Annotated in this window: 57 protein-coding genes (1 of these 57 running past the window's edge); 46 read left to right on the top strand and 11 right to left on the bottom strand. The window is 35.2% G+C overall.

What is annotated here, in order from left to right; genetic code table 11:
• From lpdA to C1H58_RS06185, 9 genes are all read left to right on the top strand, one after another.
• Positions 1 to 1,243: the 3' portion of a dihydrolipoyl dehydrogenase gene (lpdA, locus tag C1H58_RS06225; protein WP_050331355.1), read on the top strand. 164 nt of this gene lie to the left of the window's left edge; only the last 1,243 of its 1,407 coding nucleotides appear in the window; its start codon lies off the left edge, out of view; it ends in the stop codon at positions 1,241 to 1,243.
• Positions 1,244 to 1,366: 123 nt separating this feature from the next.
• Entirely contained in the window at positions 1,367 to 1,639 is a 273-nt protein-coding gene (locus C1H58_RS06220) for a UPF0223 family protein (RefSeq protein ID WP_050345812.1), read from the top strand.
• 101 nt (positions 1,640 to 1,740) lie between these two features.
• Positions 1,741 to 2,280 carry a helix-turn-helix domain-containing protein gene (locus C1H58_RS06215; protein ID WP_165545671.1) on the top strand — a complete coding sequence of 180 codons (540 nt, stop codon included), beginning with the start codon at positions 1,741 to 1,743 and terminating at the stop codon, positions 2,278 to 2,280.
• 13 nt (positions 2,281 to 2,293) lie between these two features.
• Positions 2,294 to 3,394: an ABC transporter ATP-binding protein gene (locus C1H58_RS06210; RefSeq protein WP_103356423.1), complete on the top strand. Its 1,101-nt coding sequence runs from the start codon at positions 2,294 to 2,296 to the stop codon at positions 3,392 to 3,394.
• Positions 3,381 to 4,187, top strand: coding sequence for an ABC transporter permease (locus C1H58_RS06205; RefSeq protein ID WP_165545670.1), 807 nt, complete (start codon positions 3,381 to 3,383; stop codon positions 4,185 to 4,187). Before C1H58_RS06210 ends, C1H58_RS06205 begins: the two co-directional genes overlap by 14 nt.
• Positions 4,184 to 4,996: an ABC transporter permease gene (locus C1H58_RS06200; protein WP_050345810.1), complete on the top strand. Its 813-nt coding sequence runs from the start codon at positions 4,184 to 4,186 to the stop codon at positions 4,994 to 4,996. The genes C1H58_RS06205 and C1H58_RS06200 overlap by 4 nt, the downstream gene beginning before the upstream one ends.
• On the top strand, positions 4,993 to 6,066 hold the full coding sequence (locus tag C1H58_RS06195) for an ABC transporter substrate-binding protein (protein WP_165545669.1): 1,074 nt from the start codon (positions 4,993 to 4,995) through the stop codon (positions 6,064 to 6,066). The genes C1H58_RS06200 and C1H58_RS06195 overlap by 4 nt, the downstream gene beginning before the upstream one ends.
• Before the next feature lie 65 nt (positions 6,067 to 6,131).
• Entirely contained in the window at positions 6,132 to 7,169 is a 1,038-nt protein-coding gene (gene auxB / locus C1H58_RS06190) for a lipoteichoic acid stability factor AuxB (protein WP_165545668.1), read from the top strand.
• A 479-nt stretch (positions 7,170 to 7,648) separates the two neighbouring features.
• Positions 7,649 to 8,311, top strand: coding sequence for a DUF4064 domain-containing protein (locus C1H58_RS06185; RefSeq protein WP_165545667.1), 663 nt, complete (start codon positions 7,649 to 7,651; stop codon positions 8,309 to 8,311).
• A gap of 56 nt (positions 8,312 to 8,367) precedes the next feature.
• On the opposite strand, the gene C1H58_RS06180 is transcribed toward C1H58_RS06185, so the two are convergent.
• Positions 8,368 to 8,979 (bottom strand): YktB family protein, encoded by a 612-nt coding sequence (locus C1H58_RS06180; protein WP_050331346.1) that lies wholly within the window; start codon positions 8,977 to 8,979, stop codon positions 8,368 to 8,370.
• Positions 8,980 to 9,094: 115 nt separating this feature from the next.
• Here C1H58_RS06180 and C1H58_RS06175 point away from each other — a divergent pair, with 115 nt between their 5' ends.
• Entirely contained in the window at positions 9,095 to 9,913 is an 819-nt protein-coding gene (locus tag C1H58_RS06175) for an inositol monophosphatase family protein (RefSeq protein WP_165545666.1), read from the top strand.
• Positions 9,914 to 9,992: 79 nt separating this feature from the next.
• Here the strand turns inward: C1H58_RS06175 and C1H58_RS06170 are convergent, their stop codons facing one another.
• Positions 9,993 to 10,184 carry a DUF5325 family protein gene (locus C1H58_RS06170; protein ID WP_228480309.1) on the bottom strand — a complete coding sequence of 64 codons (192 nt, stop codon included), beginning with the start codon at positions 10,182 to 10,184 and terminating at the stop codon, positions 9,993 to 9,995.
• Between the two features lie 92 nt (positions 10,185 to 10,276).
• Here C1H58_RS06170 and typA point away from each other — a divergent pair, with 92 nt between their 5' ends.
• Positions 10,277 to 12,127, top strand: a complete 1,851-nt coding sequence (gene typA / locus C1H58_RS06165; RefSeq protein WP_165545665.1) for a translational GTPase TypA — start codon at positions 10,277 to 10,279, stop codon at positions 12,125 to 12,127.
• Positions 12,128 to 12,490: 363 nt separating this feature from the next.
• Positions 12,491 to 13,618, top strand: coding sequence for an NADH-dependent flavin oxidoreductase (locus tag C1H58_RS06160; protein WP_165545664.1), 1,128 nt, complete (start codon positions 12,491 to 12,493; stop codon positions 13,616 to 13,618).
• Positions 13,619 to 13,669: 51 nt separating this feature from the next.
• Here C1H58_RS06160 and C1H58_RS06155 read toward each other — a convergent pair whose 3' ends face one another.
• Positions 13,670 to 13,855: a DUF2197 domain-containing protein gene (locus tag C1H58_RS06155; protein ID WP_050332208.1), complete on the bottom strand. Its 186-nt coding sequence runs from the start codon at positions 13,853 to 13,855 to the stop codon at positions 13,670 to 13,672.
• A gap of 1 nt (position 13,856) precedes the next feature.
• The gene (locus C1H58_RS06150) at positions 13,857 to 14,339 is read right to left on the bottom strand and encodes a hypothetical protein (protein WP_165545663.1); all 483 of its coding nucleotides are present in this window, start codon (positions 14,337 to 14,339) and stop codon (positions 13,857 to 13,859) included.
• Positions 14,340 to 14,474: 135 nt separating this feature from the next.
• On the opposite strand from C1H58_RS06150, the gene C1H58_RS06145 reads away from it, so the two are divergent.
• The 3 genes from C1H58_RS06145 (at position 14,475) to C1H58_RS06135 (ending at position 19,837) form a co-directional block, all read left to right on the top strand.
• On the top strand, positions 14,475 to 14,750 hold the full coding sequence (locus C1H58_RS06145) for an Fpa/YlaN family protein (RefSeq protein ID WP_050345802.1): 276 nt from the start codon (positions 14,475 to 14,477) through the stop codon (positions 14,748 to 14,750).
• A gap of 70 nt (positions 14,751 to 14,820) precedes the next feature.
• Positions 14,821 to 16,041 carry a cell division peptidoglycan polymerase FtsW gene (gene ftsW, locus C1H58_RS06140; protein WP_050331339.1) on the top strand — a complete coding sequence of 407 codons (1,221 nt, stop codon included), beginning with the start codon at positions 14,821 to 14,823 and terminating at the stop codon, positions 16,039 to 16,041.
• Between the two features lie 346 nt (positions 16,042 to 16,387).
• On the top strand, positions 16,388 to 19,837 hold the full coding sequence (locus C1H58_RS06135) for a pyruvate carboxylase (protein WP_165545662.1): 3,450 nt from the start codon (positions 16,388 to 16,390) through the stop codon (positions 19,835 to 19,837).
• Positions 19,838 to 19,941: 104 nt separating this feature from the next.
• Here the strand turns inward: C1H58_RS06135 and C1H58_RS06130 are convergent, their stop codons facing one another.
• On the bottom strand, positions 19,942 to 20,850 hold the full coding sequence (locus C1H58_RS06130) for a COX15/CtaA family protein (protein WP_050345800.1): 909 nt from the start codon (positions 20,848 to 20,850) through the stop codon (positions 19,942 to 19,944).
• Positions 20,851 to 21,065: 215 nt separating this feature from the next.
• On the opposite strand from C1H58_RS06130, the gene cyoE reads away from it, so the two are divergent.
• The 4 genes from cyoE to C1H58_RS06110 all read left to right on the top strand — a co-directional run bounded on the left by cyoE (position 21,066) and on the right by C1H58_RS06110 (position 24,498).
• A complete protein-coding gene (cyoE, locus tag C1H58_RS06125; protein WP_060830082.1) occupies positions 21,066 to 21,977 on the top strand; it encodes a heme o synthase in 912 nt (303 codons plus the stop codon).
• 27 nt (positions 21,978 to 22,004) lie between these two features.
• On the top strand, positions 22,005 to 22,466 hold the full coding sequence (locus tag C1H58_RS06120) for a DUF420 domain-containing protein (protein WP_050331335.1): 462 nt from the start codon (positions 22,005 to 22,007) through the stop codon (positions 22,464 to 22,466).
• Between the two features lie 528 nt (positions 22,467 to 22,994).
• Positions 22,995 to 24,065, top strand: coding sequence for a CAP domain-containing protein (locus C1H58_RS06115; RefSeq protein WP_165545661.1), 1,071 nt, complete (start codon positions 22,995 to 22,997; stop codon positions 24,063 to 24,065).
• Entirely contained in the window at positions 24,055 to 24,498 is a 444-nt protein-coding gene (locus tag C1H58_RS06110) for a YlbF family regulator (protein WP_182280530.1), read from the top strand. The genes C1H58_RS06115 and C1H58_RS06110 overlap by 11 nt, the downstream gene beginning before the upstream one ends.
• A gap of 105 nt (positions 24,499 to 24,603) precedes the next feature.
• Here the strand turns inward: C1H58_RS06110 and C1H58_RS06105 are convergent, their stop codons facing one another.
• Positions 24,604 to 25,557, bottom strand: coding sequence for a glycerophosphodiester phosphodiesterase family protein (locus C1H58_RS06105; RefSeq protein ID WP_165545659.1), 954 nt, complete (start codon positions 25,555 to 25,557; stop codon positions 24,604 to 24,606).
• A gap of 96 nt (positions 25,558 to 25,653) precedes the next feature.
• Here C1H58_RS06105 and C1H58_RS06100 point away from each other — a divergent pair, with 96 nt between their 5' ends.
• Entirely contained in the window at positions 25,654 to 25,899 is a 246-nt protein-coding gene (locus C1H58_RS06100) for a YlbG family protein (protein WP_016424788.1), read from the top strand.
• A 2-nt stretch (positions 25,900 to 25,901) separates the two neighbouring features.
• Here C1H58_RS06100 and C1H58_RS06095 read toward each other — a convergent pair whose 3' ends face one another.
• A complete protein-coding gene (locus C1H58_RS06095) occupies positions 25,902 to 26,291 on the bottom strand; it encodes a DUF7147 family protein (protein WP_165545658.1) in 390 nt (129 codons plus the stop codon).
• A 63-nt stretch (positions 26,292 to 26,354) separates the two neighbouring features.
• Between C1H58_RS06095 and rsmD the strand changes: the two genes are divergently transcribed.
• The gene (gene rsmD, locus C1H58_RS06090; protein ID WP_165545657.1) at positions 26,355 to 26,909 is read left to right on the top strand and encodes a 16S rRNA (guanine(966)-N(2))-methyltransferase RsmD; all 555 of its coding nucleotides are present in this window, start codon (positions 26,355 to 26,357) and stop codon (positions 26,907 to 26,909) included.
• Positions 26,902 to 27,387, top strand: coding sequence for a pantetheine-phosphate adenylyltransferase (gene coaD / locus C1H58_RS06085; protein WP_050331329.1), 486 nt, complete (start codon positions 26,902 to 26,904; stop codon positions 27,385 to 27,387). Before rsmD ends, coaD begins: the two co-directional genes overlap by 8 nt.
• 311 nt (positions 27,388 to 27,698) lie before the next feature.
• On the opposite strand, the gene C1H58_RS06080 is transcribed toward coaD, so the two are convergent.
• Entirely contained in the window at positions 27,699 to 28,832 is a 1,134-nt protein-coding gene (locus tag C1H58_RS06080; protein ID WP_165545656.1) for a nucleotidyltransferase, read from the bottom strand.
• A 126-nt stretch (positions 28,833 to 28,958) separates the two neighbouring features.
• On the opposite strand from C1H58_RS06080, the gene C1H58_RS06075 reads away from it, so the two are divergent.
• The 5 genes from C1H58_RS06075 (at position 28,959) to pheT (ending at position 34,541) form a co-directional block, all read left to right on the top strand.
• Positions 28,959 to 29,498, top strand: a complete 540-nt coding sequence (locus C1H58_RS06075) for a YceD family protein (protein ID WP_165545655.1) — start codon at positions 28,959 to 28,961, stop codon at positions 29,496 to 29,498.
• Positions 29,499 to 29,545: 47 nt separating this feature from the next.
• Positions 29,546 to 29,719 (top strand): 50S ribosomal protein L32, encoded by a 174-nt coding sequence (gene rpmF / locus C1H58_RS06070; RefSeq protein ID WP_016424794.1) that lies wholly within the window; start codon positions 29,546 to 29,548, stop codon positions 29,717 to 29,719.
• Positions 29,720 to 29,870: 151 nt separating this feature from the next.
• On the top strand, positions 29,871 to 30,617 hold the full coding sequence (locus C1H58_RS06065) for a TrmH family RNA methyltransferase (protein WP_165545654.1): 747 nt from the start codon (positions 29,871 to 29,873) through the stop codon (positions 30,615 to 30,617).
• A gap of 461 nt (positions 30,618 to 31,078) precedes the next feature.
• Positions 31,079 to 32,149 carry a phenylalanine--tRNA ligase subunit alpha gene (gene pheS, locus C1H58_RS06060; RefSeq protein ID WP_060830077.1) on the top strand — a complete coding sequence of 357 codons (1,071 nt, stop codon included), beginning with the start codon at positions 31,079 to 31,081 and terminating at the stop codon, positions 32,147 to 32,149.
• A complete protein-coding gene (gene pheT, locus C1H58_RS06055; RefSeq protein WP_165545653.1) occupies positions 32,136 to 34,541 on the top strand; it encodes a phenylalanine--tRNA ligase subunit beta in 2,406 nt (801 codons plus the stop codon). Before pheS ends, pheT begins: the two co-directional genes overlap by 14 nt.
• A gap of 253 nt (positions 34,542 to 34,794) precedes the next feature.
• Here the strand turns inward: pheT and rnhC are convergent, their stop codons facing one another.
• Entirely contained in the window at positions 34,795 to 35,730 is a 936-nt protein-coding gene (gene rnhC, locus C1H58_RS06050) for a ribonuclease HIII (RefSeq protein WP_165545652.1), read from the bottom strand.
• Positions 35,731 to 36,065: 335 nt separating this feature from the next.
• Between rnhC and zapA the strand changes: the two genes are divergently transcribed.
• The 12 genes from zapA to C1H58_RS05990 all read left to right on the top strand — a co-directional run bounded on the left by zapA (position 36,066) and on the right by C1H58_RS05990 (position 48,844).
• Complete coding sequence (gene zapA, locus C1H58_RS06045) at positions 36,066 to 36,332, top strand: cell division protein ZapA (RefSeq protein WP_016424799.1); 267 nt, start codon at positions 36,066 to 36,068, stop codon at positions 36,330 to 36,332.
• 1 nt (position 36,333) lies between these two features.
• A complete protein-coding gene (locus C1H58_RS06040; protein WP_165545651.1) occupies positions 36,334 to 36,855 on the top strand; it encodes a CvpA family protein in 522 nt (173 codons plus the stop codon).
• A gap of 71 nt (positions 36,856 to 36,926) precedes the next feature.
• On the top strand, positions 36,927 to 38,636 hold the full coding sequence (polX, locus tag C1H58_RS06035; RefSeq protein WP_165545650.1) for a DNA polymerase/3'-5' exonuclease PolX: 1,710 nt from the start codon (positions 36,927 to 36,929) through the stop codon (positions 38,634 to 38,636).
• A 15-nt stretch (positions 38,637 to 38,651) separates the two neighbouring features.
• Positions 38,652 to 41,000 carry an endonuclease MutS2 gene (locus C1H58_RS06030; protein WP_165545649.1) on the top strand — a complete coding sequence of 783 codons (2,349 nt, stop codon included), beginning with the start codon at positions 38,652 to 38,654 and terminating at the stop codon, positions 40,998 to 41,000.
• Between the two features lie 77 nt (positions 41,001 to 41,077).
• Entirely contained in the window at positions 41,078 to 41,392 is a 315-nt protein-coding gene (trxA, locus tag C1H58_RS06025) for a thioredoxin (protein ID WP_050331318.1), read from the top strand.
• 221 nt (positions 41,393 to 41,613) lie between these two features.
• Complete coding sequence (gene uvrC, locus C1H58_RS06020) at positions 41,614 to 43,404, top strand: excinuclease ABC subunit UvrC (RefSeq protein WP_060830071.1); 1,791 nt, start codon at positions 41,614 to 41,616, stop codon at positions 43,402 to 43,404.
• Between the two features lie 159 nt (positions 43,405 to 43,563).
• Positions 43,564 to 44,175, top strand: a complete 612-nt coding sequence (locus C1H58_RS06015) for a succinate dehydrogenase cytochrome b558 subunit (protein ID WP_016424805.1) — start codon at positions 43,564 to 43,566, stop codon at positions 44,173 to 44,175.
• A gap of 31 nt (positions 44,176 to 44,206) precedes the next feature.
• The gene (sdhA, locus tag C1H58_RS06010) at positions 44,207 to 45,973 is read left to right on the top strand and encodes a succinate dehydrogenase flavoprotein subunit (RefSeq protein ID WP_165545648.1); all 1,767 of its coding nucleotides are present in this window, start codon (positions 44,207 to 44,209) and stop codon (positions 45,971 to 45,973) included.
• Positions 45,973 to 46,776, top strand: a complete 804-nt coding sequence (gene sdhB, locus C1H58_RS06005) for a succinate dehydrogenase iron-sulfur subunit (RefSeq protein ID WP_050345787.1) — start codon at positions 45,973 to 45,975, stop codon at positions 46,774 to 46,776. Before sdhA ends, sdhB begins: the two co-directional genes overlap by 1 nt.
• 174 nt (positions 46,777 to 46,950) lie before the next feature.
• Positions 46,951 to 47,757: a glutamate racemase gene (racE, locus tag C1H58_RS06000; protein ID WP_165545647.1), complete on the top strand. Its 807-nt coding sequence runs from the start codon at positions 46,951 to 46,953 to the stop codon at positions 47,755 to 47,757.
• Positions 47,758 to 47,759: 2 nt separating this feature from the next.
• Complete coding sequence (locus C1H58_RS05995; RefSeq protein WP_165545646.1) at positions 47,760 to 48,344, top strand: XTP/dITP diphosphatase; 585 nt, start codon at positions 47,760 to 47,762, stop codon at positions 48,342 to 48,344.
• A complete protein-coding gene (locus tag C1H58_RS05990; RefSeq protein ID WP_165545645.1) occupies positions 48,341 to 48,844 on the top strand; it encodes a YfcE family phosphodiesterase in 504 nt (167 codons plus the stop codon). The genes C1H58_RS05995 and C1H58_RS05990 overlap by 4 nt, the downstream gene beginning before the upstream one ends.
• A 230-nt stretch (positions 48,845 to 49,074) precedes the next feature.
• Here C1H58_RS05990 and C1H58_RS12560 read toward each other — a convergent pair whose 3' ends face one another.
• Complete coding sequence (locus C1H58_RS12560; RefSeq protein WP_095658923.1) at positions 49,075 to 49,146, bottom strand: epsilon family phenol-soluble modulin; 72 nt, start codon at positions 49,144 to 49,146, stop codon at positions 49,075 to 49,077.
• 495 nt (positions 49,147 to 49,641) lie between these two features.
• Between C1H58_RS12560 and C1H58_RS05980 the strand changes: the two genes are divergently transcribed.
• The 7 genes from C1H58_RS05980 to C1H58_RS05955 all read left to right on the top strand — a co-directional run bounded on the left by C1H58_RS05980 (position 49,642) and on the right by C1H58_RS05955 (position 56,411).
• Entirely contained in the window at positions 49,642 to 50,400 is a 759-nt protein-coding gene (locus C1H58_RS05980; protein WP_165545644.1) for a YSIRK-type signal peptide-containing protein, read from the top strand.
• Entirely contained in the window at positions 50,382 to 52,586 is a 2,205-nt protein-coding gene (locus C1H58_RS05975; RefSeq protein WP_207623136.1) for a fibrinogen-binding adhesin SdrG C-terminal domain-containing protein, read from the top strand. The genes C1H58_RS05980 and C1H58_RS05975 overlap by 19 nt, the downstream gene beginning before the upstream one ends.
• 349 nt (positions 52,587 to 52,935) lie before the next feature.
• Positions 52,936 to 53,340, top strand: a complete 405-nt coding sequence (locus C1H58_RS05970; protein WP_165545642.1) for a fibrinogen-binding protein — start codon at positions 52,936 to 52,938, stop codon at positions 53,338 to 53,340.
• A gap of 270 nt (positions 53,341 to 53,610) precedes the next feature.
• Positions 53,611 to 54,534, top strand: coding sequence for a protein rep (locus C1H58_RS05965; RefSeq protein WP_165545641.1), 924 nt, complete (start codon positions 53,611 to 53,613; stop codon positions 54,532 to 54,534).
• 213 nt (positions 54,535 to 54,747) lie between these two features.
• Positions 54,748 to 55,464 (top strand): transposase, encoded by a 717-nt coding sequence (locus C1H58_RS05960; RefSeq protein ID WP_242681004.1) that lies wholly within the window; start codon positions 54,748 to 54,750, stop codon positions 55,462 to 55,464.
• Positions 55,460 to 55,750: a transposase gene (locus tag C1H58_RS12555; RefSeq protein WP_481864907.1), complete on the top strand. Its 291-nt coding sequence runs from the start codon at positions 55,460 to 55,462 to the stop codon at positions 55,748 to 55,750. Before C1H58_RS05960 ends, C1H58_RS12555 begins: the two co-directional genes overlap by 5 nt.
• Before the next feature lie 334 nt (positions 55,751 to 56,084).
• The gene (locus C1H58_RS05955) at positions 56,085 to 56,411 is read left to right on the top strand and encodes a hypothetical protein (RefSeq protein WP_151507914.1); all 327 of its coding nucleotides are present in this window, start codon (positions 56,085 to 56,087) and stop codon (positions 56,409 to 56,411) included.
• A 434-nt stretch (positions 56,412 to 56,845) separates the two neighbouring features.
• Here the strand turns inward: C1H58_RS05955 and C1H58_RS12205 are convergent, their stop codons facing one another.
• Entirely contained in the window at positions 56,846 to 57,388 is a 543-nt protein-coding gene (locus tag C1H58_RS12205) for a hypothetical protein (RefSeq protein WP_207554705.1), read from the bottom strand.
• Positions 57,389 to 57,671: the final 283 nt, after the last annotated feature.

The raw sequence follows: 57,671 nt of genomic DNA, 5'->3' as shown, positions 1-57,671 counted from the left end.
TAAAGCGTTATTAAATGTTTCTCACCGCTTTGAGCAAGCTCAACACGGTTCAGACCTTGGTATTACAGCAGAAAATGTTTCTTTAGACTTCGGTAAAGTTCAAACTTTTAAAGGTTCAGTTGTTAACAAATTAACAAGCGGTGTAGAATCTTTATTAAAAGGTAATAAAGTTGAAATCGTTAAAGGTGAAGCTTATTTCGTTGATGCACACAGCTTACGTGTTATGGATGAAAAAAGTGCACAAACTTACAACTTTAAAAATGCTATCGTTGCAACAGGTTCACGTCCAATTCAAATTCCTAATTTTGAATTTGGTGGTCGTGTTCTTGATTCAACAGGCGCATTAAACTTACAAGAAGTACCAGAAAAATTAGTCGTTGTTGGTGGCGGTTATATCGGTTCAGAATTAGGTACTGCTTATGCGAACTTCGGTACTGAAGTAACAATTCTTGAAGGTGCAAAAGAAATCTTAGGCGGTTTCGAAAAACAAATGGTTGCGCCAGTTAAGAAAGAAATGAAAGCTAAAGGTATGAAGATCGAAACTGAAGCTTTAGCTAAATCTGCTGAAGAAACTGAAAATGGCGTTAAAGTGACTTATGAAGTTAAAGGCGAAGAAAAAACAATCGAAGCTGACTACGTATTAGTAACTGTAGGTCGCCGTCCAAATACAGACGAGCTTGGTTTAGAAGAAGCAGGCGTTAAACTTACAGATCGTGGTTTAATTGAAGTCGATAAACAAAGCCGTACTTCTGTTGATAGTATCTATGCAATTGGTGATATTGTTCCAGGATTACCATTAGCACACAAAGCAAGTTATGAAGCAAAAGTTGCTGCTGAAGCGATTGCTGGACAAAATGCAGAAGTAGATTACATTGGTATGCCAGCGGTATGTTTCACTGAACCTGAATTGGCACAAGTGGGTTATACTGAAGCACAAGCTAAAGAAGAAGGGATCGAATATAAAGCTTCTAAATTCCCTTATCAAGCAAACGGCCGTGCATTATCATTAGATGATACAAACGGATTCGTTAAATTGATTACACTTAAAGAAGATGACACATTAATCGGTGCGCAAGTGGTAGGTACAAGTGCATCAGATGTGATCGCTGAACTAGGTTTAGCAATTGAATCAGGTATGAACGCTGAAGACATCGCTTTAACTGTACATGCCCACCCAACTTTAGGTGAAATGAGCATGGAAGCAGCTGAAAAAGCTTTAGGATTACCAATCCATACAATGTAATAATAGTTATATAGACGAGGGACTGAAACATCACTGTTTCAGTCCCTTTTTTCATTTCTCGAACAATGTTAGAATGAACAACGAGATGTGTGGAATGGATTCCAACTTTAAGGAGGCGCTAGAATGGATTATCATTATCCGATTGATATGGACTGGTCAAAAGATGAAATTATGGATGTCATTACATTTTTTAATGCGATTGAATCCTACTATGAACAACATATTGCAAGAGAAGTTTTAATGGCACGTTATCGTCGTTTTAAAGCAGTTGTTCCTGGTAAAGCTGATGAGAAACGTATTTTTGAGGATTTCAGAAAGCACAGTGGCTATGACAGCTATTTTGTAATGAAACAAGCTAAAGAAAATCCGGATCAAGAAATTTTATCAAACAAGTAAAAAACTATTGTAATTTCGTGAGCGATTTGTTATTTTTATTAAGCATTAAACAAAATGTTTAGTAAAAGTAAACAAGTCGCTTTTTTGAGTGGAGGAACTTTATGGAGATTGGTCAAAAGATTAAAAACTTGAGACGCTTAAAAAATTTAACGCAAGAAGAGCTTGGTGAAAGGACAGATTTATCTAAGGGCTATATTTCTCAAATTGAGAGTAATAAAACTTCTCCAAGCATGGAAACATTCTTAAATATTCTAGAAGTGTTAGGTACTTCTCCAAAAGAATTTTTTGATACGAAATACGTCACAAAAGTACATTATCCAAAAAATGAGCAACTGACTTATGATGAAGATGAAAAAGGGTATTTTTTACAATGGCCAGTAAAACGTTCGAATGAGTTTGATATGGAACCTTTATTACTGACATTGCAACCTTATGCGTCATATAAAGATTTTCAGCCTTCTGTCTCTGACACATTTGTATATTGTTTAGAAGGGAAGGTTACACTAACTTTAGGCGATCATCAATATACTGCTGAACCGGGGGATGCACTTTATTTTAAAGCACATGCCACACACCGTTTATCTAATGCGGGTCATGTTTGTGCAAAGTTGATGATTGTTGCTACATCATCATATTTATAGGAGGGTTTTAGAATTGAGTGAGTTATTATCTTTTAAGAAGATTACTAAAAAGTATGATGAAACGACAATTTTAGATGCAGTCGATTTAGAGATAGAATCTGGTTATTTTTATACTATACTTGGGCCATCAGGATGTGGTAAGACGACGATGCTAAGACTGATTGCCGGGTTTGAATCACCGGACGTGGGAGAAATTGTGTATTTAGGTAAAAATATTAATCAACGGCCTGCAAATCAGCGACAAGTCAATACCGTTTTCCAAGATTATGCTTTATTTCCACATTTAAATGTATATGATAATGTGGCATTTGGTTTGAAATTAAAAAAGCTAAATAAGCAACAAATTGATGAAAAAGTAAAAGAAGCACTTAAATTAGTAAAACTTGAAAGATATATTGAAAGTTCTATACATGCATTAAGTGGTGGACAAAAACAACGTATTGCGATAGCACGTGCAATTGTCAATGAACCAGAGATTTTACTACTCGATGAATCGTTATCCGCATTAGATTTGAAATTGCGTACTGAAATGCAATATGAATTAAGAGCGTTGCAGAAACGACTTGGAATCACTTTCGTATTCGTAACACATGATCAAGAAGAAGCTTTAGCGATGAGCGACTTCATTTTCGTCATGCGTGAAGGAAAAATTGAACAATTTGGAACACCACTTGATATTTATGATGAGCCTGTCAATCGATTTGTGGCAGATTTTATTGGTGAATCGAATATCGTTGAGGGTGTTATGATGGAGGACTATATCGTCAATATCTATGGTCAAAACTTTGATTGTGTAGATAAAGACATCCCATCACAAACGCAAGTCGATGTCGTTATTCGACCAGAAGATATTACAGTTGTTCCTGAAGAAAAAGGGCTTTTTAAAGCGACTGTGACGAGTTCGCTATTTAGAGGTGTACATTACGAAATGATATGTGAAGATCGAAAAGGGTATGAATGGACAATTCAATCGACTAAAAATGCAAATATAGGAGCGCGTGTGGGACTCGACTTTGAGCCAGAAGCGATTCATATCATGGTGCCGGGTGAAACTGAAGAAGAGTTTGATAAACGAATAGAAGGTTATGGAGAATTAAACTATGAAACACATTAATCGTTGGCTCGCTATCCCTTATTTGCTATGGATGGTTTTCTTCATTATCATACCTGTCGTTTTACTCCTTTATTTTTCATTCGTCAATGAAAATGGACACTTTACTTTGATGAATTATCGTCGATTTTTAACAGCACATTATATGATGATGCTCGGTGAATCTATTATTTATGCCTTTATAATTACCTTGATTTGTCTTTTAGTCAGTTATCCGGCTGCGTATTTTATTCAACAATCTAAAAATGCAGCCACTTGGTTGTTAATCATGATTATACCAACATGGATGAATTTACTACTTAAGACATATGCATTTATTGGTATTTTCAGTCATGATGGATTTATCAACAAAATTTTGATGTCCTTTCATCTACCAGCACAGCCTATACTATTCACAGCGCCAGCCTTTATCTTTGTTTCGGCATATATTTATATTCCGTTTATGTTACTTCCAATTTATAACAGTATGAAAGATATCCCTGATCAACTCTTTTTTGCAGCACAAGACTTAGGGGCAAGTCGAGCGACGGTGATTAGAAAAGTTTTATTACCGTTAACGGCTGAAGGTGTAAAAACAGGTATTCAAGTGACTTTTATTCCTGCATTATCTTTATTTATGATTACAAGATTGATTGCCGGTAATAAAGTGATTAATATTGGTACAGCGATTGAAGAACAGTTTTTGGTGATACAAAACTATGGTATGGGCTCAACAATTGCAATATTTTTAGTGCTATTCATGGCATTTGTCATGGTATTAACACGAAGTAAGCAAAAAGGGGGCACATCAAAATGAAATGGTACGGTAAAACTTATTTGTACACTTTATTAGTCGTTTTGTATTTGCCGATATTCTTTTTAATGTTGTATTCATTTAATAGTGCAGGGAATATGACACATTTTGAAGGGTTTACATGGGAACATTATCAAGCTTTATTTCAAAATAAACATCTCTTGCAAGTTGTTTTTAATACGATTGCGGTTGCGTTATTAGCAGCGAGTATTGCAACCATAATTGGTGTTTTTGGAGCATTGTTGTTGTACCAACTTCGGAACCAAACATTAAAAATGTCATTGCTCACTTTAAATAACGTTTTAATGGTTTCTTCTGATGTTGTAATCGGAGCTTCATTTTTAATTATGTTTACAGCGATTGGTCATTTTACTGGATATGGATTAGGTTTTACATCTGTCCTCATTTCACATATTGCCTTTTGTATCCCTATTGTCGTCATTATCGTTTTACCAAAATTATACGAAATGAATGATTCAATCATGAATGCAGCACGTGATTTAGGTGCTACAGAGTTTCAATTATTGAGTAAGGTGCTCATTCCGCATATCATGCCGGGAATTATTGGCGGCTTTTTTATGGCGTTAACTTATTCTCTGGATGATTTTACAGTTAGTTTCTTTGTGACAGGTAACGGCTTTAGTGTTTTATCTGTTGAAATCTATGCGATGGCACGACGTGGTGTGAGTATGGAAATTAATGCAATTTCTACGATTTTATTTGCATTGATTATGGTTGGCTTAATCAGCTATCAGTTGATACAACGCCATAAACAGAAGAAGCAATCCAGTAAAAGAGGTGTGACGATATGAAACAATTGATACAACTCATTGGTGGCGCACTCTTACTGGGTTTAATCAGTTTGGGTGTCGGGTATTGGATTAACCATGATGAAATTGGTGGTAAGCAACAGGAAAAGCTGTACGTCTACAATTGGGGAGAATATATTGATCCTGAAATAATTCAGCAATTTGAACACAAAACAGGGATACAAGTGGTTTATGAAACATTTGATTCTAACGAAGCGATGGAGGCAAAAATTCGCAATGGCGGAACGCATTATGATGTGGCCTTTCCGAGTGATTACACGATAGAAAAAATGAGTAAAGCGCATTTATTGCGTCCACTTGACCATCAAAAAATTCCAAACATGAAGCATCTAGACCCGCATTATATGAATCAGCCTTTTGACCCTAAAAACACTTATTCGATTCCATATTTCTTTGGTACAGTCGGCATCTTATATAATAAAGAAAAATATCCTGATATTGATTTTAATAGTTGGAATGATTTAAAAAATCCACGGTTAAAAAACAATGTATTATTGGTGGATGGCGCCCGAGAAATTATGGGTCTATCCCTCAATAGTTTGGGGTATAGTTTAAATGATACGAATGCGGCACATTTAAAATCGGCAGAACAAAACTTAAAAACGTTTTCTCCTAATATTCGAGGTGTTGTAGGCGATGAAATAAAAATGATGCTTGAGCAACATGAGGCGAATGTTGCCGTCATTTGGAGCGGTTCGGCAGCACCATTGTTTCAAGAAAACGATGACTTTGACTATGTCGTGCCAAAAGAAGGTTCAAATTTATGGTTTGATAATATGGTCATTCCTAAAACTGCACAAAATGTTGAAGGAGCACATCAATTTATTAACTTTTTGTTGGATCCTAAAGTGAGTAAGCAAAATACCGAATGGGTGGGTTATGGTACACCCAATCAAACGGCTAGAAAATTATTGCCAAAAGAAATGAGTCACGATCATCGTGTTTATCCAACACGACAAGAGCAAAAACGTCTTGAAGTATACAAAGATTTAGGGCCAGATGTTTTAAATGAATACAATGAGCGTTTCCTGAATTTCAAAATGGCATTATGATTCTAGTGATTTCAATTGAGTTTAGTTATAATTAAATGAGTAAGATAAATAAGAGGAGTGGAAGCATGACTGGAGAAGCATATACACAAATCAGTCGTCCTGTAAATCGCCTTGCTGAGAAGATTCTTGGCTGGTTGAGTTGGATTTTATTATTAGGTGCTACAGTTGTGGCGATGTTTTTTGGCTTGGTTCTCTTTAGTAACGAGAATTCAATTCAAAGGCTAGAAAATGGGGTTGCCAATAACGCCACTTTGCAAGATTTTTTAGCGAGTAATAATTTAAATGCAACCCAACTTGTGATTATGTTACAGAACGGTGTATGGGCATTTATCGTATATTTAATCGTATGTCTATTGATTTCATTCCTAGCATTGATTTCAATGAATCATCGTATTGTATCAGGACTACTATTTTTGTTAGTAGCGATTATTACATTACCATTATTTTTTATTTTAGTTCCATTATTCTTTTTTATTGTTGCACTAATGATGTTTGGAAGAAAAGAAAAGTATGAACTTGTACCTATGTACCAAGAAATGGGTGGCTATCCATCATATAGAGAGAATACGTATGATGAAGATGAGGGGGATATGCCTCTTACGCAACCGGTACACGTCAATGTGGAGAATGAGGAAACGCATGCTGAAAAAGAGGGTACATCTGATGACGAACCGGTCGTATTATCACGGTCTGCAAAGTATAATCATAAGCCGATTAAGAAAAATGAGAATGAACAATCAGCACATGATATCAATGATGCAGAAGACGACACTCTCATATATGATAGTCGTACAATGTCACACCATACTGAGGCTGAACAAGATGTGGAAAATGATATAACGGCTTCAGAAGAATATGTTGAGGCTGATACGGTTACATCACCTGAAGCGCTTAAAGCACAACGTAAGCAAGAGAAAGCAGAACGCAAAGCACAACGTAAAGAAGAGAAAAAAGCACGTAAGGCGTATGAAAAAGAACAAAGAAAGCATAGAGTGAGTGCATCGACACAACGTCGCCAAAATTACGATAATCGTTTGAAACTGCAACAAGACAGACCGAAACAGTCTGCTGAAGACAGCCAGCAAGAAGACGAAAAGCAATAAGTTATTCGAATCGCAAAATAAAAAAGGCACTTATTTCAGTGCATGCCTTTAATCATTAAAAGTTAGATTTTAGTATCGCTTTGAGATTAGACATGAACATCGGAATAAGTGCCTTTTAATAATGTAGAAAATAGGTCAAGCTTGCCAATATACTTTGCAACGAATATGATAATAAAAGTCTCAATAAATTGTAGGTTTAGTCTATTTATTCAAATTTTAATATAATTATCTTTAAATCTTATCTATTTTAATATATCATTAATTTTAGGTGTCCGTTTGACGTTGGGTACCAACCCGTGTATGACGTCGAAGATATTGATTTTATTTTTATTAATAGAAGATGAAACTTATGGCTTTATTGTAAAATGATGTAAGTTTGTGTTAGACACCCCAAAAAAATTTAGCACTACAGATAATATTAATTATTATGGGTTTACAAGCTTGAAAAAAGGCAATACAGTCAATAAGGAGGTTTTAATATGTCAGATCAATATGTTTATAATCAACATGAAAATCATGAACGCATCGTCAATAAAAATGATGCAAAAGTACCATTTAAGCGTACAGCAGAGAAAATTTTAACGTGGGTAGGTATTGTTCTACACGCGATTTGGGTCATTTTTATTATTGGTGCAATTGCTATTTTTAAGAATCCAGAATTCCAACAACAAATTGAGATGACCGGTCAAGATGCATCTCAATTGAATAGTATTAATCCAACTTCATTGATTACTTTTCTTGTTCCTTTAGTTATTGCGCTTGTGGCTGTATTCTTGTTTAAAAAGCCTATTTTAGCAGGGATATTACTGATCATAGCTGCTGCAACAGGTGTATTTTTAAGCGCAAGTTTGATTTCAGGGATTTTGTGGTTAATCGCAGGTATTATGTTACTTGTCCGCAAGCCAAAAAGTGGAAACTACATTTTTCAAAATCCTAAACACCGTTCACAACAATATCAAGAAAATCCTCAAGATGTTGAAGCACAACGTCACCAGGATAGACAAAATGTTGTACATGAACCACAAGATAGGGAAATTGATCACAACAAAGCACAACATACAGAAAATAACGGAAATCAGTATCAAAATAATAGAGATGAATCACTAAAAAGATTAGATGATTTAGATCGAGATGATAAGTAATAATAAAAAGACTTGGCTGTGACCAAGTCTTTTTATTATGGCGTGTATGCTTTCCACTAACCGTAAAATTTTAAAAGATGCTTAAATGTATCTTCTAAAAAGGCAATAAATGCTTTATCCGTTTTCAAATGCTCAGATTGAGGAGGGATTGCACGTGCTACAAAAAACTCGCCCTTTTTAACATTTTTAGCGCGTGCGATGCCTTTTTGAACTTCTTCTTTTGATAAATCTTGTATACGAGATTTATCAGGCTGTGTATGATCTAAAGATATTTGGAAGTCGCTAGGCAGATCAAGAAGCGTTTCGAATTTGTTTTCAAATACTTCAACATCTTTAGCTTTATTTTTATCTTCATGCATAAGTCCATACATGACAAACAAGTGATCTTCGAATAAGCCAATCTGAAAATGAGGCATCATTTTATAACCTCGTTTATTTGTTGCTAAAGCGACCCAAGTATCTTTGGGCGGGTTGACTGTACGTCTAGCATGTTTAGCTACATGTGCATAAAAAGTATCGCCAGTTAAAGTTTCAAGATAATCCGTAAAATAATCTCCAAGTGCGTGTAATTGAGGTCGAATTTGTTGTTCTAAAGCTTCCATTCTTGCATCTAGACCTTCTACTTCAAAGACTTTAAAATCTTTGGGTTTAAACGTATATTTTGTCATCATACGCCTCCTTATGTATCCGTGTTGAACTGATTTCATTGTAGCATATACCGAACTACGAAACATTCATCTTGCCCCATTTTAGTGTATAATGAAATTAATAGGAGTGAGTCGAATGCATTTATATGATTTTGCGAAAAGTTTAGTTTTAGAAGCAGGAAATAATATTAGAAAAAAGATGGGTGACACACTTGCAATTGAAGCTAAGTCGAACCCCAATGATTTAGTAACGAATGTAGATAAAGAGACAGAGCAGTTTATTGTGAGTCAAATCCAAGAGAGCTATCCAAATCATCGCATTATTGGTGAAGAAGGCCACGGTCATGACATTGAAACGACTGAAGGCATTGTCTGGGTGATTGACCCGATTGATGGTACGTTAAACTTTATTCATCAAAGTGAAAACTTTGCAATATCAATAGGTATCTTTAAAGAAGGGAAACCTTATGCAGGGTTTGTCTATGATGTGATGAGAGATGTACTTTACCATGCCGAATCAGGTAAAGGGGCATTGATGAATGAAGAACCTTTACCTCTTTTAGAGGATACCGTCGTAAGTGAGAGTATTATTGGGATGAATCCGAATTGGCTCACAAAACCTAAATTAAGCACAATGTTAGTACCTATCGTAAGTGACTCAAGAAGTGCACGCGCATATGGCTCAGCAGCACTCGAAATTGTATATGTTGCTACAGGGCAGCTTGCCGCATATATGACACCACGTTTACAACCGTGGGATTACGCTGGGGGCATCATTATATTAGAAGAAGTTGGCGGGATTTCGACAAATTTCTTAGGTGAACCTTTAGCAATGACGTATCCAAATTCTGTTCTCGTAGGAAATAAAAAAGTACACACAGCAATTCGACAGGATTATTTACGTCAGTATGATGAGACACTCATAGCTTTGCATGAAAAGTTGAAAAACAAGTAAAATGGGTATAAACAAAGGGCTGGGACATCAATGTGTCTCAGCCCTTAAATTTATTAAAAGATGCAGTCATTCGTGGTTGTTATAGCCAATCATTTTCACGGTATTTCTTTTTTAAAGAAAAGCCTACACCAAACGTTGCTACCATTAAAATAAATGTGACGATCATCCAAAATACATTGGTTGCAGCGATTGCAAAGCTAAACATCGTTAAAAAGAAAATTGCAAGAATTGATAGCAATAAAAAAATTGATTGAGATTTTTTCATCTTAATCCCACCTAACTCTATTTCTTCATTTCATTTCTATGATATAATAAACGAGTTGTAAAAGAAAGTGGTAATTTACCCGAGAAAGGAATTAAAGTATGACAAAATTTAGAGAAGATGTTCGTAACATTGCGATTATCGCTCACGTAGACCATGGTAAAACGACATTGGTTGATGAACTATTAAAACAATCTGGTATTTTTCGTGAAAATGAGCATGTTGAAGAACGTGCGATGGATTCTAATGACTTAGAAAGAGAACGTGGGATCACAATATTAGCGAAAAATACAGCAGTTAACTATAAAGACACACGTATTAATATTTTAGATACACCTGGGCACGCTGACTTCGGAGGAGAAGTTGAGCGCATTATGAAAATGGTAGACGGTGTTGTTTTAGTTGTAGATGCATATGAGGGGACAATGCCACAAACACGATTTGTTTTGAAAAAGGCATTAGAGCAGAACTTGAAACCTGTTGTTGTTGTGAATAAAATTGATAAACCTTCAGCACGTCCTGAGGGAGTGGTGGATGAAGTTTTAGATTTATTCATTGAACTTGATGCAAATGATGATCAACTTGAGTTTCCTGTTGTCTATGCTTCTGCGATTAATGGTACTGCAAGTCTTGATCCTGAAAAACAAGATGAAAATATGCAAAGCTTATATGAAACGATTTTAGAATACATTCCAGCACCTATAGATAATCGTGACGAGCCTTTACAATTCCAACCTGCATTGCTTGACTATAATGATTATGTAGGTCGTATTGGAATAGGGCGTGTGTTTAGAGGGACTATGCGCGTCGGTGAAAGCGTATCATTATTAAAATTAGATGGTTCAGTTAAAAATTTCCGTGTGACTAAAATATTTGGTTATTTTGGTTTAAAACGAGAAGAAATTCAAGAAGCCTATGCAGGTGATTTGATTGCTGTCTCAGGTATGGAAGACATTAACGTAGGTGAAACAATTACACCACAAGATCATCAAGATGCATTACCTGTATTACGTATTGATGAACCAACACTTGAAATGACTTTTAAAGTGAATAATTCACCATTTGCAGGTAGGGAAGGTCAATTTGTAACGGCACGACAAATTCAAGAACGTTTAGACAACCAACTTGAAACAGACGTATCATTGAAAGTTACCCCAACAGATTCACCAGATGCATGGACAGTTGCAGGACGTGGGGAACTTCACTTATCAATTTTAATCGAAAATATGAGACGTGAAGGTTTTGAATTACAAGTTTCAAAACCACAAGTTATTCTAAAAGATATTGATGGTGTGTTATATGAACCATTTGAACGTGTTCAAGCTGAAGTGCCAGAAGAATATTCAGGTGCAGTGATTGAGTCTTTAGGTCAACGTAAAGGTGAAATGGTGGATATGGTAACGACAGATAATGGATTGACACGTCTAATCTTTAACGTACCTGCGCGTGGATTAATTGGTTATACAACTGAATTCATGTCTATGACACGTGGTTACGGTATCATTAACCATACATTTGATGAATTTAGACCTCGTATTAAAGGTCGTATTGGTGGACGTCGTAACGGTGTGTTAGTTTCTATGGACCAAGGATCTGCAAGTGAATATGCGATTTTAGGTTTAGAAGACCGTGGTATTAACTTTATGGAACCTGGAACAGATGTATACGAAGGGATGATTGTAGGTCAAAACAATAGAGAAAATGATTTGACTGTCAATATTACTAAAGTTAAACATCAAACTAACGTACGTTCTGCGACAAAAGATCAAACAGAAACAATGAAAAAACCTCGTAAGTTATCGTTAGAAGAAGCGTTAGAGTTTATTAACGATGATGAATTGGTAGAGGTAACACCTGAAAACGTTAGATTGAGAAAGAAAATTTTAAATAAAGGCCTACGTGAAAAAGAAGCCAAACGTATTAAACAAATGATGGAATCAGAAGACAATTAATAAAATGCGACAGGTGAAAGTTGCTAATCAGGATGTGTGGATTAGACTGGTTAGATAACATGTAGCATGATACACGAAGCATTTAAGTCAATGTGTATCGTAATGATGTAACTTTCATTTAAAAGAGTGAGACAAAAATCGATTTGATTTTAACGTCTTGCTCTTTTTATTATAGGTGAGAAGTGTCTACAGAAATTCTTTACAATCGTTATTGTGTTTGCATTGTTAACTAAATGTACTTGATTAATTGAAAATAGCGAATTTTTTAAATAAGAGTAAATTTGTTTTAATATAAGCTGTTTATTTTATTTATAATCGGTCTTGTATTAAAATGTGTTCGAACACATTTGAGGAGGAGTTAAAATGGAGCAAAAGTTTGAGCCATTATTCGAGTCACTAAAATTACCTAACGGAAGCACATTAAGAAATCGATTTGTCTTAGCACCGTTAACACATACGTTGTCAAATGATGATGGGAAAACGTCTTCTACAGAGTTGGGTTATATTGAACCTCGAGCAAAAGATGTAGGTTTAGCTATTTCAGCTGCAAGCTATATCAATATTGAAGGTAAAGCATTTCCTGGTGAACCATCAGTATCGAAAAAAGAAGATTTACCTGGATTGAAAGAACTAGCGCGTACAATGAAAAAAGGAGGCGCTAAAGCAGTCATCCAAATTCACCACGGGGGCGCTAAAGCTTTGCCAGAATTGGTTCCTAATGGTGATGTAAAAGCACCTAGCGCACTTTCAACAGGTGGTTTTGGTCACAAAGAACCACACGAAGTGCGTGCGATGACTGTTGAAGAAATTCAACAAGCTATTGTTGATTATGGTAAAGCAGCTTCACTAGCTATTGAAGCTGGATTTGATGGCGTTGAAATTCATGGTGCGAATCACTATCTCATCCATCAGTTTGTATCTCCATTTTATAATCGTCGAGAAGATGAGTGGGGCGAGCCTCTTCGTTTTCCTATGGCTGTTGTTAATGAAGTATTACGTGTCGTTAATGAAGAAGCACCAGATGACTTTATTGTAGGTTATCGTTTTTCACCAGAGGAAGCGGAAGACCCAGGAATTTCAATGGAACTCACACAACGTTTAGTGAGTGAGTTAATTGAAAAACCACTTGATTATCTTCACGTTTCACTGATGGATATTCACTCAGTAACACGCGAGGGTAAATATAAAGGTCAAAAACGTATCGACCTATTGCTTGATTGGATTAACAATCGTATGCCACTAATTGGTGTCGGTGCCATCTTTACTGCTGATGATGCGGTAAGTGCATTGAGTACAGGCGTTCCGTTAGTGTGCCTTGGACGTGAGCTATTATTCGATCCAGCATACATTTCAAAAATTAAATCTGGTCAAACGGATGAAATCATTTCATATTTCGATCCAGAACGTGAAGATAAACACCAATTACCTGAGAGATTATGGGAAGCATTTGCTTCAGGTTTTTACCCATATCCTAAAAAAGAAGAAGCATAAACTATAGAAATAAAGAGCGACATCACTATCTTGTGATTGTCGCTCTTGTTTTTATTTCGAATGATAAGATTGCGTGTGAGGTGATGAAATTGGTCGCTGTTTAGGTGTATCTAAGCGACTTTTACATTCATCGCACATAAATGTTTTAATTGGATTGTTTTTCAATCGTTTTGCTAAACGTGTGTGCTCATCCAATAAAACTTCAGTATCACATATCACACATTTCACTTTCCACAAATTAACGCACCTCGATATGAGTCGCATGCTTGAATTCATATTGATAGCCATCTTCTACTGTGTAAACAAAGCTGTCGATGCCATTATCTTCATATAAACGTTTGCCTTCTTTGGCAAATTGGAAAAAGAGATAAGGTAGAAGTTCAAAAGGGATATCGATATGAGATTCCGCATTAGACAGACGAATAATAGTGGCCTCTTTAAGAGGCTCTGCATTTTTGAAAAAAGGTGTCATATTAATAGCAAATGAACCTTGTAACACAGCGCGCTTTTTATAATCAATCTCAGAGTTTAGTGTAGGTGGATTGGTTTGGCCTTCTAATATAGCTCGATTCCATTCTCTATTATCATCAAATTGAATCGGTTTTTGACCTTCAAAGACGCCTTTTTCTAAATCTTCTAATGTTACTTTTCGATCGTCAAAAATCCAAGTCGTACTATCAAGCGTGATTGGAAATTTAACAGCACCTTTAATCTGAATCATTGTTAAACACTCCCTCAATTTAGCTAATTTCATTTTATCATACTTAGGAATGAGGCATACTAAATTTACTTGCTTTTTAATATCCGATAAGATAAAATTTTTACTATAAAAGAAAATTTATGGGGGGACGCTGTCATGAGTAAGCAACAACATATGAGCAATGTTGCATATGACCAGTTGAATAAAGATGCAGAACGTATTTTGCAACTAATTAAAGTTCAAATAGATAATTTAACATTACCTCAATGTCCTTTATATGAGGAAGTTTTAGATACACAAATGTACGGCTTACAAAAAGAAGTTGATTTTGCAGTCAATCTTGGCCTTGTGAGTGAAGAAGATGGCAAAAAGCTAATGTTACGTTTAGAAAAAGAGTTATCAAAATTACACGAAGCATTTACACGTGTCTAACGTTTGCTATCGGTACAAAGTGTAGCACGTTTTTCGCATCGTAAGTGCGATGAATTGGATGAATTAACATATGAATAATATGAAAAGATTATTTCGATATATTTTGAGATCCTCTAAATATATCGATTTTCCATTATTAATTACATATCTTGTACTCTGCTTTATTGGATTAACAATGGTTTACAGTGCAAGTATGGTAGCTGCGACACGAGGAACTTTAACAGGCGGTAGACCGGTGGCTGGAACATATTTTTATACAAGACAGATTATTTACGTATTGATGGGTTTTAGTATTGTATTCTTCATGGCTTACATTATGGATGTTAAAATCTTAAAAAAACGTAATGTACAACTCGGCATGATGGCGATGATTATATTCTTACTTTTTGCGACACTTGCATTTGGATCTGAAATTAACGGTTCTAAAAGTTGGTTGAATTTAGGATTTATGAATTTACAAGCTTCTGAGTTATTAAAAATCGCAATTATTTTATATGTTCCATATATTATAGAAAGAAAGCGTTTCGAAATTCAGCGAAATCCTTCTGTTATTTTATGGCCAATCCTATTTGTAGGTTTTTGTTTAGGTCTCGTCCTTTTACAAAAAGACGTAGGTCAAACGTTACTCACTGGTGCTATATTTTTTAGTATTATCGTTTATTCAGGTATTGGTGTCAAAAACCTAATTAAGATTGGTTCATACGCTTTAGGGGCATTAATTGTAGTCATTATCATTATTGTTATTTTTAGAATTAATGTTTTACCTTCATACTTGACTGCACGATTTAGCGCGTTGGAAAATCCATTTAACTATGAATCAGGTATAGGTTACCATCTTTCTAACTCACTATTAGCAATAGGTAACGGCGGCTTGTTTGGTCGAGGCCTTGGAAATAGTATTATGAAACTGGGTTATTTACCTGAACCCCATACCGATTTTATATTCGCTATTATATGTGAAGAACTTGGTTTGGTGGGTGCGTTTTTGGTAATCGGTTTGATTTTCTTTATCGTTTATCGCGCTTTTGAGCTTGCATCACTAACAAAATCATATTTCTATAAGTTAGTTTGTGTAGGTATTGCAAGTTATATTGCCTTACAATCATTTGTTAATCTAGGCGGTATCTCAGGCTTAATTCCATTAACAGGTGTGCCACTTCCATTTATTAGTTTTGGTGGTTCATCTATGCTCAGCTTAAGTGCTGCGATGGGATTACTTTTAATTGTTGCCAAACAAATTAAATACGACGATGCAAAGCAACGTTATTATGAAAAACAAAATAAAATCTAGCCATCTCAAAGAACTTCACAAATTTAAAAGCATGTGTGCATAAAAGCGAAATTTTAATTTTAAATATCGTTTTTATGCACTTTTTTTATATCTTAAATAGCTTTATACAATGGCAAACGCCATTAAAGATCACTTTTCTTTTTGACATCAATCACGATAACAGATAAAATGATTTTATCCATTTGTATAAATTATTGTAAATGATAAGTTTTATTTATCGTAAATTTGATAGTTGATTTTAAAATACAAATGATTTTTAAACTTGACACTTTAAAATACTGAGCTATTTTTGTTATAATTAATATTGTATTTTTCGAATTTTCGAACTATTTAGGAGGCTTATAAAATGAAACGCATCAATAAGCTATTAGTAGCTAATCGTGGTGAAATTGCTATTCGTATTTTCCGAGCGGCGACAGAGTTAGGCATTCAGACGGTTGCAATATATTCAAAAGAAGACATGAGTTCATTACATAGATACAAAGCAGACGAATCGTATTTAGTTGGCGAAGATCTTGGGCCATCAGAAAGTTATTTAAATATTGAACGCATCATTAAAGTGGCAAAAGATGCAGATGTTGATGCTATTCATCCGGGTTATGGCTTCCTAAGTGAAAATATGCATTTTGCAAAACGATGTGCTGAAGAAGATATTATCTTCATTGGACCGCACCTCGAACATTTAGATATGTTTGGTGACAAAGTCAAAGCCCGTGAAACAGCCATTAAAGCAGAGCTACCCGTGATACCGGGAACAGATGGCCCGGTTGACAATTTTGAACGAGCTAAAGCATTTGCGGAAGAAGCAGGCTTCCCGTTAATGATTAAAGCGACAAGCGGTGGTGGCGGTAAAGGGATGAGGATTGTAAAAGAAGCATCAGAACTTGAAGAAGCCTTTACACGTGCCAAGTCCGAAGCAGAAAAGTCATTTGGTAATAGTGAAGTTTACATTGAAAAATTTATTGATAATCCAAAACATATTGAAGTACAAATCATTGGTGATGAAGCAGGCAATATCATTCATTTATATGAAAGAGACTGCTCAGTCCAACGTCGTCATCAAAAAGTGGTAGAGGTGGCACCTTCTGTAAGTTTATCGACGTCATTAAGAATGCGTATTTGTGATGCGGCAGTCGATTTAATGAAAAAGATTAAATATGTCAACGCAGGAACCGTTGAATTTTTAGTTTCTGGTGACGATTTTTACTTTATAGAAGTAAACCCACGCGTTCAAGTTGAGCATACGATTACTGAAATGATTACAGGTGTTGATATTGTTAAAACACAAATTTTGATTGCTGACGGTGAGTCTCTACATGATGAAGCGATTGCAATGCCCCGCCAAGATGAGATTCATACTTTAGGTTATGCAATACAATGTCGAATCACGACTGAAGATCCTACTCAAGATTTTATGCCTGATACGGGTCGCATCGTAGCTTATCGCTCAAGTGGTGGTTTTGGTGTTCGTTTAGATGCAGGTGATGCATTCCAAGGTGCAGAAATTTCACCTTATTATGATTCATTGCTTGTTAAAGTATCAACACACGCCATCAGTTATAAGGAAGCACGAGAAAAGATGGAGCGCTCATTACAAGAAATGCGTATTAGGGGTGTAAAAACGAATATCCCATTTTTGCGTAACGTCATTAATCATGCCCAATTTGCATCTGGCGATTACACAACGAAGTTTCTTGAAGCTTCACCAGAGCTATTTGTGATTCAACCTTCGCGCGACAGAGGTACAAAAACATTAGAATATATCGGTAATGTTACAATAAATGGTTTTCCGAATGTAGAGAAACGACCAAAACCAAATTTTGAACACCCTGATATTCCGACTTCTGATACGAAAGCAATTGCCCAGTTAAGAGGGACGAAACAGTTGTTAGATGAGAAAGGTCCCCAAGCTGTTGCGGATTGGGTTAAAGCGCAGGATGAAGTCCTATTAACAGATACGACGTTTAGAGATGCGCACCAATCTTTATTAGCGACACGCGTGCGGACACATGATCTTTTGAAAATTGCGCCTGAAACAGCCAATGTGATGAAAGACAATTTTTCACTTGAAATGTGGGGCGGTGCTACATTTGATGTAGCCTATAACTTTTTGAAAGAAAATCCGTGGGAACGTTTAGATAAATTAAGAAAAGCGATACCGAATGTACTATTTCAAATGTTATTACGTGCGTCAAATGCTGTAGGATATAAAAATTATCCAGACAATGTCATTCAAAAGTTTGTTGAAGAAAGTGCTGCAGCGGGTATTGATGTCTTTAGAATATTTGACTCACTCAACTGGGTAGAGCAAATGAAAATTGCGAATGAAGCGGTTCAAAAAGCAGGCAAAATTTCAGAAGGGACGATCTGTTATACAGGCGATATTTTAAACCCAGAACGTTCGAATGTTTATACGTTAGATTATTATGTGAAGATGGCACAGACACTCGAAAGAGAAGGCTTCCATATGTTAGCCATTAAAGATATGGCTGGTTTATTAAAACCGAGAGCTGCATACGAATTAATTGGTGAACTGAAGGCAACAGTTAATCTTCCTATTCATTTGCATACACATGATACAAGTGGAAACGGCATTTTAACATACAAGCAAGCTATTGATGCTGGCGTAGATATTATTGATACTGCGGTTGCTGCGATGTCAGGTTTGACGAGTCAACCAAGTAGTAACTCAATTTACTACGCAATGAGTGGTTTTGAGCGTAAGATTCGTATGGACATCGAAGGTCATGAAACACTTTCTCATTATTGGGATGCAGTACGTCCATACTATAGTGATTTTGAAAGTGATATGAAATCGCCACATACGGAAATTTATCAACATGAAATGCCAGGTGGCCAATATTCAAATCTTCGTCAACAAGCTAAAAGCTTAGGTTTAGGTGAACGTTTTAGTGAAGTGAAAGACATGTACCGTCGCGTGAATTTCTTATTTGGTGATATTGTTAAAGTAACGCCATCTTCAAAAGTTGTCGGTGACATGGCGCTTTATATGGTTCAAAATGAGTTGAACGAAAAAGATGTTGTTTCTCAAGGGCATAAATTAGATTTTCCAGAATCTGTTGTGTCATTTTTTAAAGGTGAGATTGGGCAACCTGTTAATGGCTTCAATAAGGATTTGCAACGTGTTATATTGAAAGGACAAGCGCCACTCACTGAGCGTCCTGGTGAATATTTAGAGCCAATCGATTTTGATGCACTCCGTGAAGAATTGCAAGAAAAGCAACAAGAAAAGGTGACAGAGCAAGATCTCATTAGTTATGCGCTATATCCAAAAGTGTACGAGCAATATGTTAAAACGTATGAGCAGTTTGGTAATGTTGCTATTTTAGATACACCAACATTCTTCTTCGGCATGAGAGATAATGAAAAAATAGAAATTGAGATTGATAAAGGTAAAATTTTAATTATCCAACTTAAAACAATTACAAATCCTGATGAAAATGGTGTGCGAACTGTCTTCTTTGATATGAATGGACAAGCGCGTCGTATTCAAGTGAAAGATGAAAACATTCAAGCTTCTCATCTAGCGAAACCGAAAGCGGATAAAGCAGATTCATCACATATTGGTGCACAGATGCCGGGGACAATTATAGAAGTTAAAGTAGCTGAAGGTGAGCAAGTTGAGGCAGGACAGTCATTGATTATTAGTGAAGCTATGAAAATGGAAACTACTATTCAAGCACCTTTTAAAGGAACAATCAAAAAAGTTCATGTTTCAGCTAATGACAGTATTGAATCTCAAGATTTACTTATTGAGATAGAAGCAGAATCATAAAATATTTCGAGTTGTAGCGATTTCTACAATAAAAAAGCTAATTCCCAACTTTTAAAAAGGGAATTAGCTTTTATGTTAAATAAAATGATTAGATGCAAATTGTGTTATTGTTCTCCGCGATTTGACCGCAATATAAGTAGAAGGAAATAACTGATTAGTCCAAAGAGCAACGTGATAAATAAGGCGTGGAATAATGCAATGATTAAATTAACGTTTGTAACGATAGATAATGCCCCAGTTGTTACTTGTAAAATAATCAGTATAAAACTTGCAGTGTACCCGTATTGGATTGTTCGGATATTCGGATAATATTTGACCGCATGAATGTAAGCAACAAGGACTGCGATAAAGGCAATCAGTGCCATAAATCTATGAGCGAGTTGTACCCAATCATGTACATCATGTGGGACAATGTCATTAAATGGTATAGGCCATGAACCGTATGCGAGACTAGAATCCGTGTGTCGTACAAGTGCACCTGTATAAATGGTTAAATAAATAATGATAGTCATCACCCAAGTGTATACTTGAAGTGGTTTTTTAATATGTACCTTATTCGCTTCATATTTTTGGTCTAAATCAAAAATAATTAATGTTAAAACAAAGACTGATGAAAAACTAATTAACGAAATACCAAAATGTAGTGCTAAAACATAATCATTTTGTTGCCAAACGACAGCAGCAGCCCCTACCAAAGCTTGAATAAGTAAGAAACCGATACTAATAAGACTTAAAGGTTTTACCTCTTTAATATGACCGATATTTTTCCAAGCGGTAATGACGAGCCATGTTACAAATATCACTGATAAACCAGATACTGCTCTGTGACTCAATTCAATGATGGTATCTATAGGTAGATTTTGGGGCAAGAAAGCACCATGGCATAGTGGCCAGTCAGATCCACATCCATCTTCTGAGCCCGTTTTTGTAACGAGTGCACCACCAAGTTGAACCCAAGTCATTATCAATGTTGATACGACAGCTAGCCACTTTAGGTTTCGCTTATTAAACAATCTCAAACACCCCACTATTACATAAAATAGTAAATCATTTTTATTAATTTACATTACTGCCATTATATCAAAAAGCTTACATGAAAATGTGATTTTAGAGTGAAGTTTTTCAGAATGTCGATAAAGTGTCACAAATTTTTCTTATTTAAACTGGTCATTCTTACGCCTTTCATATATCATTGGTGTATATGTTATTTGAAAAAGGGGGGGAATTGATGGCAAAGTCAGAAGTTATATCACACACTTCCGGCCGCATCACTTATAAGGAACTGAAACAAATTATTAAGTTAGGTCTTGTTCAAGGCAACTTAATTCCTTCATTTGCGGGTGCTTGGTTAGCGATTGTGATGTCTCATCATGCGTTTTTAGCTTCTATTCCGCAAATTATTATTATGATGTTGGGGTCAACACTCGTAATGGGAGGCGCATGTGCACTTAACAATTATTATGACCAAGATATCGACCAAGTGATGCCAAGTAAACAAAATAGACCGACCGTTAACGATCGTATTTCAAACCGTCAGTTACTTCTATTAAGTTTTGGAATGATGATTGTTGGTGAAATCTTATTGTTTATGATTAATATGCCGGCTGGCGTGATTGGTTTAACAGGTATTGTCGGCTATGTGTCATTTTATTCTATATGGTCAAAACGTCATACAACATGGAATACTGTCATTGGCAGTTTCCCTGGAGCGGTACCACCTTTAATTGGATGGGTTGCAATCAACGGCGAACTTAGCTTGATGGCATGGGCATTATTTTTAGTTGTATTTTGTTGGCAACCTATTCATTTTTATGCACTCGCAATTAAGCGTAAAGATGAATATGCGATGGCTCAAGTTCCTATGTTGCCGTCTGTTAAAGGATTTAAGCGTACACGTTTAGGTATGTTTTTGTGGTTGGTTTTACTCTTGCCACTTCCGTTCTTAATGCACGAATTAGGTAGTGTATTTATTGTCTTAGCATCATTATTGAATATCGGGTGGATATTATTAGGATTGACAAGTTTTAAAACGTCAACGAATCAAACAAAATGGGCAACAAAGATGTTTATCTATTCTTTAAATTACCTCGTTCTGTTTTTTGCTCTTGTTGTCGTTATCTCTTTAATTAAAATGATTTAAAAAGATTACGAGTGAGGAATGAATATCATGAATGTACCTATTTTACCTACAATAAGTACGACGTGTATTGTTATCAGTGCCATATTAGTTGCGATAGGTTGGCGCTTGATATGGAAACGTCGCATCGAGCAGCATAAAAAAACAATGCTATGGGCAGCAGTGTTTGCAGTGACGTTCTTTCTAATTTATGCGAGTCGTACGATATTTATCGGTAACACTGCTTTTGGTGGGCCTGCTTCCGTCAAAGTTTATTACACGATTTTTCTAATATTTCATATTACACTTGCCACAGTTGGTGGTGTGTTAGGTTTAGTACAAATTATTACGGGATTAAGAGACAAATACAATGTACATAGAAAAGTGGGGCCTATTGCATCGGTAGTTTGGTTTTTTACCGCTATTACAGGTGTAGCTGTTTATATTCTTTTATATGTTCTTTATCCTGGTGGAGAAACAACTTCTCTAATTAAAGCAACATTTGGGCTTTAAATATTTTGATTGAGCCTCTTTAAGACCAATCGCATTATTTTAGAAGAGCGGAGCATCGAAATCTACTTTGTGACTTTAGATTTCTGTTCCGCTCTTTTTAGCTTATTTTTCGACTATGGCGTTTTAGACATTTTTGAAATTTGAGACACGCGTGTTAAATGATGGAATGGATTTGGGGTTAATTTTTTCTCACAAAGGGTATTGTTTTGTTAAAATAAATACGATTGTCTTTTAAACGACTAAGGCATTGAAATGATGGTATAAAAAGCACGACGATTTTACAATATGCATTTTGTGATAGTAATGTCATTTGTTAATCAATTAAAGTTTATGACTCTAGCGACTTGATGAGAGTGACAGACATCCATTTAATATTGGCGTTTTTAACTCATTAATATATTTGTTTTGAATCCTAATAGTTCAAATTAATAATTGTAGCATTGAAAATATGTATTTCCAATATTACAGATCATACAAAATGACAAAGTTCGTTATATAGACGACAAGCATAGGTGAAGGGAGGATACAATGAAAAGTAAAGTTTTAAAAGTAGTTGCAGTTTTATTGTTAGTAGGGTTTTTAGTGTATCTTTTTTATTCGCCAAAGTTAGAATTTGATGTTCTAGAAAATCCGAATCAATCTACAACGACAAAGAAAGAAAAGACGCCGCTTATTAAAAAAAATGAAGGTGAAAATCCAAAATTAACGAGAGGTGTCGGAACTTTAATGGGTAAGCCGATTCAACATGTTATGGATCGATACGGTATCGCGGATCGCATCTATTCATATCAGAAAGATTATAAATGTTTTGTTTTTAAAGATAACGACCGTTATATGTTGTTTTTAACAAAACACAATAAAGTGAAATCGGTTTATGTGACGGGGGAGAAATCTCAAAATGAAACAGGTCCTATCAAAATCAATGAAACAGCGTCGAATCTATTTAATTCATATTCCATAAACACTGAGCCTGAATTTACCGTAAAAAATCAAAATTATCATTATGAATTATCTGATAAAGACATTAAAACGCAGTCTCTTATCCAATTCGGTAATATTTATGCGCAAGTCTTTATTGATCAACAAAGAAATAAAGTTATCGGTATTCGTTATCTCGACAAAGAAGCATTAGCAGATATCAACCCTTATGCCCAAAACAATAGTAGCTCTAAAGAAGTGGATAAGGAGGACGCAAAAGACAAGCCTTCAGATCAAAATGTGAACCAACGATTGACATTGTATGAGCTAACCAATGAAATTCGTAAACTAAATGGGCGTCAACCATTAAAAGTGAATCAGACTTTAGAAGATGTTGCAACTGTTGATTTATTTAATTCTGGAGATGTTGCTAATACAGAATTTACAGAAAGTAACTTAAACGACCTTGTTAACAAAACAGATATACATTATCAATCCGTATCGCAAAATGTAGGTTATAATTTCAATGATGTTCCATCTCTCGTTCATAGTTGGATTAATTCAGATGTTCACCGCTCACGGATGTTAAGTAAAAAATATCAAGAAATGGGTGGCGAAGTCGAACAACAATATTATTTATTAATATTTTTAGAGAAAGGTGATGAAGAAAGTGTACGATGAAGCGCTCATGGCAGTTTTAGATCAAGCTGATGAATTGGCTGATAAAATTAAAGCTTCAGAAGCTTTCGATGCTTACCAAAAGGCAAAATCATCTTTAGAATCCGATCAAGTTGCACAAAGCCTCTATGCAGAGTTTTTAAAAAGTAAAGTGAAGTATGATGAAGTTCAACGTTTTGGTCGCTATCATCCTGATTATGAAGAAGTGATGAAACAAACAAGACGTCTCAAAAGAGCGTATGAAATGCATGAAAATGTTGTTAATTTTAAAAGATGTGAAACAGAATTGCAGCAACTCTTAGATGAAGTCGTAACGATTATTGGAACTAGTGTTTCAGAAAATGTAAAGATTGATGCAGGTACACCTCTATTTGAGGCTTTGACTACAGGCGGTTGTGCGACAGGCGCAAGCTGTCAATGTCATCCACAACTTTAAGTGGATGTTAAGTATAAAGTGCATCAAATAATCAGCAATAGCAAAAAGCCAATTTAAGCATGTTAAGAAATTTGTTTTTCTAAATGTTTAAATTGGCTTTTTGCGTTAGGATGATGTGTGCGATGAATTCTGGATATTGGATCGATAAGCAGTGAGAAACTGACGTCCAATCGTAGGACGAACAGTGACAATCGTATGCACACCTTGTTCTACAAGGTCATGCATTGCATCCACACTATTAACCCCGTAATAGCCAGGGATAATATGAGATTGGTTGAGCCAGTTGATCAATTTTGGCTGAACGAGTGGAATACGATGAAAATAAGTAGGCATTTGAAACGTTTGTGCATGTCCACGATACCATGCATGTAGCCCTAAATATAATTTTAAAATTGCGTCAGTTACCTCAGCTTGACTTGCGCCAAGTGCAATTTCACCGCGGCTGATGGCGTAAAAACGTTCGATTTGTACTTTATAAAAGCTAGTTACTAAGACACGTTTTTCTGCGTGATTTCGCTTGATTGTCTCATATAAACGTTGGGCAGCTATTTGTCCTTCGTAACTTTGAGGTTGATCTTTAATATCAATATTGACTAATTGATCAGGATAGCGAGATAAGAGTTCATCCATCGTCATAATTTTTGCGTCCGGATGATTTTGGTAAGGTTTTTTACCATTCATATCTTTAAAACGATAACCTGCATCAAGCGCTTTTAATTCATCCAAAGTATGGTCACGGACGTAACCTGAACCGTTTGTTGTACGGTTAACGTCAGCATCATGAAATACAATCACTTTTTCATCTTTAGTTATGCGAATATCTGTTTCAAATCCTGTTAGATTCATTTCAACTGAATGATCGAAAACAAGGATAGTTGATTCAGGGCGTTCTGCCATACCGCCACGATGGCTAAATATATAGGGGGCAGGATGCTGGAAAAATTCAGGGATTTGTCGATGCATCGATCCTTTTTTATAATGTTTAATAAAAGCGGCACCGCCTATGAGCGAGGTGATGCTTAATAGAGTTCGAGTAATCAAACGTCGTGATTGCGTCATTCCACATTCCTCCCATCGAATGATAGATTCTTTAAAGCGCCTTTTCGGATGACCAGTCTCATGGTACGATACTATTGTAAAGATTGAGGTGAAAATATGAATATTATACAACGTGAAAAGATTATTATTTATTTAAAAAATATGAAACATGAACGTCATATTAGAAAATATGGCCATATCGTTTATAGTAATCCGCAAGAACAATACGTTTCTATGTATGTCAGCCAAGATCGTGTAGATGAAGTTGTGACAAAATTAATGAAACTAAAATATGTGACTCGAGTTGTTGGCTCGCCTTATAAATATTTAAAAAGAGAATACTCAAAAGAAGTGAACGAATAATGTCATTCTAAATGAGGAATCCAATTTTGTAATCGTAACACACTTTTTAAATAATTAAAATATAATGCTAATTCAGGATAATCATCAGGTGCATGCACGTCAATACCTACCATTTCAATATTATAGGGTTTGGCAAATGATTGTATCAGCTCATATTTTTTATTACGCTCTGGGTATGGGTAACGTACTGCATCTAACATCATATATATTGCTTGAAATTTACGTCCCTCAGTAGGTTGCATAATCATAGCGACAGATGTTAATTGTTTTTCTGACTTAGGCGTATGAAAGAAAACAATACGATTAATACGCTTATAGTTATATTGAATTAATGTTTTAAACTCATAAAGGTCGGTAAGACCATGTCCTAATACGATAAAAGATTGTTGCATGATGATATCCTCCTTATAATTCAAAGTATATTAAAAATGAAATCAGATTGGAAGTGTGAATCAATGCGGGTCATTGCAGGAAAACATAAAAGTAAGCCTTTAGAAACATTGGAAGGGCGTCATACGCGGCCTACGATGGATAAAGTGAAAGAAGGAATATTTAATAGTCTTCACTCAGTATCCGGCTTAGGTTTAGATTTGTTTGCGGGAAGTGGTAGTTTAGGGATAGAAGCACTTTCTCGTGGTATGGATCAAGTTATTTTTGTTGATCAAAACATCCGAGCGGTAAAGATTATACATCAAAATTTGAACAAATTAGGTTTAACACAACAGGCAGAAGTTTACAAAAATAGTGCAGAACGCGCTTTGAAAGCTTTGTCTAAAAGAGAAATTCAATTTGATGTGATTTTTTTAGATCCTCCTTATGAAAAGGGGCTTATTGATCAAGCACTTCAAAAAATTCATGAATTTAATTTATTAAAGCAAAATGGTATGATTGTTTGTGAATATAGTCATCGTGAATCAATTGATACGTCGCTATTTGAAGAAGTTAAACGTTATCATTATGGTTTGACAGATACTTGTGTTTTGAAAAGAGGAGAAAATAACCATGGTTAATACAAAAGCAGTCATTCCTGGAAGTTTTGACCCCATTACGAAAGGCCATTTAGACATCATAGAAAGAAGTGCTGGCCGTTTTGATGAATTACACGTTTGTGTGTTGCGTAATAGTAGTAAAAAAGGGACATTTACAAATGAGGAACGTGTTTCTCTCATTGAGAAGTCTGTAGGACATCTTTCAAATGTATACGTGCATTCATTTAGTGGTTTGCTTGTTGATTTTTGTGATGAAATTGGTGCGACAACAATTATTAGAGGATTACGTGCGGTCAGTGATTTTGAATATGAACTAAGAATCACCTCAATGAATAAGAAACTCAATGATAAAGTCGAAACATTGTATATGATGAGTTCTATGGATTATTCTTTTATAAGTTCGAGTGTCGTGAAAGAAGTGGCACAATACGATGCGGATATTTCAGAGTTTGTGCCAAAACACGTTGAAGCAGCTTTATTAAAAAAGTTTGGAAAATAGACAGAAATCAACGTCGAACCATGAGCATTTATTAAAAGATATACAATCAATTGAAAATGAAGCGCTAAAAACGCTATGACGTCAATTGCGTTCAATGGTGTACTGTTCAACGTAAGCATCTGTTCTTACAATGTTTACGGTGAAAAAATGATTTTCTCAGTACAACCTTGAAAAACAAATTTAATAACAAACTGGAAAACGTTTTGAGTTGGAGTGAACCGATGGTGCTAGCTATTCAAAACGTTTTCTTTTTATTTATGATAGTTATTTGTAAAAAAAGAGTTTCTATTGCACTTTGCAGCTGTAAAACTTTATTTTGCGATATAAACAGGTGTGTTGAAATCATTCATGGTTTCATCTGTTAATAAATTGTATATCTCTGTTGCTTTAATTTCATGTTTGAAAAGGGGAGCATTTTCACGATTGACATTAGTAATGAATTGTTTTTCGGGTGCAATCGATTTTAAATGTTTTAAATATTGTTGGCCCTTTTGAGACATTGCCAGTATTCTCACACCGGGGAGTTGCTTATTGACATCGCTATATTGAAAGTTAAGTAAAATATTCATCAAAATGCGTTGAATGTGTGTATAAGTATAGCGTTTTGTTTTTAGTGCTGTCATCAATTCATCATAGTTTGAAACTTTAGTAATAACTTTATGTAATCTATTCTCAAACCCTTCGCTCATCGTATAAATACTTTTTAAACTTGAAGGAGATTGTTGTAATATTGACAATTTAATCAATTGAAATAACCGTTCTGAGTCGCAATAGGGTTGCGTCATGAGTTGAACATTTTGTTTAGGAACCATCGTTTTCCAAACATCATCTTTACCGCATAAACTTTTGCGAATAGCGGTACCACTTGCTAGGGAGTCATGTTGAAATTGGTCATCGTGGTGGTGCGTGTGCGCTCGACTTATAGTCATCGGCTGAAGTTTTGGGTTATGGCGCAATATATTTTTAATGTAAGCGATTGCAAGTACATTATTAGGTTCTGCTAAAATGTCGGTATGTAAAATTTCACCTGCGATGCGTGCATAGCTTTTACCAGATTTAACTTGACGTTTAAAAGCGTCTGTCTCTTCTAGTTCAAGCAATTGCTCTGCAGTTTGTTTCAACTGAATCCTATCACCACTTTCGCTACCAAAACTGAGTACATCTGCTTGCATATACGAAGCCACTTTGATTCCCATTTCAGCAAAAATATCGCTAGATGAAAGTGATCCGAGTAAAGGCAATTCTACAACAATATCACAAGCCACTGTAGCCATTCGTGCACGTTTAAATTTATTAAATATAGCAGGCATGCCACGCATCATAAATTGACCGCTCATAATAGCGATAGCGACATCAGCATTAGCCTCTCGTTGACTTTGAGTTGCATGGTAGAGATGCCCGTTGTGGAATGGATTATATTCTGTAATCATGGCGACGCTTTTCATTTGCATTCTGTCCTTTCGTGTTTCATTATAAATATTGTATCAGAACATAAGATGTTAAGAAAAAATCTTGACAACTTAAGATTCAAAAGTTAAAATAAATTTTGTGCTTGTTAGAGGTGAAGCCATATGAAATGGTCAATAACACAATTAAGAAAATACCAAGGACAACCTTTTAAATTTAGTCAAACTGTGACATTTAACGGCCTTGTTCAAAAATTAGATATTTTGGACTTATCTCCTATTCAAATAGAAGGGGAGCTTACCGTTAAATCCAACGAAGTAGTTGCTCAAATGCATTTAACTGGGAATTATACTATGGCATGCGCGCGAACATTAGTCCCCGTGGATGTTCCATTAGATGCATCAACAACAGAAGTGTTTGACTTAGATGGTTTGTATGAAGATGAGGACGATGAGCATTATCATCTTGCAACGGATGGCATGATTAACCTCCGAGATATCGCCGAGGAAATCGTAATGCTTGAAAAGCCAATGCGCGTTGTTGCTGATGATAGCGAAGACATGCTGACTGGTGGTCAAGGTTGGGAAGTTATTGACGAAGATGATTTGCATAATGACCCATCTCATGATGAATCAAAAGTAAATGTCGATCCAAGGCTTCAGAAATTACAACAATTATACGATGATCGTAACCATGCACGCTAAGCTTTTTGAAATACATGCGTCTAATCGAATAAAAGGGAGGATTAATCATGGCAGTACCAAAAAGAAGAACTTCTAAAACAAGAAAAAACAAACGTCGTACTCACATTAAATTAGCAGTACCTGGTTTTCAAGAGTGCGGAAACTGTGGTGAATTTAAATTAGCTCACCGTGTATGCCCAAGCTGTGGTTCATACAAAGGTGAAGAAGTCGTTTCTAAATAATAGACTTTTTACAGTTTAATAATATTAAGTTAAAATAAGGCTGGAACTATTGCTGTTCCAGCCTTATTTTTCTGGATATTATAATATACTTTAACCAAAATTGAGACAGTTGCCACATATACAGCATAGGCGGAAGTGAAAAGAGGTTATTATGGAACAAATCACATCTATACAAAATGCAAAAATCAAAAATTTTAATAAGTTAAAAAAGAAGAGAGAACGGGATAAACAAGGTTTAGCGATTATAGAAGGACCACATTTAATTGAGGCCGCTTATCAAAGTGGCAATAAAATCAAGCAATTATTTATGATTGAACCACAACGGGTCGACCAAGAGATGATTCAACATACTGAAGAAGCGTATGAAATCACTCAAAAAGTTGCTGAGAGTTTGTCGGGTACGATGACCCCACAGGGCGTTTTCGCAGTAATAGAAAAGTCTGAAGTGAATACCAAGCAAGCACAGCAAGTGCTTATTTTAGATCGTATCCAAGATCCAGGGAATTTAGGGACGCTTATTCGAACAGCGGATGCTGCAGGCTTAGATTTAGTGATACTCACTAAAGGGACTGCAGATGTTTATCAAGATAAGGTTTTGCGTGCGAGTCAAGGAAGTGTTTTTCATATTCCTATCCAAGTTGTCGATAATGTTTTAGATTTTATCACTCACTTCGATGGCCCGATCTATGGAACGGCACTTGAAGAAGCAACAGTTTATCATCAAGTGGCTTCACGCCAATCTCGCTTCGGATTAATTGTTGGAAACGAAGGACAAGGGGTTGCACCTGAATTATTGCAACACACGACTCAAAATTTAACCATCCCAATTTATGGACAAGCTGAAAGTTTAAATGTAGCAGTCGCTGCAGGGGTTTTGATGTTTTATTTGAAAGGATAAAAGAGAACGAATCTGGGTTGACCCTTTCTAACTGCATGTATATAATAAACGTATTAACAATTCAACAATTGCGAACAAAAAGACGTAAACTATTAAAGAAGTTGCCTAGGGAAGTATGACATTAACTGAAAGTGATACTCAACTTACATAGTTTTTTTCACCTTTTTAGCTACTTAAAGAGATTTAAGTCGGAGTGATATCCGTTATCAACATCAAATCAGAGTGTATGTATTTATTTTACATAAAACTGGGTGGTACCACGGAAAGATTTCGTCCCATTTCTATTGGGGTGGAATCTTTTTTATTTTCATAAAATGAATGGAAAAGAAGTATAGGCTAGGACAAAATTGCCGCTTAGTCAACGAAAAATCTAAAATGATAAAGTGGGGAAAGGTAAAAATTTAAGTTTTTACTTTTTTGATGACGAGGCAAGTGTTGGTTTAATTAAAGGAGGAACAATAATGGTGCAAAATGATGAAATGACGAAAATCAAACATCAGGCGATTGAAGACATTCAACAAGCAGAAGATGAAAAAGCATTGCAAGATGTTAAGGTTAAATATCTAGGTAAAAAGGGTCTAGTCACTGGACTTATGAAACATATGAAAGACTTGCCTAAAGAAGAAAAACCAGCTTACGGTCAACAAGTGAATGTCGTTAGACAAGCGATCGAAAGTGATATTGAAGCACGTCAAACGGTTTTAGCTGAAGCTAAATTAAATCAACAGCTTGCAGAAGAGTCAATTGATGTGACACTTCCAGGTAGAAAAGTTGCGAACGGTGCACAACATCCGTTAACGCGGACTATAGAAGAAATTGAAGATTTATTTTTAGGATTAGGTTATGAAATTGTTACAGGTTATGAAGTAGAACAGGATTACTATAATTTTGAAGCATTAAACTTACCGAAGTCACATCCAGCTAGAGATATGCAGGATAGCTTTTATATCACAGAAGAAATATTACTTCGTACACACACATCACCTGTACAAGCACGGACTATGGAAAAAAGACAGGGGCAAGGTCCTGTTAAAATTATTTGTCCAGGTAAAGTTTATCGACGCGATTCAGATGATGCAACACATAGTCATCAATTCACACAAATTGAAGGTCTTGTTGTAGATGAAAACATTAAAATGAGTGACTTAAAAGGAACGTTGGAGTTATTAGCAAAATCACTGTTCGGTGCCGATCGTGAAATACGCTTACGTCCAAGTTATTTCCCGTTCACTGAACCATCAGTAGAAGTTGACGTGTCTTGTTTTAAATGTAAAGGAAAAGGTTGTAATGTATGTAAACACACAGGCTGGATAGAGATTTTAGGTGCAGGCATGGTGCATCCAAACGTGCTAGAAATGGCAGGCTTTGATTCAACTAAATACTCTGGATTTGCTTTTGGTATGGGGCCTGACCGAATTGCAATGCTCAAATACGGTATAGAAGACATTCGCCATTTCTATACAAATGATGTACGTTTCTTAAATCAATTTAAAGCAGTAGAAGATAGAGGTGACCAAGATGTTAGTATCTAAAGAATGGCTAGAAGAATATGTTGAAATTGATGTTGCTGTCAAAGATTTAGCAGAACGTATTACACGTACAGGTATTGAAGTAGATGATATTCATGATTTTACAAAAGATATTAAAAATTTAGTTGTAGGTTATGTTGAATCAGTGGTAGCACATCCAGATGCAGCTAAATTAAATATTTGCCAAGTTGATATTGGTGAAGAAGCACCTGTACAAATTGTCTGTGGGGCTCCGAATATTGGTGAAGGTCAAACTGTCATTGTCGCAAAAGTTGGCGCTAGATTACCGGGTGGCATAAAAATTAAAAAGGCAAAATTACGTGGAGAAGTCTCTCATGGTATGATCTGTTCATTACAAGAAATAGGCTTATCAAGTAGTGTTGTGCCAAAAGCTTTTGAAAACGGAATCTATCAATTTTCATCTAAAATTACACCAGGAACAGACGCACTTGAAGCACTCTATCTCAATGACCAATCTATGGAATTCGATTTAACGCCAAACCGTGCAGATGCATTAAGTATGATTGGAACAGCCTATGAAACAGCGGCGCTTTATGGTAAAAAAGTAGCAAGACCTGAAACAACAGCGACTGAATTAGAAGAAAACGCAGCTGATGCAATATCAGTCAAAGTAGAAAATGCCTCAAAAGTACCTTATTATAGTGCGCGCGTTGTAAAAAATGTGAAAATTGAGCCTTCACCAGAATGGATGCAAGCACGTTTAATGAAAGCAGGTATTCGCCCAATTAACAATGTTGTAGATATTTCTAACTATGTCATGTTGGAGTACGGTCAACCACTACATATGTTTGATAAAGATCAAATCGGTTCAAATGAAATTGTAGTTAGACAAGCACATGAAAATGAGTTGATGACGACTTTAGATGATCAAGAAAGAAAATTAGTGGATACAGACATTGTTATCACAAATGGCAAACAACCGATTGCGCTTGGTGGTGTTATGGGTGGAGATTTTTCTGAAGTTACCCCACAAACACAAAACGTGGTGGTCGAAGGTGCCATTTTCGATTCAGTATCGATTCGTCATACTTCACGCCGTTTAAATTTAAGAAGCGAATCTTCTAGCCGTTTTGAAAAAGGACTGGCAACAGAATTCTTAGATGAAGCGGTCGATCGTGCGTGTTATTTACTAGAAACACTTGCGAGTGGACAAGTTTTAAGTGGTCGCGTTTCAGATGGAGATTTGGGCACGTTGACTACAGAAATTAAGATTACTACTGATAAAGTAAATCGAACAGTCGGTTTTAATCTTACAGAGGCAGACATTATCCGTGTCTTTAATCAACTAGGCTTTGAAACTGAAGTGGATGGTTCAGAAATCACTGTTAAAGTGCCATCACGTCGTCGTGATATTACAATACAAGCTGATTTAATTGAAGAAATCGCAAGAATATACGGTTATGACAACATTCCATCAAGTCTACCAGTATTTGAGCATGTAACAAGTGGCGCACTTACTGATCGTCAACGTAAAACACGTGTGGTTAAAAATGCATTAGAAGGTGCAGGCTTATCTCAAGCGATTACTTATTCTTTAGTTGATCAAGAACGTGCCTCTGCATTTACAACAGTAGATCGAGAAACGATTTCATTATTAATGCCAATGAGTGAAGCACATTCAACATTACGCCAAAGCCTTATCCCACATTTAATAGATGCAACACAATATAACGTAGCACGTAAAAATCATAATATTGCTTTATATGAATTGGGTAATGTCTTTTTTGGTAACGGGGAAGGCACGTTACCAGACCAAGTGGAATACTTAAGTGGTATCATGACTGGAGAATATGTCTCTAATCCTTGGCAAGGTAAAAAAGAAATAGTTGATTTCTATCTGTTAAAAGGTGTTGTTGATCGTGTAGCTGATAAATTAGCATTGGACTTTGAATATGAAACAGCACAAATCGACGGGCTACATCCTGGTCGCACTGCAGCTGTAATTTTAAATGGAGAAGCGATTGGTTTTATCGGTGAGCTTCATCCAACAGTGGCAAAATCTTATGACCTATTACGTACTTACGTTTTTGAATTGAATTATGAAAAAATCATGCAACAATCTGTGGGATATATCAATTATCAACCTATTCCTAAATTCCCAGGTGTAACAAGAGATATTGCATTAGTTGTGAAGTCAGAAGTAAGAGCTGCTAACTTAATACAAACGATTCGTGAAAATGGCGGAGAAATTTTGAAAGACGCTTCTGTGTTTGATGTCTATGAAGGAGAACACATGGAAGAAGGTCAAAAATCTGTTGCGATACGACTTGAATATTTAGATGAAACAAATACGCTAACTGAAGAACAAGTCGCAAAAGTTCACGAACAGATTCTTTCTGCTTTAGAAGCTGAAGGCGCGACTTTAAGAGCTTAATAGCAAAAGTATATGGTAAAGAAACATCTAGAAGGGCCTCAGTATAGAAATAAAATTAAAGAATCATAAGAACGCCTTATCACAAATACTAAAAATGTAGGGAAACTAGCCATTTTAAATTGCTGTTTTCCTACATTTTAATTTTTACTCTTTTAAAATATATTTTTTAATCATTTTAATAATTTATAAAAGCATTACTTGTATGCAATCGTTAAAAGTAATGCTTCTTAATTTATTGGGTTTAATGACATAATTAAGCGTTATATTTTGCATCCACGAGTTTAAGTGCTTTATTACGATTGCTAAAATGTTTTTTACTTATTTGATCTAACGTTTGAATACCGTGTTTTTCTATTATTTTTGCTGCGGTGAGATCTACTTTATGACTCGCACCTTTTAATATAGGCATACGATATTTTTCTGATAATAAGTCCATGTGTTTAACAAAAGCGTAGCGTGAAATGATACTTGCTGCTGCAATGGCTAGTGATTTTGATTCACCTTTCGTTTCAAATTGTGTTTTGTCCAATTCAGGGACGTTACCTGATGCATATCTTTGATAAACAGCAGGTTGAGCGAATTGGTCAATTACAATGTAATCGAGCATTGTGCTATCGATTTTTTTTAATACATTTTTAATACATTCGTTATGTAAGACAGCTTTCATTTTAACTTGTGACCAGCCCAAACTTTGGCGTTCATTGTATTTAGGATTATCGAGTACAAGTAGTGAGTGAGGTAAAAAAGTGACAAGTTGTTCTGCTAATTCTGTAATTTTAGCATCCGTTAATTTTTTTGAATCGTCGACCCCTAATTCTTTAAGGATGGGGATATTTTGTTTTGATACAAAACAAGCACATACCGTAAGTGGACCGAAATAGTCGCCACTCCCAGCCTCGTCGCTCCCTATACAGCTCATATTGTTATATGAAATCGAGGTTGTTGACTTTGAATGCGTTTGTGATGGGGGTGAAGAAGGACTTGCTTTCGATCCAAGAAGTTGCTTAGCAATTGCTTCAGCGTTTTGCCCTTGAAACATTACTTTTTTTGAATGGTAAATACTAATCGTAGTACTTTTATATTTCGCACGTGCTTGCATCCCTGTAGGAAGGTTTTGCATTTCTGGTTTCAGTTGAGCTAAAAGTTGCTCGATGTCAGCTGAACTCAGTTTTACAACAATATTTGACATGTTTTAACCTCGCTTCTTATTTTTCCCCTCAAATCGTAACACAGCGACGAGAAGATATAAACGATAAAGTAGAATTCAAAGGTTTCGTCTATAACATGCAGTTTACCATTTGAAATCAACTTTCTATATGGAATATTATTTTATTTGAAGAATATGAATTGTAGATAATAAGCAATGTGACGTGAATTTGATATGTAGGTATAAATGAAAAAAAGACGTTCTCTTAGTTTGTAGTTCTAACGAAGCATTGCACTCTGAATGATACACAAAAGCACCTATCTCGTGTATAATGAACCATGATGAATAAAAATGAAAATAGGGCTAGGTGAGTGAAGATGGGTGAGTTCAAAAATCGAATCAATGTAACGATTAATGATCAGAATTATACGATTTTAGGAGAAGACGATCCTGAACATATTCGTTATGTCGCTGACTTAGTAGATGGTAAAATAAAAGAGTTAGGACGCAAAAATGCAGGTTTGGATTCGGTTAGGAAATCTGTGCTAACCGCAGTCAATGTTATGCATGAACTCGTACTCTTAGAAGAAGAAAATGCGCGTTTGCGAGAAGAGATACAGCGTTTAAAACAAAGAGGCAACTAATGTGTTATTATTATTCATTTTAATTGTCATTTTTTTGTTTGCGATGACAGGGTTTCATAGAGGCGGGGTTGCAAGTGCACTACATTTAGGAAGTACGTTTTTTTCGTTATGGGTGGCAAGTCGCTTTTATCACCCACTCAGTCATTACTCTAAATTATTTATACCTTATCCAAGAACGCGTGCATATGAAACGGATTTTGTAGTATCGTTAGATCATCACGAGGCAAGGTTCAATCACATTGTGGTGTTTCTCCTCATTGTGATTGTCGTCAAAACAATGATGTATCTTGTGATTAACAGTTTTGACCAGCTGTTTGAGACGCAACGGATGACAGTGTTCAATCGTTTAATGGGTGCATTTGTAGCATGTTGTTCTGCATTCATTTGTCTGCATTATATCTGCTTTTTATTTGCGTTATTTCCAGATGCAACCCTTCAAAATGCATTGGCGCATTCTATGACAGGTCAATGGTTCGTAAAAGAGGTTCCACTATTATCAGAGTTTACATTGAATTTAAAATAGACCAAATCAACGAGGCTGAAACGTAAATGGATCTCATACTGTTTCACCCTCTTTTTTAATGAGGTGATATGATGACAAAAAAAGATGTAATTCGTTTATTAGAAAATATTGCGACATATATGGAATTAAAAGGTGAAAATGCGTTTAAAGTATCAGCATACCGCAAAGCAGTGCAGAGTCTAGAAGCTGATGAACGTACAATGGATCAAATTAAAGATGTGACAGAGTTAAAAAATATTGGGAAAGGTGTAGGAGAAGTGATCAACACGTTTGTACAAACCGGAAAATCTCCTACGTTAGAATCACTGAAAGCTGAAGTTCCGAGTGGCCTTATTCCTTTACTTAAAATAAAAGGATTAGGAAGTAAAAGAATAGCTAAGCTTTATCATGAATTAAATATCACAGATCAGGCTTCTTTTCAAAAGGCATGTGAAAATCATGAAATCAGTGCACTCAGTGGTTTTGGTAAAAAAACCGAAGAGAAATATTTAGAAGAAGTGAAAGCATTAGGTGCAAAAAAAGATCGTTATCCTATTGATACGATGATGGGTTTGAGTCGCACAATTGATGACTATTTACAAACAATTGACGAGATTGGGCGTTTTGAAGTTGCAGGTAGTTTTCGTCGTATGAAAGAAATGAGTAAGGATTTAGACTATATCATTAGTACGAATGCGCCTTTGAAAGTGCAAAAGCAACTGTTAGAGATGCCCAATAAAGTAGAAGATGTCGCGGTAGGTGAAACGAAAGTCTCATTGGAGTTGAGTTATGATGACGAGACGATTGCTGTGGATTTCCGTTTAATCGAGCCTAAAGCTTTCTATCATACACTACAACACTTCACAGGTTCTAAAGCCCATAATATTAGAATTCGTCAAATTGCTAAAGAAACACAGGAAAAAGTGAGTGAGTATGGGATTGAGCAACCAGATGGTCAGCTACTGCAATTGGATAGTGAAGCGGCGATTTATGAACATTTTGGTGTGCAATGGATAGAACCAAGTATGCGAGAAGATGGTTCAGAATTTGATAGAGACTTGTCAAAGATTATCAGATTAGAAGATATTAATGGTGACATTCATATGCATACGACCGCAAGTGATGGTGCACATCAATTGCGTGAGATGATTGAAGCGAATATTGAAAAAGGCTATGGTTTTATGTGTATCACTGACCATTCTCAAAGTTTACGAGTAGCTAATGGCTTGTCAGTCGAACGTTTATTAAAACAAAATGAAGAGATTAAAGCATTAAATGAAGAATATTCAGAGATAGATATTTATTCAGGGACAGAAATGGATATCCTTCCAGATGGACGATTAGATTATGATGATGACGTATTATCACAATTGGATTATGTCATTGCATCGATCCATCAAAGTTTTAATCAATCTGAAAAAGAAATTATGAAGCGTTTAGAAAGTGCGTGTCGAAATCCTTACGTTCGCCACATTGCTCACCCGACTGGACGCCTTATTGGGCGAAGAGACGGCTACAAACCAAATATTAGCCAGTTGGTGAAATTATGTCGAGAAACTGGCACAGTTTTAGAAATCAATGCTAATCCAAAACGGTTAGATTTAAGTGCCGAGGTGTTACGCCAAAATCCAGACTTAATGGTATCAATTAATACAGATGCGCATCATACAAGACATTTAGATTTTATGAAATTTGGTATCGCAACAGCCCAAAAAGGTTTTGTAAAAAAAGAAAGTGTAGTGAATGCTATGTCTCGTGAAGCATTTAAATCATTTCTTACGAACCCAAAGCAACCTAAATAGAAATTGAGGGATTGGATGAAACAAAAAACTTTAGAAATATTAGAGTTTGATAAGATTAAATCATTGATAGAACAAGAAGTGATGAGTGATTTAGCAGTTGAAAAGGTTAAGCAGCTGACACCCTCTTCTGACTATGATACGGTCGTTTATCAAATGAATGAAATGGACGAAATTGCTAGAATTTATAATCAATATCGTATCCCGAGTATGAGCGGATTATCACGTGTAGAGCCTTTCATTAAACGTGCAACAATTGGCGGTACTTTAAATGTACCGGAATTAAATGCGATAAAGATGCTGATTCAAGTTCAAAATCAGTTTAAGACATTTTACAATCAAATCGTTGAAGATGAAGAGACGATTAATTATGAAATTTTGGACACACAGATGCAACAATTACCGGTCTTAACAGATTTATATCAATCAATTCATCAAAAATGTGATAGTGATGATTTGTATGATTCTGCAAGTGTGCAGTTACAGTCGATTCGAAGTCGTATCTCTAAAACAAATCAAAATGTTAAAACACAGCTTGATCGCATTGTAAAATCTACCGGAAATCAAAAAAAGCTTTCTGATGCCATTGTGACAGTGAGAAATGAACGTAATGTTATTCCTGTTAAAGCTGAATATCGACAAGATTTTAATGGTATTGTTCATGACCAATCGGCTTCAGGTCAAACACTCTATATTGAGCCTGCATCAGTTGTAGAATTAAACAACCAAGTTAGCCGTCTACGCAGTGAAGAAGCAACAGAGCGTCAACGGATTTTAACTGAATTAACACAAGAAGTTGCAGAAGCAGCTGATGCTTGCTTGCTTTCTGAAAAGGTTATGGGACATTTAGACTTTTTGATTGGTAAAGCGAGATATGCCTCTAAAATCAAAGGGACTAAACCAGAATTTTTTAAAGAGCGACAAGTCTATTTGCCGAAAGCATTTCATCCACTCTTGGATCGTGAAACGGTTGTGGCGAATACTATAGAATTTGCTTCTTCTATTCAAACCGTAATCATTACCGGTCCGAATACGGGTGGTAAGACCGTAACGCTTAAAACATTGGGATTAATTATTATCATGGCACAATCTGGCTTACTGATTCCAACTTTAGATGGCAGTCAATTGAGCGTATTTGATCATGTATTTTGCGATATTGGTGACGAACAATCTATTGAGCAGTCGCTTTCAACGTTTTCTTCACATATGAAAACCATCGTTTCTATTTTAGACGAAGCGAATGCACAAAGCTTGATACTTTTTGACGAATTGGGTGCTGGAACTGATCCAAGTGAAGGTGCGGCATTAGCTATGAGCATTCTAGATGATGTTCATGAGTTAGGCGCGCTTGTGATGGCAACAACGCATTATCCTGAATTAAAGGCTTATAGTTATAATCGCGCAGGTGTGATGAATGCAAGTGTTGAATTTGATGTCAATACGTTAAGTCCGACTTACAAATTATTAATGGGTGTACCCGGACGTTCAAATGCGTTTGATATTTCTAAGCGTCTTGGATTAAAATCTAAAATTATTCATCACGCAAAATCAATGATCGGTCAAGATGAACAAGAAATTAATGAAATGATTGCAGCATTAGAAAACAATGCGAAGCGTGTAGATAATCAACGAATTGAATTAGATCGTCTTGTTCGTGAAGCTTCTCAAACGCATAAAGCATTATCAGCAGCATATGAGAAATATCAAAATTATGAAGCGCGGTTAATGGAAGAGGCTAAAGAAAAAGCGAACCAGCGTGTGAAATCGGCAATGGAAGAAGCAGATGATATTTTGAAATCGTTGCGAGAGATGCGCGATCAAAAAGGTGCAGAAGTTAAAGAACATGAACTTATCGAACAAAAGAAACGACTTGAAGACCAGTATGAAGCATCCTCAATCAAACAAAATGTTAAAAAGCAAAAATGGGATGATATTGTGGCTGGCGATGAAGTTAAAGTATTATCGTACGGTCAAAAAGGTGAAGTTTTAGAGCTATTGGATAATGAAGAAGCCGTTGTACAAATGGGGATTATTAAAATGAAAATCCCGTTAAAAGATTTAGAGAAAAAAGAAAAGACGAAAGAAAAAACGACAAAAATGGTCACAAGAACAAACCGTTCGCCAGTGAAAATGGAGTTAGATTTAAGAGGATATCGCTATGATGAAGCTATGATTGCTTTAGACCAATATCTTGATCAAGCGGTATTGAGCAATTACGAAGACGTTTATATTATTCACGGAAAAGGAACGGGTGCACTTCAAAAAGGTGTGCAACAACATTTGAAAAAACACAAAAGCGTCTCCACTTTTAGAACGGGAATGCCAAGTGAAGGTGGTTTTGGTGTGACGGTTGCTACAATTAAATAATGAGCAATTGTAGTGAAATGCTAAATACAATTTGTTATAATTTGACCATCACATGATAATTAAGGAGGCAACTTCCTATGGCATTAATAGAAGTAAAAGATTCAAATTTTGAAGAACAAATTAATGAAGGTGTTAAATTAGTAGACTTTTGGGCAACTTGGTGTGGTCCATGTAAAATGATTGCGCCTGTTTTAGAAGACTTAGCGCAAGATTATGACGGTAAAGTAGATATCTTAAAATTAGATGTCGACCAAAACCAAGCAACAGCTGCAAAATACGAAGTGATGAGTATTCCAACACTTATCGTATTTAAAGACGGTGAACCAGTTGATAAAGTTGTTGGTTTCCAACCAAAAGAAAATTTAGCTCAAGTTCTAGATAAACACATTTAATGTGAGTGCCTCTTTTTTAATTTAAACGAAAGACGTTATCGCATTATTATGGAAAATTAAAAGCGCAATAGGTGATGACATGATTGATGCGCTTAAAAGAAGCTAATATCTATAAAATCGCCATTGCGGGGGTGAGATAGATTATAATTGTAATTGATTATAATTCTGTTTCACTCCCTTTTCATTGTTAGAGCTGGGGAAATAAAGAAGGTGAATGAATGATGGAGGATACAAAGCAGCATATTAAGCAAAAATTGTCTGTGTTGCCTATGGAGCCGGGTTGTTACTTAATGAAAGATCGGCAAGACCAAGTGATTTATGTAGGCAAAGCGAAGAAATTAAGAAATCGTGTCCGTTCTTATTTTACAGGTGCACATGATACGAAAACAACGCGACTTGTAAGAGAAATAGTTGATTTCGAGTATATTGTCACATCGAGCGAGACAGAGTCATTGCTATTGGAACTAAATTTGATTAAAAAGTATCAACCTCGTTATAATGTATTATTAAAAGATGATAAAAGCTACCCCTTTATTAAAATAACAAAAGAGCGACATCCTAAACTAATCGTAACCCGAACAGTTCGTAAAGGAAGCGGAAAATATTTTGGGCCTTATCCTAATGCTTATTCTGCACATGAGACAAAAAAATTATTAGATCGTATCTATCCATTTCGTAAATGTGATAAAATGCCAGATCGTTTATGCCTCTATTATCATATTGGGCAATGTTTAGGACCTTGTGTGTATCCGGTAGACCAATCTGAATATGAAAGAATGACAAGGGAAATTACCGAATTTTTAAACGGGGAAGATAAAACGATTTTAAGAAATCTTGAAGAAAAAATGCAAAAAGCAAGTGAAAATCTAGAATTTGAACAAGCGAAAGAATATCGTGATTTAATTCAACACATTCATAATCTAACCAAAAAGCAAAAAATTATGTCAGCCGATCAAACGGTTAGAGACGTTTTCGGTTATAGCGTGAATAAAGGATGGATGTGTATCCAAGTCTTTTTCATTAGACAAGGTAATCTGATTGAAAGAGAAGCAACGATGTTTCCATTGCAACAAACCCCTGAAGAAGAATTCTATACATTTATTGGTCAGTTCTATCAATTAAATCAACATTTCTTACCTAGGGAAGTTCACGTTCCTTCAAATCTTGATACGACTATGATTGGTTCAGTAGTAGATACAAAAATCGTTTCGCCTCAGCGTGGTCAAAAAAAGCAACTTGTTGATATGGCAAATAAAAATGCACATATTGCATTAGACAATAAATTTGAACTCATTGCTAGAGATGAATCTCGAACAGTCAAAGCAATCGAACAATTGGGCGATGCGATGGGGATTCAAACTCCCATTCGTATTGAGGCTTTTGATAATTCGAACATACAAGGTGTTGATCCCGTTTCTGCAATGGTCAGTTTTGTCGATGGAAAGCCAGATAAAAAAGGTTATCGTAAATACAAAATAAAATCTGTTGAAGGTCCAGATGATTATAAGTCTATGCAAGAAGCAGTGCGTCGTCGCTATACACGTGTGTTAAATGAAGGTTTGCCTCTTCCAGACTTGATTATTGTTGACGGGGGGAAAGGACACATGTCAAGTGTCGCAAGTGTATTAGAAAATGAGTTAGGCTTAGACATTCCCATTGCAGGGCTCGCTAAAAATGACAAGCACCAAACTTCAGAATTATTGTATGGAGAGACCGCACAAGTTATTCCTTTGAAGAAAAATAGTCAAGCCTTCTATTTATTGCATCGTATTCAAGATGAAGTGCATCGTTTTGCGATTACTTTCCATCGTCAAACGAGACAAAAAACAGGAATGCAATCGGTACTAGATCAAGTCGAAGGTATCGGTCCAAAACGTAAAACAAAATTATTAAGAACATTTGGTTCGATTAGAAAAATGCGTGAAGCAAGTGTGGAGCAACTTCAAGAAGCAGGACTGCCTAAAAATACGGCCACTTTACTCTATGAAACACTAAAAGAGAAAAATGAATGAATTTGGTATGAGAATCATTCTCATACCCAAATTTGTCACATTTAGTGTTACAATGAAGGAGAGTTGATTTCTTTTTTTATATTCATATGCAAACGTTTTCTAAAATCCGACAGTTAAAAAGAAATCAAAAATTTAAAAGTATTGCAGGGGGGACTTCCTTTGGCACAATCGAAGAATCAATTCTACCTTCGACGTTTACATTCTTTACTTGGTGTGATTCCATTAGGCGCATTTTTACTTGTTCATTTAATGGTAAACCATCAAGCAACACAAGGGGTAGAAGCATTTAATAAAGCGGCGCACTTTATGGAGTCGCTACCATTTCTATACGCCTTAGAGATTATCATGATTTATATTCCAATTTTATATCATGCAGTCTACGGCGTACATATTGCATTTACGGCGAGTCAAAATATCGGGCATTACTCGTATATGCGAAACTGGTTATTCTTACTTCAACGTGCATCTGGATTATTAACATTTGTCTTTATTATGATTCACTTATGGCAAACACGTATTCAAAAATTCTTCGGGCAAGAAGTCAATTTTGATATGGTCCATCAAATTGTTTCTAATCCAGCTTGGCTCATTTTCTATATTGTATGTATTATTGCGGTAGTATTCCATTTTTCGAATGGTCTTTGGTCATTCTTAGTTACATGGGGTTTCCTACAATCACCAAAATCACAACGCGTATTTACTTGGATTTCACTTATTGTGTTCGTGATTGTTTCTTACATCGGTGTTAGCGCAATTTTAGCTTTCGTATAACGTTTAATCATTTCAGGGGAGTGACAATTCTATGACAGAGAAGAAAATTATTGTTGTCGGGGGCGGACTTGCCGGTCTCATGTCAACAATTAAAGCAGCGGAACAGGGAGCGCATGTAGATTTATTCTCAATTGTTCCAGTAAAACGCTCTCACTCTGTTTGTGCGCAGGGTGGTATTAATGGAGCAGTCAACACTAAAGGTGAAGGTGATTCTCCATGGATACACTTCGACGATACAGTTTATGGGGGCGACTTTTTAGCGGATCAACCTCCAGTTAAAGCCATGACTGAAGCAGCGCCGAAGATAATCCACTTATTAGATCGTATGGGCGTCATGTTTAACAGAACAAATGAAGGTTTATTAGACTTCCGACGTTTTGGTGGAACGCTACATCACAGAACTGCTTTCGCAGGTGCCACAACAGGTCAACAGTTGCTATATGCACTAGATGAACAAGTTCGTAGCTTTGAAGTTGATGGCTATGTAACAAAATATGAAGGTTGGGAATTTTTAGGTATCGTTAAAGACGAGGACAATGCCGCACGTGGTATTGTAGCTCAAAATATCACAACTTCAGAAATTCAATCTTTCGGTTCAGATGCTGTTATTATGGCAACAGGTGGCCCGGGTATTATCTTCGGTAAAACAACGAACTCTATGATCAATACAGGTTCTGCAGCTTCGATTGTTTATCAACAAGGGGTTAAATATGCTAATGGCGAGTTTATTCAAATCCATCCAACTGCAATTCCAGGCGACGATAAACTTCGTCTTATGAGTGAATCCGCACGTGGTGAAGGTGGACGTATTTGGACATACAAAGATGGTAAGCCATGGTATTTCTTGGAAGAAAAATATCCTGACTATGGTAACCTTGTACCGCGTGATATTGCGACACGTGAAATTTTTGATGTCTGTGTTAACCAAAAACTCGGTATCAATGGTGAAAACATGGTTTACCTCGATTTATCACATAAAGATCCACACGAGTTAGATGTTAAACTCGGTGGTATCATTGAAATTTATGAAAAATTTACTGGTGATGATCCGCGTAAAGTACCAATGAAAATTTTCCCAGCGGTTCACTATTCGATGGGTGGCCTTTATGTAGATTATGATCAAATGACAAATATAGATGGGTTATTTGCAGCAGGAGAGTGTGACTTTTCACAACATGGGGGTAACCGCTTAGGTGCCAACTCACTCTTATCCGCAATATATGGCGGAACAGTAGCTGGACCAAACGCAGTTAAATATGTTGAAAATGTTGAAAAATCATATGTCGACATGGATGAAAGTATGTATCAACGTCGTGTAGAAGAAGAGCAAGCACGTTTTGATAAGTTGTTGAATATGAAAGGAACAGAAAACGCATATAAACTGCACCGTGAACTTGGTGAAATTATGACAGCGAATGTAACGGTAGTACGTCATAACGATAATCTTTTAGAGACGGATAAAAAGATTGTTGAATTAATGAAACGTTACCACGATATTGACATGGAAGATACATCACAATGGAGTAACCAAGCGGTCTTCTTTACACGTCAATTGTGGAATATGCTTGTACTAGCACGTGTAATTACAATTGGTGCATACAATCGTAACGAATCACGTGGTGCACATTATAAACCTGAATTCCCGAACAGAAATGACGATGAGTGGTTGAAACATACATTAGCTGAGTATAAAGGACCAGAAGAAAAACCAGCATTCACGTATAAACCAGTTGATGTAAGCTTAATTCCACCTCGTAAACGTGACTACACAAGTAAGTCAAAAGGGGGTAAAAAATAATGGCAGAAACGGCAGAAAAACAACCAACTGAAACAAAAACTTCTAACAAAACAGTTACGTTAATTATTAAACGTCAAAAAGATCAAAATTCAAAACCTTATGAAGAAACATTTGTTATTCCTTATCGAGAAAACATGAATGTGATTGCTGCATTAATGGAAATTCGACGTAATCCGATTAATGATAAAGGGGAAAAAACAACACCTGTCACATGGGATATGAGTTGCTTAGAAGAGGTTTGTGGTGCGTGTTCAATGGTGATTAACGGGCGTGCACGTCAATCATGTTCCGCTATTGTTGATCAACTAGAACAACCGATTCGACTTGAGCCTATGAATACTTTCCCTGTTATCCGTGATTTACAAGTAGACCGTACACGGATGTTTGATAACCTTAAACGTATGAAAGCATGGGTACCTATCGATGGAACATATGACTTAGGACCAGGACCTCGTATGCCAGAGAAAAAACGTCAAACAGCATATGAATTATCTAAATGTATGACTTGTGGGGTATGCTTAGAAGTATGTCCAAACGTGACAAGCACTAACAATTTTGTAGGCGCTCAAGCTATTTCGCAAGTACGTTTATTCAACTTGCATCCAACAGGCGCTATGACTAAAGATGAACGTTTAAATGCGCTTATGGATCAAGGTGGCTTACAAGCATGTGGTAATTCACAAAACTGTGTGCAAGCTTGTCCTAAAGGTATTCCATTAACAACATCAATTGCTGCACTTAATCGTGAAACATCATTCCATATGTTCAAATCGTTCTTTGGTTCAGACCATGAAGTTGAATAATTGAAATATAGGCGGTGAATGGACTCAAATGTGAGTCTGTTCACCGCTTTTTCTATTTCAAGATAAAAGAAAAAAGTACAGGAACGACTGGACGACACGTACGCTTTCAGTGTCCAATAATATAACAGATATGATAAAATAAAATACATAATGAAAATGAACAGGATGAATGTGATGGATAAACCGATTGGAGTTATGGATTCGGGCGTTGGGGGCCTTACTGTTGCGAAAGAGATTATGAGACAACTTCCTAATGAAACGATTTATTACTTAGGGGATGTTGGACGTTGTCCATATGGGCCGAGAAACCAAGAAGAAGTTAAACAGTTTACGATTGAAATGGCGATGTATTTAACACAGTTTGATATAAAAATGCTGGTAATAGCTTGTAATACAGCGACAGCCGTTGCTTTAGAACCTTTACAAAAGCAATTAAGAATTCCGGTTATCGGAGTGATTGAGCCCGGAGCCCGTACAGCGATTATGACAACTAAAAATCAAAACGTACTTGTTCTAGGGACAGAAGGAACAATTAAATCTGAAGCTTACAGAGAGCATATTAAGCGTATCAATCCTAAAGTAGATGTATACGGTGTGGCATGTCCAGGATTTGTCCCATTGGTAGAAGAAATGAAGTATAAAGATCCAACCATTACGAATATTATTATTCACCAAACGCTTAAGAGTTGGAGACAAACAGAGGCGGATACAGTGATTTTAGGTTGTACCCATTATCCACTGCTTTATCAACCGATATTTGACTACTTTGGTAAAACGAAAACAGTCATTTCATCCGGTCTAGAAACAGCGAGAGAAGTGAGTGCACTTTTAACATTTAGTCAAGAGCATGCAAACTATGATCCACATCCGAAACATCGTTTTTTCGCAAATGGAGAAGTGAGATACATGACTTATATTATTAAAGAATGGCTCAACATAGACACACAAGTAGAACGCATACATTTAGGTGAGGAGGAATAAAAATGACGGATATTGTTATTGCATCGTCAAACAAAGGTAAAATAAACGATTTTAAAGTTATTTTTTCAGATTATAATGTAATTGGAATCAATGAAATCATTGAAGACTTTGATGTAGAAGAAACAGGGACTACATTTGAAGAAAATGCACGTTTGAAATCTGAAGCGGCAGCTAAAGCTTTAAATAAGACCGTGATTGCTGATGATAGTGGTTTAGAAGTAACCGCATTGAATGGCGAACCTGGCGTTTATTCAGCACGATATGCAGGGCCAGAGAAAAATGATGAAGCTAACATTCAAAAAGTACTCGAAGGTTTAGAAGATAAAAGCGATCGCACGGCTCGTTTTGTTTGTGTCATCAGTATGACCACTGCAGAAGGCGTAACGAAAACATTTAGAGGTACGGTTGAAGGGGAAATTACGTTGAACAAAATTGGTGAAAATGGATTTGGATATGATCCTATTTTCTTAGTACCTGACCAACAAAAAACAATGGCGCAATTAACAGCTGAAGAGAAAGCGGATATCAGTCATCGACGAAAAGCAATTGATCAACTGCAAGCCTATATTGAAGGTGAGGCAAAATGAAAAAGCTAATAGTCGCTAGTGATAACCATTCAGAATCAGGTATCTTGTATCAAATTTATGAAGAACACCAAGATGCAGATGCATTTTATCATTTGGGCGATTCTGAATTTGCCTATCAAGATACGGAGTTAAGCTTATATCATCGCGTAAAAGGCAACATGGACTTTTATCCTGAATTTCCAGAATCACAAGCAGACAATTTTGAAGAAGCAAATGTTTTTTACACACATGGCCATTTATTTGGAGTCAATCGTTCACGTGTAGAATTGGCATATGTTGCAGCACAACATCAAGCAACGATTGTATTCTATGGACACACTCATGTGGCACGTTATGAAAAAATTAATGATGTACATGTGATTAATCCGGGAAGCATATCACAATCCAGAAGTGATGTTGAAGAAACTTATGCAGAAGTGATAATAGATGGTAAAGACAGTGAAGTTCGATTTAGAAATCGTGATCACAAGATAATCGAAACAATCCCTTTCGAGCTATAAAGTAGCATTTTTAAATCGCTTATTTTATAAAGCGAGGATATTGCGACAGAATTATATTAATTAATGTACCATCTGTATTTATAGATATTTGAAGAAAGTCTTGTTTTGGCTCAGTCAAAGTGAATTATCATTTAAAAAATAAAAAAGCCGCTTTTCCATACTATTTTATGGATGCGCGGCTTTTTAGGTACATACATCATACATACGAGCGGTTCGTGTTAAAAGCAAGATTATTTGTTGTCGCCACCAAATAAACCTTTGATGAATTCGATGGCTTTTTTGATTAGGTTGATGATAAACATTGTCTTCACCTCCTTTGTATTTCTTAACTGTAGTATAACGGTTAATTTCCGAGTCTAGTGCATTTTGACCTACTTGGTAACTTTAGTTTCTTAAATGTAGTTAATAAACATATGTCTTACAGTCATGATTGCGTAAGTGTAGTATTTTATTAAATAATAAATATAAATAAAAAGTAATTATTGTATTATTTGGTATTTCAGATTTGCAAATTTATAAAACAAATATTATAATGGTAAACTTTGAACTTAAAAGGCTCAAAAAAAAATAGACTTTAAAAGTAAGAGGGGCTATTATTTCGAAAATGGAATAGTAGTTGAAAAATGAACATGATTAAATCATTTAAATTAGATTGCAAACTACTGATTATTTATAAAATGATAAACTTTTTATTAAATCTAAACAAATAGATTGCTTGATTATATTTAACTCTATATAATACAGCTTAATGCAATTGAAACATTGTAGACATTTGATTATAAGGGAGAAAAAAATTAGTGAAAAAAACGCAAAAATTCGGTATTAGAAAGCATAAATTTGGTGCTGCCTCGGTTTTATTAGGGATTATGGTATTTATAGGAATCGGTCATCATCATGAAGCTGAAGCCGCAGAAGATGTTAGAAAGCAAAATACAATAGGGAATAGAAATGAAGATAATAGTGAAATAGATGAAAATACTACAGAACAAGTAAATATAGAGCAAGAGCAAAACCAAGATTTAAAACTACAAGCAGAAAATCAACAAAGACAAAGTGAAAATCAATCAGAAGTGAGTTCTGATTCATCACAACCTGTTAAAGCAGCAGTACAAGAGCATGTACCTTCGAATACAACAGTTGAAGCATCTGAGACAAAATCTGAAGAAACAGGTGAGGGGAAACCTGCAAATCATAATCAAACTGCACCTCAATCATTAACAGCACCCACTACAGCAAAGAGCGCAGAAACACAAACATCCACATCAACGCAAGTAAGGGCTACAACTTATAACAACACCCAACAAGGTCAAGACGTTACGAATAAAGTGAAAGTTACAAAGAGTTCAATTGAAGTACCAAACGGCAACAATACAATAAATCCACATAATGCCGAAAGAGCTACTCTTAGCTATGAATTGACATTTGAAAATGGTATCAAACTAAATGACTATTTTGATTTTACAATTTCTAATAATGTCAATACAAATGGTATTAATAATGTAAAAAAGTGCCGGATATCAAAAACGGCTCACTCACAATGGCTACTGGCCAAGTAATGGAAAATGGTAGAATTCGATATACATTCACTGATTACATGAACGATAAAATCAACGTCAAAGCGAATTTAAAATTAAATTTATTCATTGATCCATTTGTGGTTAAAGAGGAAGGTTCACAAAAAATAAACTCAAAAATTGGTGAGCATACAGTAACAAAAAATGTAAACATTAAATATCTCAATGGTGTAAATCACTATGGTATTGAAATCAATGGCGCAATAGAATCAATCAATAAAGAAAGTGGTATATTTACTCACATTGCATATATTAATCCTAACGGAAGTAATATTGGAACGGCGAGTGTGTATGGCTCAATAACAGAAGGATACAAAAATAATGAACAATTACCTAAAGTTGAAATATATGAGTATGTTGGTCAAAGTAAATTACCTAGCAGTGTTATTTTTGAAAAAAATAAAAATAATTCATATAAAAATGTAACAGAAAATTTAAAGAATAATTTACAAATTACGAATGGAAAGTATCAATTAAATCTAGATAAATTAGATAAAAAGTACGTCATTGTTTTTGAGGGGAATTACCAACCTAATGCTGAAAAATTTAATTTTCAAACGCAAGTAAGTGGATTTCCTTCTTTTTATAGTAACTATTATTATAGTAATTACTATGGCAGTGCAATTTGGAACAATGGAATTAAGTTTTATGATAATAACGCCAATGGCGCTGGGGATAACGCACCAAAAGTAGAGAGTAATCTTTTCGAATTTGAAAAACTAACTGCTGCTGAAGGCGCAAGTGGTTTTAATGAAGGTACTATTGAAATAGAAGATACGAAACCATTAGAATGGGATGAAACTTCAATACCAGATGGAATGAAAGGTGAAAATTCTGGTGATATCATTACCGAGGATTCTAATCCAATTGAGATTTCAGAATCAACACATGAAAAATCTGAACATCATTCAGATGTTGTAGAGTTTGAAGAAGAAACAAATCCAGGTGGTAGTGAAAGTCAACATGAGTCAAATGTTGTTGAATATGATGAAGATACGGCTAAAGGTATTGTGACAGGTGCTGTGACTGACCATACTACAGTTGAAGATACAAAAGAATATACAACTGAAAACAGTTTAGTTGAATTAGAAGATACGTTGAATCCTAACGTGAGCGGACAAGCTGAAGGGCCTATTGAAGAAATCACTGAAAATGACGACTACAATGAAATGAGTGGTCTGGGCTTAGAAGGTGGAGATAGTGGTTACACAGAAACTGAAGAAATTGACGAAAATCATTTTATTGATACAAATAGTCAATTAGGAACTGAAAATGGAACAAATTCAGATAATCAAACATTTGAAGAGGATACAGAAGATGATAAGCCTGTATACCAAATCGGCTCAAGTCAAGAAATAGTCGAAGATACAACGTTGCCAAATGAAGGTGGAATGAATCCAGGTAATCAGACATTTGAAGAAGATACAAATGAGGACAAACCTGTATACCAAATTGGCTCAAGTCAAGAAATAGTCGAAGATACAACATTACCAAATGAAAGTGGAATGAATTCAGACAATCAAACATTTGAAGAAGACACAGAAGAAGATAAAGATGTTATCCAACAAGGTGGTCACAGTCCGGTAGATATTACTGAAGACACACAACCACAAATCAGTGGTCAGCATCAAGGTGAACAAACGTTTGAAGAGGATACTGTAACACCAGATCAACCGCAACCACCTGTTGATCGTGAGTTCACGCCTCAAGATAACGTACCGCCTATGCCACCTACAGATGAGGAAATATCGCCGATGGATCCAGAAATGCCAACACCACCAGTGAATGAAGAAACTCAGCCAAATCAACCAGAATCACCGACACCACAAGAGGATAAAGAAATAAATCCAAATCAACCGCATCCTTCTTCACCACCAATGGAAAACATAACAGCTAATGATCCAAAAACACCAGTGGCGCCTAAAGATTCAGAGACAGTGCTATCTGTTTCAAAACAGACTACAATGACTAGTGGCCAGGCGAAGAAAACTAATCAATCTGAAGCCATGGTTCAAACAGAAAATCAACATAGTACTACTGACGAAAAAGCTTTACCGAATACTGGTCAAGGTCAAGCAAATCAAACTCCTGTTGTTTTAGGTACTATGATTGGCGTATTTGGACTGTTACTTCTACGTCGCAGAAAAAATAATCATCATACAAAATAGTATTGTATTTGTATGAAATAAATCTTTTGAATAAGGTTTTAAGCAAAAAGAGTTCGCTTTAAACGGGCTCTTTTTTGTTGTTTAATTTATGGAAAGTGATATGAATATAGAATTCTTAATTCGAAATTAATGTATAGAAAGTAAAGAGAGTTCATTATTATTTTATTGTTGCTATTGATAAAGCGAATTCATAAGCTAAAAGAAATGATGAATATTTCTCAAAATCATTAAATTCATTTAATAATGATGATAAATATTTATGAATAGTTAATTAATAGTTAATTACTAAATGGTAGAAAATCATGTATTGTATATATCTGTTAGTTATAAAAATTGGAGGAAAAAAATTATGAAAAATAAATTGATAACAAAATCATTATTAGCTATTGCTACAATTGGAATTACAGCAACAACATTTATTGGAACTGCTGATGCAAGTCAAGGATATGGTCCAAGAGAAAAAACACCAGTAAGTATTAAAAATAACATCGTGACATATAGTGATGGAACATTTAGCTATGGTGCACGTCCAGAAATCAACAAAGCTGAAAAGAAAAGTAACTTAACGATAAAAAGAGAGCAACAACTTGCGAATGCTAAACAATTAGTAACAGAATTCGAAAAAACACATACAGTTCAAGCGCATAGAAAAGCACAAAGAGCCGTAAACATTGTTTCTTTTGAGTATCAATCTCAAAAAAATGAATTACAACAAAGAATAGAAAATGTTTTAAAACAAGGATATGTAAAATAATCAAGTATTTAAGTACTGGTTTTAGATTTTAATTCATGACATTACACTTTTTAAAGCTAACATATCGGTTAATCTGACATATTGGGAGTTTGTCAGAATGAATTCAATAAACCTATACCAACCAATAACTGATATGTCTATGCGATAGGAAAGTTTAAAATTTAATTTAATCCAATGAAAAGCGCCATGATTTCTAATAATTGTTAGAAAACATGGCGCTTTTTATGACATTAGTCTGTGTAAAACCAAGTTGTTTTTAAGTTATATAACATGGATAAGTATACTGAGAAAAAACAAAGAAATCAAGTGTTTCAAAAATTTATAAAGCGACATGTAAAAGAAGGACAAATGGATTTGATAAAGGGGTGCAATACATTCTTGAGTTTTGTGGCAGATAGAACGTTAGAAAAACAAAAATTGCATAAATCTAATTTGTGTAAAAATCGATTTTGTCCTGTATGTGCATGGCGAAAAGCGAGAAAAGATGCATTAGGTTTATCGCTAATGATGCAATATATTAAGCAAACAGAAGATAAGCAATTTATATTTTTAACACTTACGACACCAAATGTAACGAGTGAGTATTTGGAAAATGAAATTAAAAATTATAATCATGCTTTTCAAAAGATGTTTAAACGTAAAAAAGTGATTTCTGCTACGAAAGGTTATGTAAGAAAATTAGAAATTACTTACAACGAAAAACGTGATGATTATAATCCACATTTTCATGTATTGATTGCAGTAAATAAATCATATTTTACAGATAAGCGATATAATATAAGCCAAAAAGAATGGCTTATATTATGGCGTGATGTGACAGGTATATCAGAAATCACACAAGTTCGTGTACAAAGGGTTAAGCAGAATAATAATAAAGAGCTTTATGAAATAGCGAAATATTCGGGTAAAGATAGTGATTACTTAGTTAATCAAAAAGTATTCGATGCATTTTATAAATCACTTAAAGGGAAACAAATTCTTGTTTATTCTGGATTGTTTAAAGACGCCAGAAAGAAATTAAAGAACGGAGATTTAGATTATCTAAAAGAAGTTGATCCGACTGAATATATTTATCAAATTTTTTATATTTGGAATAAAAAAGAATATCTAGAAAGTGAAATTTATGAATTAACTGAACAAGAAAGGCGAGAGATTAATCATCAAATGATTGATGAAATTGAAGAAGAAATCTAAAAGAAAATTTTAAGGTTTTTACTTAGAGCCTGGGACATATATTACAGTAATTGAAAAAGGGGCTGGGACATAATTCCTTGCCAAAAAAAGAGAATCGATTAGGTAAAATAATTTTTTACTTAATCGATTCTCTTTATATATTATTTCAAAAAAATAAAGTCCTCACGTATAATAATGAATAACCACAAACAAAATGATACGGAGGAACTTTATATGTATAAAAATTATAACATGTCTCAACTCACACTACCAATAGAAACGGAAATTACATTTCCAAAAAATGATGTTTCTACTATTATTAATCATCTTGTTGAGTCCATCCCTGATGCAGAATTCAATGACTATTACAATCATAGAGGGCCTTCTTCTTATCATCCAAAGATGATGTTAAAAATACTTCTTTATAGTTATTCTCAATCTGTTTTTTCAGGACGCAAAATAGAATTCCTTCTTAAAGATAGCTGTCGCCTCATGTGGCTTGCCCAAGGGCAAACACCTTCTTACAGAACTATAAATAGGTTCAGAGTGAATCCACATATGATGGGAATTTTACAAACCTTATTTGTTGGTTTTAGAGCTCAGTTGGTCGAAGATAAATTAATATCTGAAGATGTTGTTTACATCGATGGAACTAAGCTTGAAGCAAATGCCAATAAATATACGTTTCAATGGCTCGCAAATACCGAAAGATTCAGTCAATCGGTTGTTGAAAAGTCTAATACACTTTATGAAACTTTAGTAGCTGAGGAAATAATTCCTGAAATAAAAAAAGAATCCTCAGAAGAGTTGTCTAAAGAAGAGATGAATCAAATTGAAACTTATCTAGAGAACAAAGAAAAAAATTTAACTTCTCAAATCGAAAACATGGCCAATACTCAAGAACGTAAAATATTGAGAAAACAGCGAACCCAAATTAAAAAAAGCAATTAATGATTTTAGAGAGCGTAAAATTAAATATGAGAATCAAAAAGAAATTTATGGTGACAGACTGAAAAACTTCACATGGGAATTTCTAAAAAACTATACAAAACAATTGCTTTCAGATCCTAAAATGAATGGCAACTATAAAAAACGAAAAATAGATGTCGAATCAGCTTTTGGAAATCTGAAGGCTAATTTGGGTTTCAAAAGATTATCCGTACGCACCCAAACCAAAGTCGAATGTGAAATTGGAATTGCCCTTATGGCACTAAACATAAGAAAAATAGCACGGTAAGTGTTAATTTCAACTAGAATTCAAATGAAAAACACCACAAAAATCATTTCAAAAGATTTTTGTGGTGTTTTACTTGAAAGCTGAAACCCTATGTCCCAGCCCCTTAAATCTTAGTTAAATTTCGATGCAGTATTAATTTTTATATCTGCGCCACAACACCGATTACTTAAAACTAAGATAAAAAAATCGACAAAGGTCGATTATGGTTTTGCACGCGTACTTTTTAGAACGCATAAGTGCGCCCTTACGGGATTTAACTAGATTATAACGACGAAAAATAGACCTTTAAAGCGATAACTATTGTGATAAAGTTTGTTAAAAAGGGTGTCTGTTTATGATTGAATATGAATATTTTCATTTGGATTCCGAAAATCGTAAGAACGGAAATTTTTTAGAAATTCTTCATCCTGATTTTGAAGAATTTGGTCAATCAGGTAAGAAGTTTAAAAAAGGAGATTTTTGTAATACTGATTTAGATTCTAATATTTATGAAATTGAGGATTTTGTTGTTGTTGATTTATCTACTCAAACTAAGTTATGTAAATATATTTTATTAGATAAAACTTCTAATTCTAAAAGTGTTAGAAGTTCAATGTGGGTTTTTTATGAAAAAGATTGGAAATTATATTTTCATCAAGGTACAAAAGCATATTGTGATTAGGAAACGCATTTATGTCGAGAAAATTTATTGAAGTTGAGAAGAACCCTTAACTAAACTTGTAGACGAATGTCGGCATAGCGTGAGCTATTAAGCCGACCATTCGACAAGTTTTGGGATTGTTAAGGGTTCCGAGGCTCAACGTCAATAAAGCAATTGGAATAAATATTTATTTAAAAATGACTAGAGTAAAAATTAAGAAAACAATTATGTTAATTGGGACTATACTAAATAATAGTTTCCGTCCTTTTTCTTTTGTATTATTATGTTTATTCAGTTGTATCTCTACAGGAAATGTACTTAGTAATATTACAAATGACATTAGCATATACATATATTGGTTTTTGGTAAAAATTGAAGTGAAAGTGATAGAAAAAAATACTAGTAATGTTAAAAAGATTAGTGTGAAGTAGTAGTTATTAATGAATTTTTTCATATTAACACAACATTGAACCACCAGTATATGCAGCTGCCATTCCAGTACCTACAGCCCAGCCAACCGGGCCTGAAACTCCAAGTGCAGCAGCAGCTCCTGTAACTGCTGCTGTATGTACGAATCCTGTTGCAGCAATAGCATTAGAGCATTTAGATCTGAATGCTGTACTTTGCTGTGAGTTTTGTTTGCTTATCTGATTGTTGAAATTTTGTAAATCGTTTTTAGCTTTTTCTCCTTTCTTTCCTGATATGGTGTCGTTGTAATTTTTAACGTATTTTTTGATTTCTGAAATTGATAACTTAGTATTTGTCTGTTCTAATTCTTTAGTTAAATTCTTTTCGTTGATTATTATAAGATGGCCTTCGTTATTTTTTTCTAAGTTATTTGCTATTATGTTAGCTATTTGATTGTCTATTTCAACTTTGTCTTCTTTTGCTTCCACTTTTGAATGATTTTGATTTAATTCTGCTTCTAACGGAGTTAATATTATACCTCCTATGATTGTTAAACTGGTTGCTAGTTTTAAAGATTTTAATTTTGGCATAAGAATCCCCCTAATCATTCTTTTTTATTATTATTCTCTTTCTCTGTATATATTAAACAATGTTTTATGTTTTTGATATTTTATGTTTGTTTTGAAACGAGTGAAAACGAGTTTCTTCTTGTCTTGATAATATAGGTAACTATTCCCGTTTATCAAGAATTCATCAGAATACTTGCCATGACTGTGTTTAAGCATAAAAAAAGTTGCTTTTTCTTACGGTTATATATTTTTAACGGTTGGTGAAATAGTCACTGACCGTTATTTTAATTTTTGATATTAAAAA

Source organism: Staphylococcus sp. 191 (assembly GCF_011174885.1).
In the GTDB taxonomy this organism is placed as follows: domain Bacteria; phylum Bacillota; class Bacilli; order Staphylococcales; family Staphylococcaceae; genus Staphylococcus; species Staphylococcus coagulans.
Note: the sequence above shows the minus strand (reverse complement) of the source record. Positions and strands in the feature narration are given on the sequence as shown.

Bases quoted from the DNA above. Each gene is read 5' to 3' on its own strand.
- C1H58_RS06220 (WP_050345812.1), top strand. From the start codon at position 1,367: ATGGATTATCATTATCCGATTGATATGGACTGGTCAAAAGATGAAATT.
- C1H58_RS06215 (WP_165545671.1), top strand. From the start codon at position 1,741: ATGGAGATTGGTCAAAAGATTAAAAACTTGAGACGCTTAAAAAATTTA.
- C1H58_RS06205 (WP_165545670.1), top strand. From the start codon at position 3,381: ATGAAACACATTAATCGTTGGCTCGCTATCCCTTATTTGCTATGGATG.
- C1H58_RS06200 (WP_050345810.1), top strand. From the start codon at position 4,184: ATGAAATGGTACGGTAAAACTTATTTGTACACTTTATTAGTCGTTTTG.
- C1H58_RS06195 (WP_165545669.1), top strand. From the start codon at position 4,993: ATGAAACAATTGATACAACTCATTGGTGGCGCACTCTTACTGGGTTTA.
- auxB (WP_165545668.1), top strand. From the start codon at position 6,132: ATGACTGGAGAAGCATATACACAAATCAGTCGTCCTGTAAATCGCCTT.
- C1H58_RS06185 (WP_165545667.1), top strand. From the start codon at position 7,649: ATGTCAGATCAATATGTTTATAATCAACATGAAAATCATGAACGCATC.
- C1H58_RS06180 (WP_050331346.1), bottom strand. From the start codon at position 8,979: ATGACAAAATATACGTTTAAACCCAAAGATTTTAAAGTCTTTGAAGTA.
- C1H58_RS06175 (WP_165545666.1), top strand. From the start codon at position 9,095: ATGCATTTATATGATTTTGCGAAAAGTTTAGTTTTAGAAGCAGGAAAT.
- typA (WP_165545665.1), top strand. From the start codon at position 10,277: ATGACAAAATTTAGAGAAGATGTTCGTAACATTGCGATTATCGCTCAC.
- C1H58_RS06160 (WP_165545664.1), top strand. From the start codon at position 12,491: ATGGAGCAAAAGTTTGAGCCATTATTCGAGTCACTAAAATTACCTAAC.
- C1H58_RS06150 (WP_165545663.1), bottom strand. From the start codon at position 14,339: ATGATTCAGATTAAAGGTGCTGTTAAATTTCCAATCACGCTTGATAGT.
- C1H58_RS06145 (WP_050345802.1), top strand. From the start codon at position 14,475: ATGAGTAAGCAACAACATATGAGCAATGTTGCATATGACCAGTTGAAT.
- ftsW (WP_050331339.1), top strand. From the start codon at position 14,821: ATGAATAATATGAAAAGATTATTTCGATATATTTTGAGATCCTCTAAA.
- C1H58_RS06135 (WP_165545662.1), top strand. From the start codon at position 16,388: ATGAAACGCATCAATAAGCTATTAGTAGCTAATCGTGGTGAAATTGCT.
- cyoE (WP_060830082.1), top strand. From the start codon at position 21,066: ATGGCAAAGTCAGAAGTTATATCACACACTTCCGGCCGCATCACTTAT.
- C1H58_RS06120 (WP_050331335.1), top strand. From the start codon at position 22,005: ATGAATGTACCTATTTTACCTACAATAAGTACGACGTGTATTGTTATC.
- C1H58_RS06115 (WP_165545661.1), top strand. From the start codon at position 22,995: ATGAAAAGTAAAGTTTTAAAAGTAGTTGCAGTTTTATTGTTAGTAGGG.
- C1H58_RS06105 (WP_165545659.1), bottom strand. From the start codon at position 25,557: ATGACGCAATCACGACGTTTGATTACTCGAACTCTATTAAGCATCACC.
- C1H58_RS06100 (WP_016424788.1), top strand. From the start codon at position 25,654: ATGAATATTATACAACGTGAAAAGATTATTATTTATTTAAAAAATATG.
- C1H58_RS06095 (WP_165545658.1), bottom strand. From the start codon at position 26,291: ATGCAACAATCTTTTATCGTATTAGGACATGGTCTTACCGACCTTTAT.
- rsmD (WP_165545657.1), top strand. From the start codon at position 26,355: ATGCGGGTCATTGCAGGAAAACATAAAAGTAAGCCTTTAGAAACATTG.
- coaD (WP_050331329.1), top strand. From the start codon at position 26,902: ATGGTTAATACAAAAGCAGTCATTCCTGGAAGTTTTGACCCCATTACG.
- C1H58_RS06080 (WP_165545656.1), bottom strand. From the start codon at position 28,832: ATGAAAAGCGTCGCCATGATTACAGAATATAATCCATTCCACAACGGG.
- C1H58_RS06075 (WP_165545655.1), top strand. From the start codon at position 28,959: ATGAAATGGTCAATAACACAATTAAGAAAATACCAAGGACAACCTTTT.
- rpmF (WP_016424794.1), top strand. From the start codon at position 29,546: ATGGCAGTACCAAAAAGAAGAACTTCTAAAACAAGAAAAAACAAACGT.
- C1H58_RS06065 (WP_165545654.1), top strand. From the start codon at position 29,871: ATGGAACAAATCACATCTATACAAAATGCAAAAATCAAAAATTTTAAT.
- pheS (WP_060830077.1), top strand. From the start codon at position 31,079: ATGGTGCAAAATGATGAAATGACGAAAATCAAACATCAGGCGATTGAA.
- pheT (WP_165545653.1), top strand. From the start codon at position 32,136: ATGTTAGTATCTAAAGAATGGCTAGAAGAATATGTTGAAATTGATGTT.
- rnhC (WP_165545652.1), bottom strand. From the start codon at position 35,730: ATGTCAAATATTGTTGTAAAACTGAGTTCAGCTGACATCGAGCAACTT.
- zapA (WP_016424799.1), top strand. From the start codon at position 36,066: ATGGGTGAGTTCAAAAATCGAATCAATGTAACGATTAATGATCAGAAT.
- polX (WP_165545650.1), top strand. From the start codon at position 36,927: ATGACAAAAAAAGATGTAATTCGTTTATTAGAAAATATTGCGACATAT.
- C1H58_RS06030 (WP_165545649.1), top strand. From the start codon at position 38,652: ATGAAACAAAAAACTTTAGAAATATTAGAGTTTGATAAGATTAAATCA.
- trxA (WP_050331318.1), top strand. From the start codon at position 41,078: ATGGCATTAATAGAAGTAAAAGATTCAAATTTTGAAGAACAAATTAAT.
- uvrC (WP_060830071.1), top strand. From the start codon at position 41,614: ATGGAGGATACAAAGCAGCATATTAAGCAAAAATTGTCTGTGTTGCCT.
- sdhA (WP_165545648.1), top strand. From the start codon at position 44,207: ATGACAGAGAAGAAAATTATTGTTGTCGGGGGCGGACTTGCCGGTCTC.
- sdhB (WP_050345787.1), top strand. From the start codon at position 45,973: ATGGCAGAAACGGCAGAAAAACAACCAACTGAAACAAAAACTTCTAAC.
- racE (WP_165545647.1), top strand. From the start codon at position 46,951: ATGGATAAACCGATTGGAGTTATGGATTCGGGCGTTGGGGGCCTTACT.
- C1H58_RS05995 (WP_165545646.1), top strand. From the start codon at position 47,760: ATGACGGATATTGTTATTGCATCGTCAAACAAAGGTAAAATAAACGAT.
- C1H58_RS05990 (WP_165545645.1), top strand. From the start codon at position 48,341: ATGAAAAAGCTAATAGTCGCTAGTGATAACCATTCAGAATCAGGTATC.
- C1H58_RS05975 (WP_207623136.1), top strand. From the start codon at position 50,382: ATGGCTACTGGCCAAGTAATGGAAAATGGTAGAATTCGATATACATTC.
- C1H58_RS05970 (WP_165545642.1), top strand. From the start codon at position 52,936: ATGAAAAATAAATTGATAACAAAATCATTATTAGCTATTGCTACAATT.
- C1H58_RS05965 (WP_165545641.1), top strand. From the start codon at position 53,611: ATGGATAAGTATACTGAGAAAAAACAAAGAAATCAAGTGTTTCAAAAA.
- C1H58_RS05960 (WP_242681004.1), top strand. From the start codon at position 54,748: ATGTATAAAAATTATAACATGTCTCAACTCACACTACCAATAGAAACG.
- C1H58_RS05955 (WP_151507914.1), top strand. From the start codon at position 56,085: ATGATTGAATATGAATATTTTCATTTGGATTCCGAAAATCGTAAGAAC.
- C1H58_RS12205 (WP_207554705.1), bottom strand. From the start codon at position 57,388: ATGCCAAAATTAAAATCTTTAAAACTAGCAACCAGTTTAACAATCATA.